The following is a 57,421-nucleotide window of genomic DNA, read 5'->3' on the forward strand; positions in this document are numbered from 1 at the left end:
CGCGCCGAGGGTGCCGTGCGGGTTCGCGCGGTCGACCGTCGTCATCACTCCACCTCGTTCAGGAGCCGCTCGATGCCCGCGACCGGGATCGAGAGCCAGTCGGGCCGGTGGTCGAGCTCGTAGCGCAGCTCGTAGACCGCCTTCTCGAGCTCGAAGATCGCGAGGAGCCGCATGATCGCGTCCTCCCCGGCCGGGAGCAGGTTCGGGTCGACGGTCTCGAGGTAGCCGCCGAGGAACTCGGCGCGGGCCCGCGCCTCCCAGTCCCCGGGCGGCTCGACCCGGCGCTGGATGCGGGACGCCGACGCGGCGTACGCGAACGAGCGCAGCATCCCGGCGACGTCGCGCAGCGGCGAGCGCTTGCGGCGCCGGTCGGCCAGCGAGCGCGCCGGCTCGCCCTCGAAGTCGATGACAGTCCAGTCGTCGTCCGCCCAGAGCGCCTGGCCGAGGTGGTAGTCGCCGTGCTGGCGGATCACGCGGCCGATCGCGCCGACCTGCGAGAGCATCATCAGCCGCTCGCGCACGTCCTGCTTGCGGCCCGCGATCGGCGCGAGCGCCGGGTCGTCTGGGAGCGCGCTGAAGATGCGCTCGATCTCCTCGTCGATCGTCGCGGTCAGGAGCCCGAGCGACTCCGTACTCGGCTCCTCGGGCGCGAACGCGGGATCATCGGCCTCCGAGCCGAGCACCGTGTGCATCTCGCCCGTCACCTGGCCGAGCCGGCCGAGCCGCCGCAGGAACCGGTCGGGGTCCTCGCCCAGCTCGTCGAGCGCGAGGTCGAAGCCGTCGATCCCGCCGGGGACGAAGGCCTGGAGCACGCCGAGCGTCGCCTCGAGCGGCCGGCCGACGTACTCGTACCAGCCGATCAGCGCCGGCGAGTTCCGGAAGCCGTGCTCGGTGAGGAACCGCATCAGCTCGAGCTCGGGGTTGATCCCCGCCTCGAGCCGGCGGTAGGCCTTGAAGATCAGCTCGTCGCCGAAGACGAGCGACGTGTTCGACTGCTCCGCCTCGATCGCGCGCATCGTCTCCGGATCGGGCTCGACGGTCGCGCCGGGGACGGTGGTGAACTCGACGGCGCCCTCGGCGCCCTGCTCGGTCGCGCCGGCGCCGATCAGCCGCACGATCTCGTAGGCGACGGCCGGGTCGCCGAGCACGTCGAGGGAGAGCCGCCCGTCCCGCTCGGCCCCGAGCACCTGGTAGACGTCGTGCATCCCGGTGTCGAAGCGCACCTCGACGAGCGCGAGCACGACCCGCTCCGTCGTCGACGGGAGGACGACCGTGTCGATGGGGTGCGCGCCGGTCACGTCCCGCGTCTTCGAGCCGAACCAGCGCTGGCCGGTGACGTGCTCGACCAGCTCCGCCTCGTCGAACGCGGTCGCGGTCACTCCGGTTTCTTCAGTTGGAACCAAAAGAATCCCCTCGGGCTGAGCGTCAGGAGATAGGGAAGGCGGCCGATGGCGGGGAAGCGCGAACGCCCGCTCATCTCTTCCGGGACCATACCGTCGAAGCGCGAGAGGTCGAGCTGGACGGCCTGGGCCGAGCGGGCGAGGTTGTGGACGCAGAGGACGGTGTCCTCCTCGTACTGGCGGATGTGCGCGAAGATGCGCGGGTTGTCGGATTCCAGCGGCTCGTAGGAACCGAGCCCGAAGACAGGGTGCTCCTTCCGGAGCGCGATGAAACGCTGGAGCCACCGGAGCAGCGAGGTCGGCGTGCGCAGCTGCTGCTCGACGTTCAGCGCCTGGTAGCCGTAGACGGGGTCCATCAGCGGCGGCAGGTAGAGCTGCGCGAAGTCGGCGCGTGAGAAGCCACCGTTGCGGTCGCCCGTCCACTGCATCGGCGTGCGGACGCCGTCCCGGTCGCCGAGGTAGACGTTGTCGCCCATCCCGATCTCGTCGCCGTAGTAGAGGACGGGCGAGCCGGGCAGCGAGAAGAGGATCGCGTGCATCAGCTCCATCTCGTCACGGCCCGCGTCGAGGAGCGGCGCGAGCCGCCGGCGGATCCCAAGGTTGAGCCGCATCCGCGGGTCCTTCGCGTACTCGGAGTACATGTAGTCGCGCTCCTCGTCGGTGACCATCTCGAGGGTCAGCTCGTCGTGGTTCCGCAGGAACAGGCCCCACTGGCAGTTGTCGGGGATCGGCGGCGTGCGCTCGAGGATCTCGTAGATCGGCGTCGCCTCCTCGCGGCGGTGCGCCATGAACATGCGCGGCATCACCGGGAAGTGGAACGCCATGTGGCACTCGTCCCCGCCCATCTCGGCGTCGCCGAAGTACTCCACGACGTCCGCGGGCCACTGGTTGGCCTCGGCGAGCAGGACCCGGCCCGGGTACTCGTCGTCGACGACCTTGCGCACCCGGCGCAGGAACGAGTGCGTCTCCGGCAGGTTCTCGCCGTTGGTGCCGTCGCGCTCGTAGAGGTACGGCACGGCGTCGAGGCGGAAGCCGTCGATGCCGAGGTCCAGCCAGAACCGGAGCGCGTCGATCATCGCCTCGCACACGGCGGGGTTGTCGAAGTTGAGGTCCGGCTGGTGGGAGAAGAAGCGGTGCCAGTAGAACTGGCCGCGCACCGAGTCGTAGGTCCAGTTCGACGACTCGGTGTCGACGAAGATGATCCGCGCCCCGGACCACCGGGTGTCGTCGTCGGACCAGACGTAGAAGTCGCCGTAGGGCCCCTCGGGGTCGCGCCGGGACTCCTGGAACCAGGAGTGCTGGTCGGACGTGTGGTTCATGACGAGGTCGGTGATCACGCGGATGCCGCGGGCGTGGGCCTGATCGAGGAACTCCACGAAGTCCTCGACGGTGCCGAACTCGCCCAGCACCTTGCGGTAGTCGCGGATGTCGTAGCCGCCGTCACGCAGCGGGGAGTCGTAGAACGGCGGCAGCCACAGGCAGTCGACCCCGAGCCAGGCGAGGTAGTCCAGCTTGTCGGTGAGGCCCGGCAGGTCCCCGAAGCCGTCGCGGTTGGAGTCGGCGAACGCCCGGACCAGCACCTCGTAGAAGACCGCGCGCTTGTACCAGCCCTCCTCGACGGGGAGCTCGCGGGCGGAGCGGAAGTCGTGTGACGAGGGTTCGGCGAGCGGGTCGGCGATCTCCTCGGGTCCGCGTGGCGCGGCGACGCTGCCGCTGGTGCTGGTGTCGGGCCCGCTCGCGCGGACCGCCCCGATCCCCTCGTTCATCAGGCGTCACGCTAGTGGTCAGCCCCCACCGGGCGTGCGGCCGGTCCCCTCCCCGCCGGGGGCGTCGTCGTCGGCTGCCGCGGCGTCGATGACCTGGCCCTCGATCACCCGGCCCCGCCACGGATCGCGCGCGGCGGCGGGCCCCCACGGGCCGTACCCGCCCGGCGCTCCGACGCCCACCACGGTGACCGACGGGCCCATGCGCGCGCTCCCGGCGCGGACGGCCCGGGCGGCGGCCCGGGGGGCGAGCGCCCGACGCACCGGCGGGACGAGCAGCACCATCGCGGCGACGGTGGAGATCAGGCCGGGCACGACGAGCAGGACCCCGGCGAGCGCCAGGTACATCCCGCCGGCCACCTCGGCCTCGGCCGGGCGGCCGGAGCGCACGGCTCGTCCGAGGTCCTCGAGCGAGCGCCGGCCCTCCCGCGTGAGCGCCCACGCACCCACCAGCGCGGAGACGACGAGCAGCCCCAGCAGGCCCAGCAGCCCGATCACGTGGCCCACCAGGACCAGGACCCAGATCTCGAGGGCGATGTAGGCCAGCAGGGCGACCAGGACGAGCACGGGGACCTCCAGGGTGTCTCACGGTGTCCAACGCCTGGCGGGGCCGGAAAGTGCCCGGGCCCGCTCCGTACCAGCAACGGCACGTTCCTGGCGTTGGATGCCAGGACGGCGCCGTTCACCCACGAGGGTCGGGGCCCGCTCCGTGCCAGCAACGGCATGTTCCTGGCGTTGGATGCGAGGACGGCGCCGCTCACACATGGCGGGCTCAGGTGAGGGCGGCGACGCACTGCCGCACTGGGAGCCCGACGCGGTGCGCCGGCCGGCGATCGACGCGGCGGTGCGCGCGTTGCTGCCGGCTCCTGACGGGCGCGACCCCCGAACGCACGAACGGCCGGTCCGTGACCATCGAAGGTCACGAACCGGCCGTTCGTGCGGTCCGGGAGGGGCGGCCCCGCTACCGCTTCTGCACGTGGATCACGTGCGCGACGTCGCGCCAGGGCTCCAGGCGCACGTAGTTGGCCTGGCCCCAGTCGAAGACCTGCCCGCTGACCTCGTCGAACGCGCCGAAGCGGGCGAACGGGTCCAGGCCGAGCGCCGCCATGTCGAGGCGCAGCGTGCCCTCCTCGGCGCCGAACGGGTTCAGCGTCACCACGCACAGCACCGTGTCCCCGGTGATCGGGTCGGTCTTGGAGTACGCGAGCAGCGCGTCGTTGTCGACGTCGTGGAAGCGCAGCGTCCGCAGCTGGCGCAGCGCCGGGTGCGCCCGGCGGATCTCGTTGAGCCGGGTGATCCAGGGCTGCAGGCTGCGGCCCTCGGCCAGCGCGCGGTCGAAGTCGCGCGGGCGCAGCTGGAACTTCTCCGAGTCCAGGTACTCCTCGCTGCCGGCGCGCACCGGCTGCCACTCGAAGAGCTCGAACCCGGAGTACACCCCCCAGCTCGGCGCCAGCGTCGCCGCGAGCGTCGCCCGGATCGCGAACATGCCGGGCCCGCCGACCTGCAGCGACTCGTGGAGGATGTCCGGGGTGTTGACGAAGCAGTTGGGTCGGCACTCGTCGAGCCGGTCCCGGTGCAGCTCGAAGAACTCCCGGATCTCGTCCTTGCCGGTCCGCCACGTGAAGTACGTGTAGGACTGGCTGAACCCGGCCTTGGCCAGCCCGAACAGCCGCGCGGGGCGGGTGAACGCCTCGGCGAGGAACACCACGCCGGGGTCGACCTCGTGGACCTTGGCGATGAGCCAGGCCCAGAAGTCGGCGGGCTTGGTGTGCGGGTTGTCCACCCGGAAGATCCGCACGCCGTGCGAGAGCCAGTACAGGACCACCCGCAGCGACTCCCGGTAGATGCCCTCGGGGTCGGTGTCGAAGTTGACCGGGTAGATGTCCTGGTAGCGCTTCGGCGGGTTCTCGGCGTACGCGATCGTCCCGTCGGGGCGCACCGTGAACCACTCCGGGTGCGTGGCGGCCCACGGGTGGTCAGGGGCGCACTGCAGCGCGAAGTCCAGCGCCACCTCGAGGCCGAGCTCGTGCGCCCGCGCGACGAACGCGTCGAAGTCGTCGATCGTCCCCAGCTGCGGGTGCACCGCGTCGTGCCCGCCCTCAGCGGACCCGATCGCCCACGGGGACCCGACGTCGTCGGGACCCGGCGTCAGCGTGTTGTTCGGGCCCTTGCGGTTCACGCTGCCGATGGGGTGGATCGGCGGCAGGTAGGCGACGTCGAAGCCCATCGCCGCGGCCCGCTCCAGCTCGCGCTGGGCCGTGGCGAACGTGCCGTGCACCGGGCGGCCCTCGTCGTCCCACCCGCCGGTCGAGCGCGGGAAGAACTCGTACCAGGCGCCGTCGAGGGCGCGGGGCCGCTCGACGAGCACGTGGTGGTCGGCGCCGCGGGTGACGAGGTCGCGCACCGGGCGCTCGACCATCGTGCGCGCCACCGGCTCCGAGAGGGCCTTCGCGAGCCGCTCCGGGAGCCCCTTGTCGGTGTCGCGCAGCGAGGCGGCGGCCTCCCGCAGCTCGGTGGCGAACACCAGCGTCGGCGGCATGTCGATCGGGGTCGTCGTCTCGGTGAGGGGCTGCTCCGCGACGTCCGCCGCGCTCGCCCGCTCCTCGATCTGGCCGGCGCCGCGCTCGAGCAGCCGCGCCCCGCTCTCCAGGTCGTTCGCGAGCTCACCGGGGCCCTGGCCGGCGGCGACCTTGACCTCGACGGCGTGGCGCCACGTCGCCCACGGGTCGCTCCAGGCGTCGACCCGGAACCGCCACACGCCCTCGGTGTCGGCGACCAGGCTCGCCCCGAACCGGTCGGTCTCCGGCCCCAGGTTCGCCATGCGCACGGTGCGCTCCTCGCCCACGACGCGCGCGACCGCCACCGCCCTCGCGTCGGCGTGGTCGACGTCCGCGCAGCGCTGGTAGACGAGCGTGGCGGCCACGGCGTCGTGGCCCTCGCGCCAGACCGTGGCCTGCACCGGGACGACCTCCCCGACGACGGCCTTGGACGGGAACCGTCCGCCGGAGACCTCGGGGCTGACCGCGTCGATCCCGAGACGGCCCTGGGCCAGGCGGGCGCGCTCCGAGGCGATCGGCTCGGTCGCGGGGGAGGGCGTCGGCCGGTCGGAGTCCGGGGTGGGGTCGACCTGCGCCAGGGCCGGGGCGACGGTGGCCGCGGGCGCCTCGTCCGGGGTCGCCGGGGCGGTCTCCGCGGCGGTGGGGGTCGCGACGTCGGGCTCCCCGACGGCGGGGGTGTCCTCGGCCGCCGGGGTGGGCGCGTCGGCCGTCCCGGGGGCGTCGGCCGTCCCGGGGGCCTCGACGTCAGGCGTGGCCGGGGCGGATGAGGATGTCGATGCCGACGCGGCCCAGGTGGCGGCCGGGGTCGCCGGGTCCAGCGGGTCCGCGGCACCGACGGGCGCGCCGGGGTCCCCCGGGTCGACCGCCGCGGCGGGCGGCTCGGGCGCGACGGGGGCGACGGGGGCGACGGGGGCGACGGGGGCGACGGGCGCGACGGGGCCCAGCGGGTCCCGGGCCGAGGACGGGGCGTCCGGCTCGGGCGCGGCGAACGCCGACACGGAGCGCGCGTGCCGTCCGGCGGCCGCCGTGGTGGCCGTCGGCGCGTCGTCGGCCACGGGTCCGTCCGGTGCGGACGTCCCGTGGTCGTCGGTCGGCCGGTCGGGCGACGACGAGGTCATGTCGGGCGCCCTACCCGGTGTGGCCGCGTTCGATGCCGCTCGAGCGCCCGGACGACGGGTCAGCGCGGTCGGCGCCTCGTCGTCGAGGGGGAGCGGCGGCTCGGCGGAGGACTGCGGCACGACCGGACGGCGCCACGGCGGGACGACCGCGCGGAAGCCGCCGGTCGGGCTCGACCGCGACCAGGCGGGCGCCGCGGGTCCGGACCCCTCCGACGGGCCCGGACGGTTCGCGGGGCCCTGACCGGCGCGACCCGCGGGGGAGGACGGCGCGGTGGGACGGGTCGCGCGCGGGGTCTGGTGGGCGACCGAGGGCAGCGGGGCGGACGGGATCGTCGGGCCGGCGGCGATGGAGGCCTCGAGCGCGGGGTCGGCGTCATCGTCAGCCAGCGCGACCGACGGGCCGGAGCGCCCGCTCCCGGCGTGCCCGAGGACGGGGATGGGTCCCGACGGCGAGCCCGGGTTCACCGGGGAGTCGGGGGGCGGGGGCGGGCCGAGCTCGACGTCGCGCGCCGAGCCCCAGCCCGGCAGCGGGCCGCGGTGGGCGGGGGCCCGCGGGTCGTAGCGGGGTGGGAGCTCGTCGGCCGACGGTTCGGGCGTCGAGGGCACCCCCGGGCCGTCGTCCGCGACCGGACCACGCCCGGCGTCGGGACCCTCGTCGCGCTGGCCGGTCAGCACCGCCCGGAAGCGGCCGCTCCACGGCCCGGTCCGGCGGCGTGAGGCCTCCTCCGTGCCCCCCGGCAGGAGGTCGAACCCACCGCTCGCGGGTCCGGTCCCCGGTTCCCCGTCGTCCTCGTGATCTCCGCCCGGGGCGTCCTCGGCACGTCGTCCGGAGCCCCACCATTTCCCCAGCACGCTCACGCGACGCAGCGTAGTGGTGGAATCGATCCAGCGGGGGCGGGCGATGACGGCGCGTCGGGAGGGTGTGCCTAGGCTGGCGGCCCGTGAGAGCTCTGCGCCGATTCTCCGTCCGAGCCCAGCTGCCGGCCCCCCTCGCGCCGCTGCAGGACCTCGCGACGAACCTCCGCTGGACCTGGCACGGGCCCACCCAGGACCTGTTCGCGGCGGTCGACGAGGAGGCCTGGCGCGCCGCCGGCGGCGACCCGGTGCGCCTCCTCGGCGAGGTACCGCCGTCCCGCCTGACCGAGCTCGCCGCCGACGGCGGGTTCGTGGGGCGCGTGCGGGCCGCCGCCGACGACCTGCGCGACTACCTCACCGGGCCCCGCTGGTACCAGGAGAAGGCCGGGTCCGGGCTGCCCGCCGGGATCGGCTACTTCTCCATGGAGTTCGGCGTCTCGGAGGTGCTCCCGAACTACTCGGGCGGCCTCGGCATCCTCGCCGGCGACCACCTCAAGGCGGCCTCCGACCTCGGCGTCCCGCTCATCGCGGTCGGGCTGCTCTATCGCTCCGGGTACTTCCGGCAGTCGCTCTCCCTCGACGGCTGGCAGCAGGAGACCTACCCCGCCCTCGACCCGCAGGGCCTGCCGCTGCACCTGCTGGCCGACGGCGACGGGGCGCCGATCCTGGTGCACGTCGCGATGCCCGAGGGCCGGGTGCTGCGGGCGCGGGTGTGGGTGGCGGCGGTCGGGCGCGTGCCGCTGCTGCTGCTCGACGCCGACATCGAGGACAACGACGCCGACCTGCGCCAGATCACCGACCGGCTCTACGGCGGCGACGCCGAGCACCGCATCCGCCAGGAGATCCTCGTCGGGGTCGGCGGCGTGCGGGCGGTGCGGGCGTACTGCGGGGTTACCAGGCACCCCGCGCCCGAGGTCTTCCACACCAACGAGGGCCACGCCGGCTTCCTCGGGCTCGAGCGGATGCGCGAGCTGGTGACCGCCGCCGGCCTCGACGTCGAGCAGGCGCTCGCCGCGGTGCGCGCGGGCACGGTGTTCACCACGCACACTCCGGTGCCCGCCGGGATCGACCGGTTCCCGATCGGCCTCGTCCAGCACTACTTCGACGCCGAGCTGCTGCCGGGCATCGAGACCGAGCGGGTGCTGGCCCTGGGCCGGGAGGGCCGTGCGGGCGAGCACGACACCGAGATGTTCAACATGGCGCACATGGGCCTGCGCCTCGCGCAGCGCTCCAACGGCGTCTCGCAGCTGCACGGCGAGGTCTCCCGCGGCATGTTCTCGTCGCTCTGGGGCGGGTTCGACGCGCCGGAGGTGCCGATCGGCTCGGTGACCAACGGCGTGCACGGCCCCACGTGGACCGCCCGGGAGATCGCCGGGATGACCGCGGGCGCGGCCGCCGCCGGGGCGGGGCCGGAGCTGTTCGGGGTGTCCGACGCGCTGCTGTGGGAGATGCGCGGGACGCTGCGGGCCCGGCTGGTGAACGAGGTGCGACGGCGGGTGCGGGCGTCCTGGCTCGACCGCGGCGCCTCGGAGCCCGAGCTGGGCTGGACCGAGCGGGTGTTCGACCCGAACGTCCTCACCATCGGGTTCGCCCGCCGCGTGCCGACCTACAAGCGGCTCACGCTGATGCTCCGCGACGCCGAGCGGCTGCGCGCGCTGCTGCTCGACCCCGAGCGACCGGTGCAGCTGGTGATCGCGGGCAAGTCGCACCCGGCCGACGAGTCCGGCAAGGCGCTCATCCAGCAGATGGTCCGCTTCGCCGACGACCCGGCGGTGCGCCACCGCATCGTCTTCCTGCCCGACTACGACATGTCCATGGCGCGCTACCTCTACTGGGGCTGCGACGTCTGGCTCAACAACCCGCTCCGCCCGCTCGAGGCGTGCGGGACCTCCGGGATGAAGTCGGCGCTCAACGGCGGGCTCAACCTGTCGGTGCGCGACGGCTGGTGGGACGAGCTCTACGACGGCCGCAACGGCTGGGCCATCCCGACCGCGGACGGCGTCGACGACCCCGATCGCCGCGACGACATCGAGGCGAGCGCCCTCTACGACCTGCTCTCCACCCAGGTCGCGCCGCTGTTCTACGACCGGGGCGCCGACGGGGTCCCGGACCGCTGGACCGCGCTGGTGCGCCACACTCTCGCGACGCTCTCACCGAAGGTCCAGGCCACGCGGATGGTCCGGGACTACGTGACCGACTGGTACGTGCCGGCCGCCGCCGCGGCCCGCCGGGTGTCCTCGGACGCGTTCGCGGGGGCGAAGGAGCTCGCCGAGTTCCGGGCCCGCCTGGACGCCGCCTGGCCCTCGGTGCGGGTGGCCGAGGTGGACGCGAGCGGGGCGGCCGACACTCCGGTGCTGGGCGCGCCGATGACGGTGCGCGCGTCGGTGGAGCTCGGGGGCCTGTCGGCCTCGGACGTGCTGGTGCAGGCCGTCGTCGGGCGGGCGGACGACGCGGACGAGCTCACCGGGACCGTGGTGGAGCGGATGGGCCACGTCGGCGACTCGGCCGGGCACGACCTGTTCGAGGCGACGGTGCCGCTGCCGCACGCGGGCGTGCTCGGCTACACGGTGCGGGTGCTGCCGGCCAACGAGCTGCTGGCCTCGCCGGTGGAGCTGGGGAAGGTGGTGCTCCCGGCATAGGTGCGCTCCGCGCATGTGAGCACCAATCCGTCCTATGGGGCGGATTAGCGCTCACGAGCCGGAGGCACCTCGGAACCCCAGGAAGGTGTGCGGCGGGACGACGGTCCGCGCCCCGCCCGCCAGCGACGCCGGGTCGACCGGCTCACCGTCGGGGGACCGGGAGTCGAGCACCGGGGCCCAGGTCGTGTCCCCGAACCGGCTCGGCAGGGTCACCTCGACCGGCTCGGCCCCCGCGTGCAGCACCACCAGCAGCGACGACGCCGACCGGACCCGCACCACGAGCGTGCGCCGCGAGGTCGACCAGTCCTCCGGCCCCAGCTCGCGGGCGGTCTCGGAGAGCCAGGCGATGTCGGGCACCTCGCCCTCGGCGAGTCCGGAGTGCCCGTAGTAGAAGTCGTCGCGGCGCAGCTCCGGGATCGACCGGCGCAACGCGAACACCCGTCCCACGAACGCGGCCAGGCCCGGGTCGGCGGCGGACCAGTCCCGCCATGAGGTCTCGTCGTCCATGCAGTAGGCGTTGTTGTCGCCGTGCTGGGTGTGGCCGAGCTCGTCGCCGCCGAGCAGCATCGGCGTGCCCGCCGAGAGCCCGAGCGTCGCGAGCAGGTTGCGCATCCGCCGGGCCCGCAGCGCCACGACCGCCGGGTCCTCGGAGGCGCCCTCGACCCCGGAGTTCCACGACCGGTTGTCGTCGGTGCCGTCGCGGTTGTCCTCGCCGTGGGCCTCGTTGTGCTTGTGGTCGTAGGAGACCAGGTCGCGCAGCGTGAACCCGTCGTGGGCGGTCACGAAGTCCACCGAGGCCGCCGGGCCGCGGCCCGGCCAGTAGAGGTCCGACGAGCCCGCGAACCGGGTGACGATCTCCGAGACCGGCCCGTGCCCGCGCCAGAAGTCGCGCACGCCGTCGCGGTAGCGCCCGTTCCACTCCGCCCACGCAGGCCCGAACCCGCCCACCTGGTAGCCCTCGCCGGTCGCGTCCCACGGCTCGGCGATGAGCTTCACCCCGACCAGCGCCGGGTCCGTGGCGATCTCGGAGAGCAGCGGCGCGAGCGGGGAGAACGCCGACCCGCCCGGACGCCCCAGCGTCGAGGCGAGGTCGAAGCGGAACCCGTCCACGCCCATCGTCGTCACCCAGTACCGCAGGCAGTCCAGCACGAGGGCCCGGACCAGCGGCGACCCCGCGTCCAGGGTGTTCCCGCACCCGGAGAAGTCGATGTCGTGGCCGTCCGGACCGAGCTGGTACCACGACGGGGCGTCCAGCCCGCGCCACGACAGCGACGGCCCGCCGACACCGCCCTCGCTGGTGTGGTTGAACACGACGTCGAGCACCACCTCGAGCCCGGCGGTGTGCAGCGCGTCGACCATCGCGCGGAACTCGGCGATCTCCTCCCCGGGCACCGCGGCGTAGCGCGCCTCGGGGGCCAGGTAGGCCAGCGTCGAGTAGCCCCAGTGGTTGCGCCGCCCGCGCGCCATCAGCGAGGGCTCGGGGGCGTTCGCGAACACCGGCAGCAGCTCGACGGTGGTGACGCCGAGGCGGCGCAGGTGCTCGACCACGGCGGGGTGGCAGACGCCGCCGTAGGTCCCCCGCAGCTCCGGGAGCACCTCGGGGTGGCGCATCGTGAGATCGCGCACGTGGGTCTCGTAGAGCACGGTGTCGCGCCACGGCACGCGCGGCCGCTCCACGGCGGGGGCTGCGGGGGACACCGGCCCCGTCACCACCCCGAACGGCACCGACCCGGCCGAGTCCACCTCCGAGCGCGGGCCGAACGGGTCGTCGCCGGCGTGCGCGAGGGCGTCGGCCAGGTTCGTGAACCGGCCGCCGAGACGGCGGGTCCACGGGTCGACGAGCAGCTTCGCCGGGTCGGTACGCACGCCCGTCCGCGGTGACCAGGGCCCGTGCACCCGCAGCCCGTAGGCCTGCCCCGGGGCGACCCCGGCGACCGACCCGTGCCACCAGCCGTCGCTCGCGTCGCGTGCCAGCCCCACCCGTCGCTCGCCCTCCCCGGAGAGCAGGCAGAGCTCGACGGCCTCCGCGGTGGCGGTGGCGGGGACGGCGACGGCGAGAACCCCGGAGTCGTCGAGGGAGGCACCGGCGGGCGTGTCGGTCGGGAGGGCCGCCGCAGGCTCGACGGTCCCCTGGCTGGTGGGGCGCATGACGATCGATCGTGCCCGATGCGGACCCCGGCCCACACGGTGCGCGGTGAACCGAATCGGAGAGGATGGCCACGTGAGTGCCCCGCGTCCGGTGCCGTCCCAGCACCTCGACTCCCCGGTCGGAGCCCCGACGACTCTGCCGGGCGACCGCCCGCACGCCGACGAGATCGTCCGGATGCGGGACATCTCGGTGCGCCGCGGGGGGAACACGCTGCTCGCGGACCTGACGTGGACGGTGGAGCTCGACGAGCGCTGGGTGGTCATCGGCCCCAACGGGGCGGGCAAGACGACGCTGCTGCGGCTGGCCGCGGCCGAGATGCACGCCACCACGGGGACCGTCGACCTGCTCGGCGAGCGGATGGGCCGGGTCAACGTGTTCGACCTGCGGGAGCGGATCGGGCTCGCGTCGGCGAGCCTCGCGGGGCGGGTGCCCGCCGACGAGATCGTGCGCGACGTCGTCCGCAGCGCGGGCTACGGCGTGCTCGGGAGCTGGCGCGAGAGCTACGAGGCGATCGACGAGGAGCGCGCGGAGGCGATGCTCGAGGTGCTCGGCGCCCTCCCGCTGGCCGAGCGCGAGTACGGGACGCTGTCCTCGGGCGAGCGACAGCGCACGCTGCTCGCGCGGGCCCTGATGACCGACCCGGAGCTGCTCCTGCTCGACGAGCCCGCCGCGGGCCTCGATCTCGGCGGCCGGGAGGACCTGGTGGCCGGGCTGACCGCGCTGGCCGCCGACCCGGACGGCCCGACGATGGTGATGGTCACCCACCACGTCGAGGAGATCCCACCCGGCTTCACGCACGGCATGCTGCTGCGCGAGGGTCGGATCGTCGCCCAGGGGCTCCTGGACGACGTGATGACCTCGGAGAACCTCTCCGTGGCGTTCGACCAGCCGCTCGAGCTGCTCAGCCGCCGCGGCCGGTTCACGGCCTACCGCAAGTATTAGCTCCGCTCGTGCGTGCGTTTCCGTGCCAGAGGACGGAAACGCACGCACACGTCGACGAAGGAGACAAACCAGTGACGGAGTTCGTGCGCCTCGAGGTCGACGGCGGCGTCGGCACCATCCGCCTGGACCGGCCGCCGATGAACGCGGTGAACCGGCAGGTCAACGTCGAGCTGGCGCAGATCGCGTCGGAGGCGGCGCAGCGCGAGGACGTGCGCTCGGTCGTCGTCTACGGCGGCGAGAAGGTCCTCGCGGCCGGCGCCGACGTCAAGGAGATGGCCGACCTGTCCTACTCGCAGATGGCGCAGCGCTCCCGCGAGCTCTCCCACGGCTTCGGCGCCGTCTCGGAGATCCCCAAGCCGACGGTCTGCGCGCTGACCGGCTACGCCCTGGGCGGCGGCTTCGAGATCGCGCTCTCCTGCGACCGCCGCATCGCCGGCGACAACGCCACCGTGGGCCTGCCCGAGATCCTGCTCGGCATCATCCCGGGCGGCGGGGGCACGCAGCGGCTCGCGCGGCTGATCGGCCCGGCGAAGGCCAAGGACCTGATCTTCAGCGGACGCTTCGTCAAGGCCCCCGAGGCCCTCGAGCTGGGGATCGTCGACGAGATCGTGCCGCCGGACGAGGTCTACTCGCGGGCGCGGGCGTGGGCCGAGCAGTTCGCCAACGGCCCGACCCGGGCCCTGGCGGCCGCCAAGAACGCCGTCGACCGCGGCCTGGGCATGGACCTGCGCGACGGCCTGGACTTCGAGTCCGAGGTCTTCGCCGCGCTCTTCGGCACCGAGGACCAGGTCATCGGCATGCGCAGCTTCGTCGAGAACGGGCCCGGCAAGGCCCAGTTCCTGGGCCGCTGAGGATGGCCACCCCCCACGCGAACCCCACCCAGGCCGAGGTCGACGCCGCCCGGAACGACCCCAAGCTCGCCAACGTGCTCTACCACGACTGGGAGGCGGGCACGTACGACGAGAAGTGGTCGATCTCGTACGACGAGCGCTGCATCACCTTCGCCGTCGAGCGCTTCCGGGCCGTCTCGCCCGACCACGGCCCCTTCGAGCACGCCCTCGAGCTCGGCTGCGGCACCGGGTTCTTCCTGCTCAACCTCATGCAGGGCGGGGTCGCGAAGAAGGGCACGGTCACCGACCTCTCGCCGGGCATGGTCGAGGTCGCGGTCCGCAACGGAGAGGGGCTGGGGCTCGACGTCGAGGGCCGCGTCGCCGACGCGGAGACGATCCCGATGCCCGACGCGTCGGTCGACCTCGTCGTCGGGCACGCCGTCCTGCACCACATCCCCGACCTCGACCAGGCGTTCCGCGAGATCCTCCGGGTGCTCAAGCCCGGCGGCCGGTTCGTCTTCGCGGGCGAGCCGACGCGGATCGGTGACCTCTACGCCCGCAAGCTCGGCCAGGCCACGTGGTGGGCGACCACGAACCTCACGAAGCTGGGTCCGCTGCGCTCCTGGCGGCGTCCGCAGGCCGAGCTCGACGAGTCCTCGCGGGCGGCGGCGCTCGAGGCGGTCGTCGACCAGCACGTCTTCGACCCGACCCGGCTCGAGCGGTTCGCGCTCGCGGCGGGTGCCGTCGACGTGCGGTGCGTGACCGAGGAGCTGTCGGCGGCGCTGTTCGGCTGGCCGGTGCGGACGTTCGAGGCGGCGGTGCCCCCGGAGAAGCTCGGCATGCCGTGGGCGATGTTCGCCTACCGCGCCTGGCAGCGGCTCTCGTGGCTCGACGCGACGGTGCTCGCGAAAGTCGTCCCGCGCGGGCTGTTCTACAACGCGCTGGTCACCGGGGTGCGCCCGGCGCCGCCGGTGTCGCTGTAGGTGCCCTACGGCTTCACCCTCGACGACGTCGGGTTCCTGTGCTCGGGCGCGGGGCGCGCGGCGCTGGCGGCGTTCGCCCCGGGCGGTGACCCGCTGCGCGACGTCGGGGCGGCCCGGCGGCAGGTGGGTGACGAGCACGCGGCGGCGCTGGTGGAGACGGCGCTCCTGCGGGCCCGGGCCGCTGGCCGGTTCCCCGACGGCTGGTTGTGGACGGCGGACGCGCTGGAGCAGGCGACGGCGCTCCCGGTCGCCCGGCACCGGGCGGCGCGGCTGGCGGCGGTGGCGGGCGACCGCGTCGTCGCCGACGTGACCTGCTCGGTCGGGGTGGAGACGGCGGTGCTGTCGCAGGTGCTGGGCCGGGTCGTCGGGTCGGACCTCGACCCGGTCCGCCTCGCGATGGGGCGCGCCAACGTGCCGGGGGCGCGGCTGGTGCGCGCGGACGCGCTGGCGCCCGCGGTGCGCCCAGGAGCCGTCCTCGTCGCGGACCCCGCCCGACGGACCGCGTCCGGCCGCCGGGTCCGCCGTCCGGACGAGATGACTCCGCCCCTCGATGCCCTCCCGGGGCCGGACCTCGTCGTCTCCTCCGCGCCCGGGCTCGACTTCGGCCTGGTCGGCTGGGCCCGCGAGGTCGAGCTCGTCTCGCTCGACGGGCGGGTCCGGGAGGCGGCGCTGTGGTCGGCCGGGCTCGTCGAGCCCGACGGGCCCACCCGGCGCGCCACCGTGCTGCGCTCCGACGGCGCGAGCTACGAGCTCACCGATGCCGACGACGACACCGCCGACGTGCGCGAGGTCGGGGAATGGCTCGTCGACCCCGACGGCGCGGTCGTCCGGGCGGGCCTGGTCCGCCAGTTCGGCGCCCGCCACGGCCTGGGCCGGCTCGATGAGCACCTGGCCTACCTCACCGGCGAGCACCCACCCGACGTCGGCCGCGCCTTCCGGGTCCTCGAGCACGGCCCCTACGCCGAGAAGTCTCTCCGCCAGGCACTGCGCCGTCGCGAGGTCGGCCGCGTCGAGATCCTCGTCCGCGGCCTCGACGTCGACCCCGACCGGCTCCGCCCCCGCCTCAAGCTCGCCGGACCGCACGCCGCGACCGTCGTCCTCGCCCGGGTCGGGCGGGGCGCCCGCGCCTACCTCTGCGCCGCCGGCGGCGCGGGGCGCCCGCCGCTCACCCGCTGAGCCGCCGCCAGAGCTCCGCGCGCACCGCGTCCGCGTCGGCGTCCAGCGCCACCTCGACGGGGCGGGCCCCGTCGGTGGCCTCCGCCTCGGCCCCGCGCAGGTCGCCGATCGTCGTGCCGCGCCCCGGGCCGGTGGAGGTGTCGACGTCGACCGGCAGCGGCGTCGTCGACACCGTCCCCGGGGTGATCGCCTCCAGCAGCGCGACGGCGTCGTGCACCGCCATCGCGGCGTGCCCGAAGCGGGCCGAGTAGGCGGCCAGGTAGGCCTCCCGGGTGGAGGCCAGGGCCGCCCCGACGGGACCGGTGGCCGCGAGCCCGTCGAGCCAGTCGCCGGTCAGGGTGATCCTCATCGTGAGGTCGAGGGGCACCATCGTCGTCGAGACGCTCGACCCGGTGAGCACCCGCCGGGCGGCCTCCGGGTCGCCCCACACGTTGAACTCCGCGGCCGCCGACACGTTCCCGCCGTAGGCGATCGAACCGCCCATCAGCACGAACCGCCCGATCCGCTCCTCGAGGTCCGGTCGCGCCGAGAGCAGCGTCGCGATGTTGGTGAACGGCCCGATGGCCGCGATCGTCACCGGCTCCTCCGAGGCCTCGATGACCGAGGCCATCAGCGCGACCGCCCGCAGCTCCGACTCGTCGACCGGCGGCCCGAAGTCGCCCGACCGGCCGCCGAGCCCGTCGTCGCCGTGGACGTCAGCTCCAGAGAGTCGACCCGGGCGCCGCCCGAGCAGGTGCACCAGCGGCCGCCCCGCCCCGCGCCCCACCGGCACGTCCGGTCGGCCGAACGTCCCGAGCAGCCGGCGGGCGTTCTCGGTGGTCTGCTCGACGGCGACGTTGCCGTGCACCGTGGTGACCGCGCGCAGGTCCACCTCCGGGGCGAGCGCGGCCACGGCGAGGGCGAAGGCGTCGTCGACGCCGGGGTCGGTGTCGACGATGAGCGGGGTCATCGAGCCTCCGGCACGATCATCGGTCGGGCTCCCCTTTCGGCTTACTCCCTTGTCTGCTTCGTCTCCCGGCCAGGAACGTCTCGAGCTCGGCGAGCGTCGGCAGGGCCGGCTGGGCGCCCGCCCGGGTCGCCGCGAGGGCGCCCACCGCGCACGCCCGCCGCAGCGCGGACCCGTCGTCCAGACCCTCGACGAGCGCCAGCGCGAGGGCGGCGGTGAAGGCGTCGCCCGCGCCGGTCCCGTCGACGGCGTCGACCGGCGGAGGTGCCGCGCTCGCCACCTCCCGGCCGTACCGGTGCAGGGTCGCCCCGGAGGCCCCGTGGGTGACGACGACGGCGGGCAGGGCGTCGAGGTCGGCGGCGCGGCCCAGCACCGCGTGCTCCTCGGCGTTGACCGAGAGCAGGTCGACGCCGGCGAGCACCTCGGCGGCGACGGCGTGCGCGGGCGCGGCGTTGAGCACCGTGAAGGCCGGGGTGGCGACGGCGGCGGCCACGGCCTCGTCGGGGACCTCGAGGACGGTCATGACCACGTCGGCGTGCAGGTCCTCCGGCACGGTCACTGCGGCGTTGGCGCCCACGTCGACGACGATGGTGGTCTCCCCGTCGTCGTCCACCTGGATGAGCGCGGTGCCGGTGGGCCGGTCGCCGACGGTGACGACGCCGGTGACCTCGACGCCGCCCTCGCGCAGCAGGGCGAGCGCCTCATCGGCGAACGGGTCGTCGCCCACCGCGCCGACGAGCGACACCGCGGCGCCCAGCCGGGCGGCGGCGAGCGCCTGGTTGGCGCCCTTGCCGCCGGGGTGGCGGGAGACCCCGTGCGCGGTCAGCGTCTCGCCGGGCCGGGGGAGGCGCTCCACCCGGGCGACCAGGTCGAGGTTGACGCTGCCCACGACGGCGACGGTCGGGCTCTGCCGGGGGCCACTCACGCGGGGCATCCTGCCGCCCCGGGGACCGGTCCGCCGTACGCTCCGGCGGGTGAGTCGGAGCCGAGAGCGGTGGGCGACGCGGCACGACCCGGCCCAGGTCCGGCTGTTCTCCTGGGCCTCGCTGCGCTGGATCGTCCGGCACCGGGCGTGGACGCCCTGGTATCTCGTGCGGTACTCGCGGCTGCTCCGGCTCCGCGTCCGCCAGCCGCACATCGTGCTGCGCGGGATGGTGTTCCTCGGCAAGGACGTCTCGCTGGAGTGCCGGCCCGGGCTGGGGCGCCTGGAGATCGGCCGGTTCGTGCACATCGGCGACCGCACCCGGATCCGCTGCCACGAGGGCTCGCTGCGCATCGGCGACAAGGCGGTGTTCGGGGCCGAGAACACCGTGAACTGCTACCTCGACGTCGAGTTCGGGGCCTCGACGCTGCTCGCCGACTGGATCTACATCTGCGACTTCGACCACCGCTACGAGGACATCCACACCCCGATCAAGGACCAGGGCATCGTCAAGAGCCCGGTGCGGATCGGCCCGGAGACCTGGATCGGCACCAAGGTGACGGTGCTGCGCGGCGCGACGGTGGGGCGTGGGTGCGTGCTCGGCGCGCACGCGGTGGTGCGGGGGATCGTCCCCGATTACGCGGTCGCCGTCGGGGCGCCCGCCCGGGTCGTCCGGGACCGGGTCGCCGACTACGAGGCCGCCGCGTCGGAGCGCGCGGCGCTGGCCGACATCGCCCGCAAGCAGGCCCGAGGTGCGCTCCGCGCACGTGAGCACTTTCCGGGGTCATAGCCCCGGAAAGTGCTCACGGGCGCGCAGCGCACCTCTAGTCCGGGTTCGCCGCGGCGGCCTCGGCGGTGCCCTGGTCCTCGGGGTCGAGATCGACGTCGAAGGCCGGCGACGGTGGGTCGTCGTCCTCCGCGGGATCCGGGGTGTCGCCCCCGGGACGGCGGGCGGTGGCCGCCTCGAGGTCGTCGACGGCGTCGCTGGGGTCGTCCGGTGTGGCGGTCATCGAGTGCTCTGTGCCCGGGCCGACCGCGGGCGGAAACCGCGTCAGCCCCGTCCGAACACGTTGCCGGTCGGGATCTTCGGCCGTCCGAGCGGCGACGACCGGTCTCCCGGATTCAATACAGCACGCCGATAGGGGGTGCGGGCGTAGAGCGCGGCGGTGTCGGCGGCGATCGTCGGCCACGCGAAGTCGGTGTTCAGGCGCTCCCGCGCGGCGAGGGCGCGGCGCCGCGCGGCCCCGGGGTCGTCCAGCGCCACGACGACCGCCGCGGCACAGCCCGCGACGTCGCCGGGGTCGAACGAGAGCCCGGTGACGCCGTCGAGCACCACCTCGCCGAGCCCGCCGGCGCGGGAGGCCACCAGCGGCGCCCCGGCCGCCGCCGCCTCCAGCGCGACGATCCCGAACGGCTCGTAGCGGCTGGGCAGCACCACCGCCGAGGCGCGGCCGAGCAGGCTGGCGAGCGCGGCGTCGTCGACGTGCCCGAGCATCGTCACCGCCCGGCGCACCCGCGCGGCGCGGGCCCGGTCGGCCAGCCAGCCGGCGTGCGAGCCGGTGCCGGCCACCATGAGCCGTGTCCCCGGGTGGGCCCGCCGGATCGCCGGGAGCGCGGCGATGACGTCCTGGACGCCCTTCTCCCACTCCAGCCGGCCGAAGGTGACCAGGGTCGGGGTCCCGTCGGCGGGTGAGCGGCGCCGTCCTGGCGTCGGATGCCAGGAAGGTGCCGTTGCTGCCACGGGGTCCGGCGGCCCCGACCAGCCCCGCGCGTCGATGCCGTTGTGCAGCACCGTGATCCGGTCCGGGTCGACGTCGAAGAGCCCCGCGACCTCGTCGCGCATGGCCCGCGAGCACGTCACCACCGCGTCGGCGGCGTTCGCGAGCCACCACTCCACGGAGTGCACCTGCCGGTTGAGCGGTGCGGAGAGCCAGCCGCCGTGCCGGCCCGCCTCGGTGGCGTGGATCGTCGCCACCAGCGGGGCGCCGGTCAGGTCGCGCAAGGCGATCGCGGCGTGGGCGACGAGCCAGTCGTGGGCGTGGACGACGTCGGGGTGCCAGTCGCGCAGCAGCGGCAGCGCGGCCCGGACCAGCGCGTGCCCGAGCCCGAGGGTCCACGCGACCAGGTCGTGCACGAACTCCAGGTGCGGCGGGTCCTCGGCGACGCGCAGGACGCGCACGCCCTGCACCACCGAATCCGTGGTCGGGTGTGTCGCCGCGTCGGTCCCGGTGGGCTGGCGGGTGAGGACGACGACGTCGTGTCCGGCCGCCGCCAGGTGCGTCGCGAGCGCGCCGACGTGGCGGCCGAGCCCACCGACCACCACCGGCGGGTACTCCCACGAGACCAGGAGGATCCGCACCTCAGCCGACCTCCACCAGCGCGCGGTCCCGGCTGCGGGCCAGGGCGCGGGCGTCGAGGTGGCCGAACAGGTCGTCCTGCGCGACGAACGCCGCCGCGCGCCGGGCGGCCTCGGCGTGCCGGCCCGCCGGGAGCAGGTCGGTGAGCTCGCGGACCCGGTCGCGGTGCTCCGCGGCCCGCCCGCGGGCGTAGTGCGCCGCGGAGTCCTTGCTGACCATGAAGGCCCAGTCGCTCGAGAGGGCCAGGGCGGCCTGCACGGCGAGGGTGTCGAGCACGGCGTCGCGTCCGGCCGAGCGCGGGACGCCGTCGACGGCCGCGAGCAGCCGGCGGGCGACGTCGTCGTTGTCGGCGACCATGTCCGAGACGGCCGTCCCCTCCCACACCCGCCAGTCCTTGCCCGAGCCCCACGACGACGCCGGCAGCACCACCGGCTCCTCGACGTGCCCCGCCTCGACCGCGCCGCGCAGCGTCGTCACGTGCACCCCGGCGGCGGGCAGCAGCGTCAGGACCTGCTCGAGCCACGCCGGGCCCTCGTGCCACCAGTGCCCGAACAGCTCGGTGTCGTACGCGGCGACGACGAGCCCCGGCCGGCCGCGGCGCGCCCGCAGACCGCGCAGCCGGTCCACGACGACGCCGACGAAGTCCGCCGCGTCCCGCGCGACGGCGGCGGCAGCGCGGTCCGGGTCGTAGGGGGCCTTGTCCCCGACCCGCTTCCCGGTGACCCGGTACCGCTTGAACCCCGAGGAGTGGTCGACGGCGTGGAAGTCACGGTAGTCGGCGCCGCCGGGATAGCCGGCGCGGGGCGACCAGACCCGGTAGGTCACCTCGAGGTCGCGGCCGAAGGCGACGACGTCGGTGCCGTCCACCGGGTGCGCCGCCGCGGTGTCGCCGCGCATCGCGGGGCCGTCGACGAGGAAGCGGCGTACCCCGGCGGCGGCGAAGTCGTGCTCCATCCCGGGCGCGTAGCCGCACTCCGGGGCCCAGATCCCCTCGGGCCGCCGGCCGAGGCGCCGCGCGGTGTCGCGCAGCCCGCCGTCGAGCAGGAAGCGGCGGACGCGGCCGGGCAGCAGCGGGCCGAACGGGTGCGTCGCGGGCCCGCCGAGGAGCTCGACGACACCGTCGTCGGCCAGCGTCCGGAACACCGGCGACGCCCCGTGGCGCCAGGTCCGCTCGAACGTCGCCAGGGCCGCGGCGGCGGCGCGGTGCTCGCGGGTGGCGACGTCGGGCAGGTGGCGGTGGGTGGTGTGGGCGCGCAGCTGCCAGTCGGCGAGCCAGGCGTGCATCGCGTGCAGGCAGTAGGGATGGTCGAGCTGCGCGGCGAGCACCGGGGTGACGCCGAGGGTGAGCAGGTCGCGGTGGCCGCGCTCGGCGAGGCGGTGCAGGACGTCGACGACGGGCAGGTAGGAGTGCGCCCAGGCCTGGTAGAGCCAGTCCTCCCCGACGGGCCAGGCACCGTGGCGGGCCAGCCAGGGCAGGTGGGAGTGCAGCACCAGGCAGAACGTGCCCTCCTGCGGCATCGCGCTCCTCTCGTCCGCCCCGGACCTCGCACGTTACCGAGGGGTAGCCGACGGCGGACGAGGAGTGCTTCTCGCGCACACCGACGTCATCCCGGCCCTACTGCGGTGACGAGCAGGTCGAGCGACGCGTCGACGTCGTCGCAGCGGAGATCGAACTCCTCGACCCCCACCGCCGCGACGTCGTCCGCCAGCGTCGCCGGCCAGGGTTCGCCCGAGACCGCCAGCGCGACCTGGGCCCCGACGATCGACCCGCCGTGCCGGGCGTCCCGCTCGGCCAGGCGCGGTCCGTGGTGCAGCCCGCTCACCGCCGTCACCTCCAGGCCCGCGTCCGTCAGGAGCGGGACGAGGTCGGCGGCGGCCAGCTCGTAGGTGTGGAACGGGTTGAGCGGGCGGTCGGTCGGCGCGTTGCCGGGGGAGAAGGTGAGCCGGTTCGGCGTCGAGCAGTGCAGCCGCCCGCCCGGACGCAGGACGCGGGCGCACTCGCGCAGGAAGCCCGGCTGGTCCCAGAGGTGCTCGATCACCTGGAGGGTGACGACGACGTCGACCGTCGCGTCCGGCAGCGGGAGCGCCTGGAGGTCGGCTCGGACGACGTCGAGCGTTCGCCCGTACCGCCGCGCCACGTGGACCGCGGTCGGCGCGTCGAGCTCCAGGCCGATCACGCGCTCGGCGACTCCGCCCAGCAGCGCCGCCCCGTAGCCCTCGCCGACGCCCGCCTCGAGCACCACGGCCTCGCGGCAGTCCGGCACCAGCGCCCGGTAGACCGCCTCGTGGCGCCGGAACCAGTAGTTCTCGTGGCTGATGCCGGGGACGGTGCGCTCGCCGGTGAGGGGCAGCGTCGGTCTCTGATCGGTGTCGATGCGGCACATCCTGCCGGTCCATACTCACGGCCGTGAGCGCCGTCTACGCCCTGAACCTCTTCGACCTCGCCCCCAACGACGACTACAAGGCCTACTCGAAGCGCTCGGTCGCCGCGGTCGGCAAGCACGGCGGCACCGTCGTCGCGATCGGCCGGTTGAGCGAGGACGCGGCGAGCTCGGGTGGGACTCCGCGCCAGGTCCTCGTGCTGGTCGAGTGGCCCTCGGCCGAGGCGTTCCGGGCGTTCAAGGACGACCCCGACCACGTCGATCTGCACCCGCTGCGCGAGGGCGGGACGGAGAACTACCTCTGGTGGGCCTACGACAAGCTCGAGGATCTCCGCCCCGTCCTGAAGGACCGCTGAACCGGGCAGAATCACCCGCACGGGTGGTAGGCGCCGACCGGTGGGTCGCCCCGCGTGGCCGCAGAATGGACACATGTCGACCGACGCGCGCCTGGGGCTCTGCGGCACCGTGGTCGACCTGGCCCCGCTCGGGGCGACCGCGCGGCACGTGTGCCGGCCGTGCCGGGAGGTGGTGTCCCGCCGCCGCCGCGACTCCCGCACGTCGACGGCCACCGCCCCATGGACGCTGCTCGTGCAGTGGTACGAGGCCCTCGTCCGGCTGCTGCGCGGCGGGCTGGGCCACCCGGCGCCGAAGGCGCTGACGGCCGCCCCGCCGCCCCTCGCGCTCCCCGCGGCGGCGCCGAGTCCCGCCGCCCCGCCCGTGCCGGTGGACCGTCCGGTGCCCGCGCCCCGCCCGCGGGCCTCCCAGCCGTTGCGCGCGCCGCACCCGGCCCGCGAGGCGGGCGGGCGTCACCGCCGCGATTGAGGCGTTGCCTTCCCACGCTCACCCCGATCCGCACGAGGGGAGCCCTCGGGCGGATAGAGCGACCGAATCCTCCCCTCACCCGGCGGAACCCGTGCCACGAGGGGAACCTTCGGGCGGAGAGAGCGACCGAGGGTTCCCTCGCGCGAGCCGGGTGCGGCGGGGGGTGTGGGGGCAAGGAGGACGGCGATGGCGCGGCTGCTCCTGCACGGCGGCGAGGTTCTCGACGGGACCGGGACCCCGGCGGCCCCGCGCCGACGTCACGCGCAGGGCGCCCGCGGGATCAAGAACGCGATGCGCGCCGGGGTGCGCTCGCGCCGGCGGCCGGTCAGCGCTTCCCGCGGAACCGGTTGACCATCTCCTGCGCCTTGGCGCGGTTCTTCGGGTCCTGCGCGTAGCGCTTGGCCTGGTCGGTGTACCTCCGACCCTGCGGGCTCTTGAGGAACTGCTGGATCTTCTCGACGAAGCCGGCCACGGCACACTCCTGAGTCGGGAATCCGATCTGTCCGGTTCAGGCTACCGGCAGTAAGTTACCAATCAGTAGGTGCCTACTACCTACTGACCAGTAACATGCGAGGGGTACGCCACGTCGCCCTCGACCCGTGATCGTGGGACAGTCGGCGAGGAGCGAACCGCTACCGGCGGGTAACAACGGCGCCGGTCGTCACGGGATTCGCAGGCACAGGAGGTCACAGAGGACCCATGAACATCGTCGTGCTGATCAAGCAGGTGCCGGACACCTGGTCGGAGCGCACGCTCTCCGAGGGCGACAAGACCCTCGACCGCGCCTCGTCGGACGCGGTCCTGGACGAGATCAACGAGCGCGCCGTGGAGGAGGCGCTCAAGATCAAGGAGGCGGGGGACGCCGAGATCACGATCCTGACCGCCGGCCCCGACCGCGCCACCGACGCCGTCCGCAAGGCCCTCTCGATGGGCGCGGACAAGGCCGTCCACGTGAACGACGAGGCGGTCCACGGCTCGGACGCGGTGGCCACCGCGAAGGTGCTCGCCAAGGCCATCGGGACCGTCGGCGACGTGGACCTGGTGCTCGCCGGCAACGAGGCCACCGACGGCCGCAGCGGCGCCATGGCCGGGATGATCGGCGAGGTCCTCGGATGGCCCTCGCTCACCCACGCCAACGAGCTCTCCGTCTCGGACGGCACCGCCTCCGTCAAGCGCGCGACCGACGAGGGCACCTGCGACGTCACCGCGTCGCTGCCCGCCGTCGTCAGCATCGGCGAGAAGATCAACGAGCCGCGCTACCCCTCGTTCAAGGGGATCATGGCGGCCAAGAAGAAGCCGGTGAACACCATCGGCATCTCCGACCTCGGGCTCGACGCCTCCGAGGTCGGGCTGGAGGGCTCGCTCGTGAAGGTCGACTCGTTCGCGCCGCGTCCGCCGAAGTCGGGCGGGCAGAAGGTCGAGGACGAGGGCGACGGCGGTCAGAAGATCGCCGAGTTCCTCGTCGGCCAGAAGCTCATCTGAGCACCGTCCACGAGCGAGCGAGGAGAAACAGACATGGCTGAAGTGCTGGTCCTCGTCGACCACGTCGACGGTGAGATCAAGAAGAACACCTACGAGATGCTGACCGCGGCCCGTCGCCTCGGCGAGCCGTCGGCGGTCGTCGTCGGGACCCCCGGCACGGCGACCAAGCTGGCCGAGGGCCTCGCCGCGCACGGCGCGGAGAAGGTCTACGTGGCCGAGTCCGACGACGCGGTGAACTACCTGTCGACGCCGCAGGTCGATGTGCTGGCCGCCCTGGTCGAGCGCGTCTCGCCGCCGGCGGTGCTCATCCCGGCGGGTGCCGACGGCCGGGAGGTCGCGGGCCGCCTCGCGGTGCGCACCAACTCCGGGTGGCTCAACGACCTCGTCGACATCGACGGCGACCGCAACGGCTCGCACTCGATCTTCGGTGGCGCGTTCACCGTGCAGTCGCACGCCACCACCGACACCGCGGTCGTCTCGTGGCGCTCGGGCTCGATCGAGATCGAGGAGAACGCCGGCGCCGGCACGCAGGAGACCGTCGAGGTCCCCTCGATCGACGCCTCGCGCTCGGCGAAGGTCTCCAACCGTGCCCCGATCGTCGGCGGCGACCGCCCGGAGCTCACCGAGGCGACCGTCGTCGTCTCCGGGGGCCGTGGTGTCGGCTCGGCCGAGAACTTCGAGGTCGTCGAGAAGCTCGCGGACTCGCTGCACGCCGCGGTGGGCGCCTCGCGCGCCGCGGTCGACTCCGGCTACTACCCGAACCAGTTCCAGGTCGGGCAGACCGGCAAGACCGTGTCCCCGCAGCTGTACCTGGCGCTGGGCATCTCCGGCGCCATCCAGCACCGCGCCGGCATGCAGACCTCGAAGACGATCGTCGCGGTCAACAAGGACCCGGAGGCGCCGATCTTCGAGATCGCCGACTTCGGCATCGTGGGCGACCTGTTCTCGGTGGCCCCGCAGCTGACCGAGGAGGTCGGCAAGCGGTCCTCGTGACCGTTCCCTGCAGGTTCGCGGCGTTGGGCCCCCTCGGTCGGTGTATCCGACCGAGGGGGTCCTTCGTCCGTCCCGAGGGCGGCCCCCGCTCGGCGAGGTCGTGGGACCGCTCGCCTAGCGGGAGGATTACGCTCGACCGGCGATGACCTACCTCGACCACGCGGCCACCACGCCGATGCTGCCCGTGGCCGTCGCCCGGTACACCGAGGCGCTCGGCCGCGTCGGCAACCCCTCCTCGCTGCACACCGCGGGACGGCGCGCACGCAAGGACGTCGAGGAGGCCCGCGAGACCATCGCCGAGGCGGTCGGCGCCCTGCCCACCGAGGTCGTCCTGGCCACCGGGGGCACCGAGGCCGACAACCTCGCGCTCAAGGGCATCTACTGGGCCCGGCGAGCGGCCGACCCGCGCCGCACCGGGGTCGTGGTCTCCGCCGTCGAGCACCACGCCGTCCTCGACGCCGCGGAGTGGCTCGCCGAGCACGAGGGCGCGACGCTGCACGTCCTGGGCGTCGACGAGGCCGGCCGGGTGGCCCCGGAGGACCTCCGCGCGCTGCTCGCCGCGCACGCCGACGAGATCGCCGTCGTCAGCGTGATGTGGGCCAACAACGAGGTCGGCACCGTCAACGACGTCCGCGCGCTCGCCGACGTCGCGCACTCCTTCGACGTGCCGCTGCACTCCGACGCCGTGCAGGCCGTCGGGTCGCTGCCCGTGGACTTCGCCGCCTCCGGGGCCGACGCGCTGTCGCTCACCGGGCACAAGCTCGGCGGTCCGGTCGGCGTCGGCGCGCTGCTGCTGCGCCGTGACGCCTCCTGCGTGCCGCTGCTGCACGGCGGCGGGCAGGAGCGCGACGTGCGCTCGGGCACCCTCGACGTCGCCGGCACCGTCGCCCTGGCGGCCGCGGTCCGGGCGGCGGTCGACGACGCCTCCCGCCGCGCGGTGGAGCTCGCCGCCCTGCGCGACGACCTCGTGGCCCGTATCGTCGGCGAGGTCCCCGACGCGACCCTCAACGGCGTCCCCCTCGACGCGGCACCGGTCGGCGGCGGCCCGGCCCGGCTGCCCGGGAACGCGCACCTGTCGTTCCCGGGCTGCGAGGGCGACAGCCTGCTGATGCTGCTCGACGCCCACGAGATCGAGTGCTCGACCGGCTCGGCCTGCACCGCCGGGGTAGCCCGGCCCTCGCACGTGCTGCTGGCGATGGGTGTCGACGAGGCGGCCGCGCGCGGCTCGCTGCGCTTCTCGCTCGGCCACAGCTCGACCCCCGCGGACGTCGACGCCGCCGTGTCGGCCATCGGACCCGTCGTGGAGCGCGCCCGGGGTGCGCTGGCCCGATCATGAGCAGGTGGCTTCGCCCTGTGAGCACTCATCCGTCCCATAGCGCGGATTTCTGCTCAGGAGCCGGAGGCACCTCGTGAGGGTCCTCGCCGCCATGAGCGGCGGGGTCGACTCCGCCGTGGCCGCCGCGCGCGCCCGGGACGCCGGGCACGACGTCGTCGGGGTGCACCTCGCGCTCTCGGCGAAGCCCGCGACGATGCGCGAGGGCGCCCGCGGGTGCTGCTCGGTGGAGGACTCCCGCGACGCCCGGCGCTGCGCCGACGTCCTCGGCGTCCCGTTCTACGTCTGGGACATGGCCGAGCGGTTCAGCGCCGACGTCGTGGAGCCGTTCGTCGCCGAGTACGCGGCGGGCCACACCCCGAACCCCTGCCTGCGCTGCAACGAGAAGATCAAGTTCTCGGCGGTGCTGGACCGGGCGCTGGCGCTGGGCTTCGACGCCGTCGTCACGGGCCACTACGCGCGCCTGCACGACGGCGTCCTGCGCCGGGCGGTGGACGCGGGGAAGGACCAGTCCTACGTGCTCGGGGTGCTCACCGCGCGCCAGCTGGCGCACGCGGTGTTCCCGCTGGGGGAGTCGCTGAAGTCGGAGGTGCGCGCGGAGGCCGCGCGCCGCGGGCTCGTCGTCGCCGAGAAGCCCGACAGCCACGACATCTGCTTCATCCCCTCCGGGGACACCCGCGGGTTCCTGGCCGACCGTCTCGACGACGCGCCCGGCGAGCTGGTCGACGCGGCGTCGGGGGCGGTGCTCGGGCGCCACAACGGGGTCGCGGGCTTCACGGTCGGGCAGCGCCACGGCCTGGGGCTGGACCGGCCCGCGCCGGACGGGCGGCCGCGCTACGTGCTGGGCATCGAGCCGGTGTCGCGGCAGGTCCGGGTGGGCGCGGCCGAGGAGCTGGATGTCCGGTCGTTGTCCGCCGGGTCGCCGGTGTGGCACGGCGAGCCCGGGGTGACCGACGGCGTCGTCGTGCAGGTCCGGGCCCACGGCGGGCTCGCGCCGGCACGGGTGACGGTGGGCGAGGAGTCCTTGGCGGCCGAGCTCGGTCAGCCGCTGCGCGGGGTGGCGCCCGGGCAGGCGGTGGTCGTCTACGACGACGACCGCGTCCTCGGCTCGGCGACGATCACCGCCACGGGCTGAGCGGGCTCCGGGGGCTGCGAGCCCGGCATGTCGCGGCCTCCTGCGGTCGGCCCGGCAGCTCCTCGGGGTGACTCCGAACGACAAGGTGGTGCTGGAGCCCACGACCAGGCGGCGGCCGGGAACGAGCGTCCCACCCGCGCAAGCACGCCACGCCGCCCGTCCTCGCCCGCACCCGACCGGATGCCCGTGGCCCTACGATCGAGCCCATGGGGTTCGAGGCCGAGAACATCCGCGACTGGCTGGGCAAGAAGATCGTCGACCCGGCCGGGTCGAAGATCGGCGACATGGAGGCGGTCTACTACGACACCGCCACCGACGAGCCGTCGTTCGCGACCGTCGAGCTCGGCATGTTCAACCGCAAGCGCCTCGCGTTCGTGCCGCTCGAGGGCGCGCTGGTGGCCCCGGACCACGTCAAGGTCACCGTCGCCAAGGAGGTCGCCAAGGAGGCCCCGGCGATCGACACCGACGGCGAGCTGCCCGTGGAGGACGAGCCCGCGATCTTCGCGCACTACGGGCTCGACTACGGCCCACGGACCGGGCGCCGGCTGGCCCGCCGCTGAGACCGCCGAGGCCTCCGACACCGACTGACGGGCGACGATGGACAGCGAGCCCGACCTCGTCGCCGGTGAGCCCCGCGCCACGCTGCGCGAGGCGCTCGCGAGCATCCGGACCCTGCGCCGGCCCGACGGGTCGCTCGACCTCGCCGGCGACATCCCCGCCGAGCTCGCCCAGCCGCTGCTGCGCGCGCTGGACCGGGTGGCCGCGGAGCTCACCGCCGACGACGAGCGCCGCGGCGACGAGGTCCGGGCCGGTGGGCGCCTGCAGGCCGACGCGTTCGTCGCCCTGCTGCTGCGCGTCACCGACGCGGCCTGACCAGCGGAGCTCAGCCCTGACGGGCCTTCCACCTCGGGCTCGTCTTGTTGATCACCAGGGTCCGGCCGTGGCGACGGACCACGGCGGCACCCGGCTTCTGCTTGAGCGCCCGGAGCGACGCACGCACCTTCATCCCGGCTCCTCTCTCAGCGTTCCTCGCGGAAGTCGACGTGCCGGCGCTCGCGCGGGTCGTACTTGCGCAGCACCAGCCGGTCGGGGTCGTTGCGACGGTTCTTGCGGGTCACGTAGGTCGTGCCCGTCCCCGCCGTCGAGCGCAGCTTCACGACGGGCCTGACATCGTTGCGGGCCACTGCCACCCCTCTCACTGTTGACAATCATCCCCGTCAACAGTGAGAAAGCGGCAGGGATTCCCGCCCGACGACCGGCTCAGGCGCCGCTCGCGGTCCGCAGCACGGCGCGGATGTCTGCGGCCATCACCGCGCTGCTGTGCTCCTCGGTCACCCACGCCCGGGCGGCCTCGCCCATCGCCCGCGCCCGCTCCGGGTCGGCTAGCAGTTCGGCGATCCCGTCGGCCATCGCCTCCGGGTCCTCGGGGTCCACGAGCAGACCGCGCACCCCGTGCTCCACCAGGCCCTCCATGGCCGGGTTGCGGGTCACGACGACGGGCCGGCCGCTCGCGGCGGCCTCGAGGACCACGGTGGAGCCGCTCCCGCGCCGCGTCGGCTCGAGGGCCACGGCGATCACCGACGAGCGCCGGTACATCGCGCGCACCGCGCCCTCCATGCGGCGCCGGTGCAGCACGCCCAGCTCCGGCGGGACGTCGACGTCGCTGCGGGTGGTGCCGAGCTCGAGCCGGGCGTCGACGCCGCGCTTGCGCACCCGGGTGACCGCGTCGACGAGCAGCGGGTGGTTGCGGAACTGGTCGTCCCCGACGCTCGCGACCGTCGCGGTCGCCTCCTCCCACGGCTGCCGCGGGAAGAAGTCGGTGTCGATGCCGAGCCGGATGTGGTGCACGCGGGCCGGGTCGAGGTCCCAGCCCTCGGTGAGGTCGGCGTCGGCGCCTGCCGCCTGGGTGATCACGCCGGAGAGCCGCCGGATCGCCCGGCCGACCGTTGCGCGTTGCACGCGGGTGTAGTGCTCCGGCCGCCCCGCCCACACGATGTTCGCGACGGCGGGCGGCCCGCCGGGGACGAGCGCGGCCGGGAAGCCGGTGTGCTCGTCCATGCTCAGCACGACGTCGGCGTGGCGGCGGGCGGAGGAGGGGGCCGATGCGGCGACGGCGACCGGCTCGAAGCCGTCGAGCCGGTTGCGCACCTTCCTCGACACCCACCGCAGCGCCGGGTTGCGCAGCGAGGGCCGGAAGTGCACGTGCACGTCCGGGTCGTCCTCGAGGTGGTGCAGGCCGTACGGGGTGCGGTCCGGCACCTCGTCCCGGGCGTTGGCCGCCGCGTGCGCCGCGACGTCCATGTTCTCCGGCAGCTCCACCTGCACCCGCATCGCGGCACCCTAACGGTCGGCGACGATCTCCAGCAGCCGCGTCCGCAGGGCAGCGCCGCGCGCGGCGAAGCCCTGCTGGGCGCGCGCGTACTCCGCCTTCCCGGCCGCGGTCTCGATGCGGACCGGGGCGTAGCCGTGGGCGTCCAGGTCGTAGGGGGAGGCGCGCATGTCGAGGACGCGGACGTCGCGGGCCAGCGCGAACGTGTCCAGCAGCAGCTCCCCGGGCACGAGCGGACCCAGTTTCGTCGCCCACTTGTAGAGATCCATGGTCGCGTGCAGGCACCCCGGCTGCTCCAGCGCGACCTGCCCCTCCCGGGTGGGCCGCTCGGCGTTGCGCGGCGCGGCCTCGGCGGTGAAGAAGCGGTAGGCGTCGTGGTGGGTGCAGCTCAGGCGGTGGTTCTCGACGACGGCGTCGGTGCCCTCGGCCCCCAGCCGCAGCGGCACCGGGTGACGCGTCCCGCGGGTCCGGTAGACCATGGCCCACTCGTGCAGCCCGAAGCAGCCCAGGTGCGCGGGCCGGGAGGCGGTCGCCTCCAGCAGGCCGCGGACGAAGGCGATCGTCGCCGGCCGGATCGTTGCGGGGTCGACGCGGCTCCCGTCGGGGGAGTAGTGCCTCCACCCGGCGCGCTCGGCGGCGTCCTCGAGCACCACGGCCGCCCCCGGGTGCCAGACCCGCAGCCGGTTGGGGCGCGTGGGGTAGTAGGTGAAGAGGAAGTCCTCGACGGGGTGGGCCTCATGGCGCTCCCGACGCGCACGGTGGGCGGCGGTGAGCGCGTCGGCGCGCTCGGCGTGCGCCCGGGCACGGGCGCGCCAGGTCGGGGCGTCGAGGTGGAGCATGGCGTGCTCCAGGGTGCCCTACCCGGGAGCCGCGACGGCCGCTCGCCGTCGGCGGAGCAGCAGCACGACCTCCCGCACCGCCATCACCAGCGCGAACGTCCCGAACACCAGCCCGAGCACGACGTTGCCCAGCGCCAGCGCGAGCAGTGCACCGGCGACGGCGCCCGGGGCGGCCGCCATGCCCAGGAGCATCGCGATCCGGAACGAGGCCGTCCCCTGCCGCAGGTGCGAGAGGCCACCGACCAGGGAGTTCGGCCCGAACACGAGCAGGGAGGTGCCCGCCGCGGTGTGCAGGTCGACCCCGAAGAGCAGGACGAGGGCCGGGACCGCGAGCAGCCCGCCCCCGAGGCCCATCGCGCCCGCCCAGGCCCCGACGACGATCCCGACGACGACGGCCGCGGGCACCACGAACCACGGCGTCGCCAGGAGCCGGGCGGGGACCACCGCACCGCCCTGCGCCGGGTCGAGCCCGGCGGCGTCGAGGTAGAGCTTGGCCGCGGTGAGGACCAGGATGACGCTCAGCAGGACGCGCAGCAGCGTCTCCGAGGCCCGGGCGACCAGCTTGGCGCCGTAGAAGCCGCCGATCATGCCGCCGACGATCATCCCCGATCCGGCCCGCAGGTCGATCGTGCCGCCGACGAGCCAGTACACGAGCGCCCCGGCAACGCACACCCAGGTGGCCGCGAGGGTGGACGTGCCGTGGACCCGGGGCCGGGACATCGTGGTGTAGTGGTCGAGCGCGGGCACGGTCAGCACCCCGTTGCCACCGCCGAGCAGGCCCCCGACCACGCCGCTGACGAGCCCGATGCCCAGCATGCGCCCGTCGCTGCGCTCACCGGAGTCCGCCCGCTCGCCCACGGCCGGTCATCGTCGCCGACGTGGCCCGTCCCGGCCGGGTGGGGACCGCCCGTGGCCGGCGCCGCCGCCTCGGGTACACCTGGGGCGTGAGCGATCCCCTGCTCGTCGTGCCCGGCGAGGGCGCCGACGACACCGCCCCGGCACCCGACGAGCCGCGGCGGCCCGAGGAGCGCGCCACCGGCGTGGGCTCGCTGCCCGGCACCGATCACCGCGAGGCCGCGCGCACCGTCGTCGGGGAGCTGCCGGACTTCCCCCACGTCCCCGAGCTGCCCGCGCGCGGGGTGGGCGCGGACCTGATCGGGCGGACCGCGGCGCTGCTGGTCGACCTCGCCGTGGAGGTGTGGCCCTCGGGCTACCGCGTCACGTCCCGGGCGGGCGGTCACCACCGCCGCGGCGTCGAGCTGCTCGCCCGCGACGTCGACGCGCTCGACGAGGCACTGGGCGAGACGGGAGCCGCGCCGCGGCGGGTGAAGACGCAGGTCGCGGGGCCGTGGACACTGGCCGCCGGCGTCGAGCTGCGCAGCGGGAACCGGGTGCTCACCGATCCCGGCGCGGTCACCGAGTTCACCGAGAGCCTCGCCGAGGGGCTGCGGGGCCACGTCGCCGAGCTGGCCCGCCGGACCGGCGCGGGCGTGGTGGTGCAGCTCGACGAGCCGACGCTGCCCGCGGTCCTCGCCGGCTCCCTGCCCACCCCGAGCGGGTACGGCACCGTCCGGACGGTCCCCGGCGCCGACGCCCGCGCCGGGCTGGCCACGCTGGTGACGGCGGCGCGGGACGCGGGCGCCGTGGGTGTCGTCGTCCACTGCTGCCACCCGACTCCGCCGCTGGCCCTGCTGGGCGCGACCGGGGCGGACGCGGTGGCGGTCGACCTCACGGCCCTGGACCGCTCGGGCGCGGTCCTCGACGCCCTGGGCGAGCTGTGGGACGCGCCCACGGAGCTGTGGCTGGGTGTGGTGCCCTCGACCGACCCGGAGGGACGCCCGGAGCTGGCGGACCTGGCTCGGCCCGCGCTGGAGCTCGCCGACCGCCTGGGCTTCGACCGCGCGCGGCTGGCCGACCGCGCCGTCGTCACCCCCGCCTGCGGTCTGGCGGGGGCGACCCCGGGATGGGCGCGGACCGCCATGGGCCGGGCCGTCGAGCTGGCGCGGGCGTTCGCGGACCCGCCGTCGTCCTGGTAGATCGTCCCGGTGAGCCGGGAGTGACTGTCGGACCCCGCGGCTACCCTCGGCGCCGTGACCAGCGAGAGCACCGCTGAGGCGGCCCTGACCACGGCCGACGTCCCCGCCGACGCGCAGGCGCGCCACGTCGAGCTGGCCGAGATCGTGGCCGACCACCAGTTCCGCTACTACGTGCTGGACGCGCCGATCGTCACCGACGGCGAGTTCGACGAGCTGTTCGTCGAGCTGACCGCCCTCGAGGAGCAGTACCCGTCGCTGGTGACGCCGTCGAGCCCGACGCAGCGCGTCGGCGGCGGGTTCTCCACCGACTTCGTCGCGGTCGACCACCTCGAGCGGATGCTCTCGCTGGACAACGCGTTCGAGCCCGAGGAGCTGCGCGAGTGGGTCCTGCGGGTGCAGCGCGAGCTCGACTTCCCCAGCGAGGAGCTGCAGTACCTGTGCGAGCTCAAGATCGACGGGCTCGCGGTCAACCTGCTCTACGAGGACGGCCACCTGACGCGGGCCCTCACCCGGGGCGACGGGCGCACCGGTGAGGACATCACCCTCAACATGCGCACCCTCGAGGACATCCCCACCGAGCTCACCGGCACCGACGAGTTCCCGGTGCCCGAGCTCATCGAGGTGCGCGGCGAGGTGTTCTTCCGCCTCACCGACTTCGAGGAGCTCAACGCCGGGTTGGTCGCGGCAGGCAAGCAGCCGTTCGCCAACCCGCGCAACTCCGCGGCCGGCAGCCTGCGCCAGAAGGACCCGCGGGTCACCGCCACCCGCCCGCTGCACATGATCTGCCACGGGCTGGGCAGGCGGCGGGGCTTCACCCCGGAGCGGCAGTCCCAGGCGTACGACGCGCTCGCCGCGTGGGGCCTGCCGGTGTCCACCCACACCCGCGTGCTGCACGGGGTGGACGCGGTCATCGAGCACACCCGCTACTGGGGCGAGCACCGCCACGATGCCGAGCACGAGATCGACGGCGTGGTGGTCAAGGTCGACGACGTCGCGCTGCAACGGCGCCTGGGCTCCACCGCACGGGCGCCGCGGTGGGCGATCGCCTACAAGTACCCGCCGGAGCAGGCCACGACGACGCTGCGCAACATCAGCGTCAACGTCGGCCGGACGGGGCGAGTCACGCCGTTCGCGGAGATGGACCCGGTCCTGGTCGCGGGCTCCACGGTGTCACTGGCGACGCTGCACAACGCCGGCGAGGTCGAGCGCAAGGGCGTCCTCATCGGGGACCGCGTGATCATCCGTAAGGCCGGTGACGTCATCCCCGAGGTGCTCGGGCCGGTCGTCGAGGCCCGCGACGGCAGCGAGCACGCCTTCGTCATGCCCACGCGCTGCCCCGAGTGCGGGACCGAGCTGCGGCAGATGCGCGAGGGCGACAAGGACCTCCGCTGCCCGAACGCCCGGTCCTGCCCCGCGCAGCTGCGCGAGCGCCTCTTCCACGTCGCCGGGCGCGGCGCGTTCGACATCGAGGTCCTCGGCTACGAGGCCGCCACCGCGCTGCTGACGGCGGGCGCCGTGCAGGACGAGGGCGACGTGTTCGCCCTCACCGAGGACGACCTCGCCGAGGTCCCGCTCTTCCGCACCAAGGCCGGCCAGCTCTCGGCGAACGGCCGCAAGCTGCTGACCAACCTGGAGTCGGCCAAGCACCGGCCCCTGTGGAAGGTCCTGGTGGGGCTCTCGATCCGCCACGTCGGACCCACCGCCGCGCAGGCCCTCGCCCGGCAGTTCCGGTCGATCGACGCGATCGACGCCGCGAGCGAGGAGGACCTGGCCGCGGTCGACGGCGTCGGCCCCACCATCGCGGCGGCGGTGCGCGAGTGGTTCTCGGTCGACTGGCACCGCGAGGTCGTCGAGAAGTGGCGCGCTGCCGGGGTCGACCTCGCCGAGGCGGTCGACGAGTCGACCCCGCGCACGCTCGAGGGTCTCTCGATCGTCGTCACCGGGTCGTTGCCGACGTTCTCCCGCGACGAGGCCAAGGAGGCCATCCTCGCCCGCGGCGGCCGGGCGGCGGGCTCGGTGTCGAAGACGACGGCGTTCGTCGTCGTCGGGGACGAACCGGGCTCGAAGTACGACAAGGCGGTGGCCGCGAAGGTCCCGATCCTCGACGAGGACGGCTTCCGCGTGCTCCTCGAGCAGGGCCCGGACGCGGCGCGGGAGAACGCGCAGGTCCCGGAGGCGGCGGCGCCGAGCGAGGAGTAGCCGGGGCCGGTCACTCTGCGGCGTCTACTCGGGCGTCCGGGTGGGATGTGGCCGAAACGCGTGCAGACGCACGTGCAGACGTTGATGTCGGAGCCGGAAAGGTTGAAGCTGGTCCCATATCCTGGTGGCGACGTCGCGCGAGCGGCCCCCGGGACGGACGAGGAGGTGGCGAGGAGATGCTCCAGTGCTGCCCCAACGGCGCCCGCCCCGCCGACGTCTACCCGGCGGTCCCGATGACGCCGCGCCACCTGGCCCGGGACGCCCGCGCGGTCGCCGGCCTCGGGGTGACGAGCTTCCACGTGCACCCGCGCGACGTCGACGGCCAGGAGAGCCTCGACCCCGGGCCGATCGGCGCGGTGGTGTCGGCGATCCGCCAGGCGGCGCCGTCGATGGAGATCGGCGTGACCACCGCGCGCTGGGTGGAGCCCGACCCGTTCAAGCGCACCGACCTCGTGCAGCAGTGGTCCCGCCTGCCCGACCACGCCCGCCCCGACGTCGCCTCGGTCAACGTGCACGAGCGGGGCTGGGAGATCGTCTGCGAGGCGCTCGAGTCGGTCGGCATCGGCATCGAGCTCGGGGTGTGGACCACGGGGGACGCCGTGCAGCTCAAGCAGGCCGGGGTCCCGCGCGGGACCGTGCGGGTGCTCGCGGAGGTCACGGTGACCGACCCGGAGACCGCCGTCGCCGAGGCCGTCCGGATCCTCAAGGCGCTCGGGCCGATGCAGGTGCCGATCCTGCTCCACGGCGAAGAGGGCGGCGCATGGCCGGTCCTCGACTACGCGCGCCGCAACAACCTCGACACCCGCATGGGCTTCGAGGACACCCTCAAGGGCCCCGACGGCACCTGGCTCGCCACCGGCAACGAGGAGCTCGTCCGTTACGCCCTGGGCCAGGCGGTGCAGCCGCGGCTGGCGGAGCGCCGCCGGCCCGGCCGGGGGCCGAACCTCGCCGGGTTCCGCGCCCGCTCCGAGCAGCGTCGCTGAGCCGGGCGTCACGGTGCGCCGGCCGCCGGGATCTCAGCCGGTCATGGTGGCCACGATGCCGGCGAGGTGCGAGATGCGCGCCAGCTCCGACGGACGGAACGCCGGGCCGCCCGGTCGTCCGAGCACCAGGGCCCGGTCCGGGCGTCCCAGCGGCGCGGCGGCCAGCTCGGTGTCCAGGTCGGTCCAGGCCGCGGGCACCTCGTGGCCGCGGGCCGGGTCGATGACCGTCGCCTTCGCCAGCGGCAGCCAGGGCAGCGTCTCCGCCTCGGTCTCCGGGGCCGCCGAGCTCGCGGCGACCCGGTGCACCCGCGTCCCGCCGTCGCCCCACACGTCGCCGGTCGAGGCCTCGACGACCAGCGCCCAGGCCGACCGGAAGATCCGGGGGACCGCGTCCGCGAGCAGCGCGATCCCGGCGTCGGGGTCGGCCGCCACGGCTTCGACGAGCTCGAGCTCGCGGGCGGTGTCGAGTGGTCCGAAGAACGGGCGCACCGACTCGACGGTCACGTCGCGCACCGACTCCGCCGCGGTGATGAGCACGTCGGGGGGCCGGGCCGAGGGCAGGTCGACCACCAGGTCGTCGACCGCGACGCCCTGGTGCCGCTCCACCACGTCGACGGACAGGATGTCCGCGCCCTCGCCGCCGAGGGCCGACGCGACCGCGCCGAGGGTGCCCGGCCGGTCGGGCAGCACCACTCGCAGGAGGTAGGTCACATCGCCTCCGTCCCCGGTGATCGTCCCGCCGAGCGCCTCACAACCACATCGCCACCTCGCCGTACCGCCACTGCCGGGACCCGGCGCGTCCCGCAGGGCACGCCGACGAGCCCGTCGGCATCGCGCGCTCCGTCGGGCGCGGCGAGTGTGCCAGTCGAGCCCGACACCGAGCGAGGACCCGGGGTCGGGCCCGGCGGGAGGTGGGCATCGCGGCGGAGCGGTAAACCTGTGGGGGACGACGCCGGCCGACCGGGGGCGGGTCGCCCGAAACCGCGTCGAGGCGCCCGGCGCGCGACGCCTAGGATGGATCGGTCCCGGCTCGTCACGGGGATCCCTGGCGGATTCCCACTCGGAGGATCATGTCCGACATCACGCGCGAGGACGTCGCCCACCTCGCCCGACTGGCCCGGCTGGCCGTCACCGACGACGAGCTCGACGTGTTCTCCGGCCAGCTCGACGCCATCCTCGACACCGTCGGCCGGGTGTCGGAGATCGACGACGACGTCCCGCCCACCAGCCACGTCGCCCCGCTGACCAACGTCCTGCGCGCCGACGAGCCCGAGCCCTCCCTCGACCGGGAGGCCGCCCTCGCGGGCGCCCCGGCCGCCGAGGAGGGCCGCTTCCGCGTGCCGCGCATCCTGGGGGAGGAGCCGTGAGCGGTTCCGACACCGACGCCCTGACCCGCCTCGACGCCGCCGAGCTCGCCCGGCGCGTCCAGGCCCGCGAGGTCTCCTCGGTCGAGGTGACCCGCGCCCACCTGGAGCGCATCGAGGCCGTCGAGCGCACCGGCCTCAACGCGTTCCTGCACGTCGCCGCCGACCAGGCCCTCGCCGCCGCGGCGGCCGTCGACGACGAGATCGCCGCGGGCACCGTGCGCAGCCCGCTGGCCGGGGTCCCGGTGGCGATCAAGGACAACATGACCACCCGCGACATGCCGACCACCTGCGCGTCGCGGATCCTCGACGGCTGGCGCCCGCCCTACGACGCCACCGTGGTGCGCCGGCTGCGCGACGCCGGCCTGGTGCCGCTGGGCAAGACCAACCTCGACGAGTTCGCCATGGGCGGGTCGAACGAGAACTCCGCCTACGGCGCCGTCCGCAACCCGTGGGACCGGACCCGGGTGCCCGGCGGGTCCAGCGGCGGGTCCGCCGCCGCGACCGCGGTCGGCGAGGCCCCGCTGGCGCTGGGCAGCGACACCGGCGGGTCGATCCGCCAGCCCGGGGCCTTCACCGGCACCGTCGGGATGAAGCCGACCTACGGCACCGTCTCGCGCTACGGGCTGGTGGCGTTCTCGTCCTCGCTCGACCAGATCGGGCCGCTCGGGCGCACCGTGCTCGACGCCGCGATGCTGCACGAGGTGGTCGGCGGGCACGACCCGTGCGACCAGACCTCGATCGACGCCCCGCTCCCACCCGTCGTCGAGGCGGCGCTGGCCGGGGCGCGCGGCGACCTCGCCGGCGTGCGCGTCGGCGTCGTCACCGAGCTGTCCGGGGAGGGTTACCAGCCCGGCGTGCTCGCGGCGTTCACCGACGCCGTGCGGGTCCTCACCGAGCTGGGCGCGGAGGTCGTCGAGGTCTCCTGCCCCTCGTTCACCTACGCGATGCCGGCCTACTACCTCATCGCGCCGAGCGAGGCGTCGTCGAACCTCGCCCGCTTCGACGCGATGCGCTACGGCCTGCGCGTCGGTGACGACGGGTCGCGCTCGACCGACGAGGTCATGTCGGCCACCCGCGAGGCCGGCTTCGGCCCCGAGGTCAAGCGGCGCATCATGATCGGCACGCACGCCCTGTCCGCGGGGTCCTACGACGCCCTCTACGGCAAGGCGCAGAAGGTGCGCACGCTCATCGTGCGGGACTTCACCGCGGCCTTCGAGCGCTGCGACGTGCTGGTCTCCCCGACGGTTCCCACCACGGCGTTCCCCATCGGCGACCGCGTCGACGACCCGGTCTCGATGTACCTCGCCGACCTCTGCACGATCCCCGCGAACCTGGCGGGGATCGCGGGGCTGTCGGTGCCGTGCGGCCTGGCCCCCGAGGACGGCATGCCGGTCGGGCTGCAGGTGATGACGCCGGCGCTCGCCGACGACCGGGCCTACCGCGTCGGCGCCGCCTACGAGACCGCCCGGGACGCCGCGTCGGGCGTGCCCTTCGCCTCGACCGTCCCCGATCCCGCCGCCCTGGAGACCGCGTCATGACCAGCCCGGGAGGAAGCAGCGCGGTCGAGGCCGCGCCCTACACCGTCGAGGAGGTCTGCGAACGCTTCGACCCCGTGATGGGGCTCGAGGTGCACGTGGAGCTCAACACCGCCACCAAGATGTTCTGCGGCTGCCGCAACGAGTTCGGCGCGGAGCCCAACACCCACGTCTGCCCGGTGTGCCTCGGCCTGCCCGGCTCGCTGCCGCGCGTCAACGCCCGCGCGGTCGAGAGCGCGGTGACGATCGGCCTCGCCCTGAACTGCTCGGTCCGCGAGCGGAGCGGCTTCGCCCGGAAGAACTACTTCTATCCGGACATGCCGAAGAACTTCCAGATCTCCCAGTACGAGGACCCGATCGTCTTCGACGGCTACCTCGACGTACCGCTCGACGACGGGTCGACGTGGCGGGTGGAGATCGAGCGCGCGCACATGGAGGAGGACACCGGCAAGTCGCTGCACATGGGCGGCGCCACCGGACGCATCCACGGCGCCGACTACTCGCTGCTCGACTACAACCGGGCCGGGGTGCCCCTCATCGAGATCGTCAGCAAGCCGATCACCGGAGCGGGCGTGCGCGCCCCCGAGGTGGCGCGGGCCTACGTCTCGGCGCTGCGCGACGTCGTCAAGGGCCTGGGCGTCTCGGACGTGCGGATGGACCAGGGTTCCATGCGCTGCGACGCGAACGTCTCGCTCATGCCCAAGGGCGCGACGACGTTCGGCACCCGTACCGAGACCAAGAACGTCAACTCGCTGCGCTCGGTCGAGCGGGCGGTGCGCTACGAGATGGGCCGGCAGGCGGGCGTCCTGCTCGCCGACGGGACGGTCCGGCAGGAGACCCGCCACTTCGACGAGCAGTCCGGGACGACCTCGCCCGGCCGCGCGAAGGAGACCCTCGCCGACTACCGCTACTTCCCCGAGCCGGACCTGGTGCCCATCGAGCCCTCGAGCGACTGGGTGGAGCGGTTGCGGGCCGGGCTGCCGGAGCGGCCGTGGGAGCGGCGCGCGCGCATCCGGTCCGACTGGGGGCTCTCGGACGAGGAGATGCGGGACCTGGTCAACGCGGACGCGCTCGACCTGGTGGCCGCCACCGTCGAGGCGGGCGCGCCCTCGGAGTCGGCCCGCTCGTGGTGGGTGTCCTACCTCGCCCAGCAGGCCAACACCCAGGGCGTGGCGCTCCCCGAGCTGGCCATCACCCCGGAGCAGGTCGCGCGGGTGATCGCACTGGTGTCCGAGGGGACACTGACCAACAAGCTGGCCCGCCAGGTCGTCGACGGGGTGCTGGCCGGCGAGGGCTCGCCCGACGACGTCGTCGCCGGGCGCGGGCTCGCCGTCGTCAGCGACGACTCGGCCCTCACCGCCGCCGTCGACGAGGCCCTCGCCGCGCAGCCCGCCGTCGCGGAGAAGATCCGGGCGGGCAAGACGAAGGCGGCCGGCGCGATCGTGGGCGCGGTGATGAAGGCGACCCGCGGGCAGGCCGACGCCGCGCGCGTGAACGAACTGGTGCTCGAGCGGGTCGGCGCCACCTCCTAGGCCGTCGAACGCCTCCACCGCCTCCGAACCCCCGGTCGCTCCGCGCGACCGGGGGTTCGTCGTCGCGGAGGGTGACCTGGACTACTCCCAGGGACTCGCCGTGACCGATCCGTAACCCAAATAGGACTCATCCGTTGGGGTGTGCGGAGAACAGCTCGTGGCTGGACTCCAGGCGGAGGCAATCTTGATCCTCCGACCGGTCGTATCCCGCACACCGATAGGAGGGGGCCTTCGCATGGGTCATCACGCTCCCCACTCGTCGTCCCACGCCGCTCGACTCGCGGGACGGGGAGCCTTCACGGCTGCCGCCGCTCTCGCCCTCGCCGGCGGCACCGCGTCGCTGGCGTTCGCGTCCGAGGCGCCGCACGCGCCGACGGCCCACGACGTCGCGGAGCACGTCACCGACGGCACCCACAAGGTGCAGGACGCCGCCGCGGCGTCCCCGTCCTCGAAGGTCTCGCACGTGTCGGCGCACGACGTCCCCGACTCGATGAAGAGCCACCCCGGAGATGCGAAGAGCGGGGCGAGCCACGCCGCGTCGACCCTGAAGAGCCAGGCGCCGTCGCTGCCGAGCCACGCGCCGTCCTCGGTGCCGCAGGCGCCCACCCAGCTGCCGATCTCCGGCATGGCGGGCGACACGGGCCACGCCCTGTCGAACGCCGCGGTCGACGCGCAGCACGCGCACACCAACTGGGCCGCCGCGACGAAGGACGGCCTGACCTCCCACGAGGCCGGCGACCAGCTCGGGCTCATGAAGACCGACGTGGAGCACGCCGCCGGGAACGGCAAGGCCGACCTCACCCACTGGGGCTCGGCGCTCGGCGGCAGCGCCCCGCAGCTGAACAGCGTCCTGTCCTTCTAGTCGGACCCGTCCGGGGCTCCCCAACCCCGGGCGTGCGGCGGCTCTCGCCCGGACCTCCCGACCGACTCCGACACGGTCGGACGGCCCGGAGCCGAACCGTCCGCTCCCCATCCACGGCCCCGTCCCCGCACCGCTGCCCCGGTGCCGGGGGCGGGGCCGTGGCTCGTTCTGTCGCGCCGAGGCGACGCCGGGTCACCGCTCCTGCGTCGCGGTGCACCAGCCGTCGCCGGCGCGGAGGGCGGGGCTCCGTTCCTAATCCGGGCCGGAGCCGCCGCCCGACGGCGGGCGGATGCGGATGACGCGGTCGTCCGTGGCGCCCGGCGCGCCGCCGGGGTCCTTGTTCGCGGTGCCGATCCAGAGTATGCCGTCGGAGGCGAGGTCGGCGCCGGAGATGCGGCCATAGGTGTTCTGCAGGACCGCCTGGGGGGTGCCGACGAAGCGGCCCTCGGCCGTCGGCCTGAGTGCGAAGATCGCCTTGGTGTCGCTCAGCCCGACGAAGAGCGAGCCGCCCCCGGCCGCGCACCCGTCGACCCCTGGCCGGTCGGGCCAGGTCCACGCCGGCGCGGCCGCCGCGGCGGCCCCGGGCACCGAGCCCGGCCGGACGCCCAGCAGGACGTCGCGGGGACCCGCGCGGTCGGTCACCCAGGTCGTGCCGGAGACGACGTCGGGGCACACGTCGCCGGGGGAGTGCAGGCCGGAGCCGACGACCGGCGACCCCGCGACGGGGTCGCCCGGTGCGGGGCGCCCGAACGGGTCGATGCGCAGCAGCTTGCCGGCGAGGGAGGTCGGGGTGGCCGCCACGGCCGGGTCGCCCGCGTCGCCGGTGGCGACCAGCAGCGTCCCGTTCGGCTCCACGCCGATCGCGCCGCGGTTGCCCGACGCCCCGCGCGGGATGCCGGACAGCACCGGCTTCGGCACGTCGCCCTGGGCGATCCGCAGCACGGTGTTCCCGGCGCCCGTCGTCGCGTAGGCGTAGACGAGCTGGTCCTCGTCGTAGCTGGGGGAGAGCGCGAGTCCGGTCAGCCCGCCGTCGCCCGTGGCGTCCACGGGCACCGTCGCGACGACCTGCGGCGCCGTGTCGGGCGCCACGCGCACGATGCGCCCCGTCGTGCGCTCCGCGGCGAGCGCGGCCTGCCCGCCCGGCAGCGTCACGACCGCCGAGACCGGCGCGAGGCACGTCGCCACCACCTGCGGGTCGGGGTCCACGCAGGGGCCCGGCGCCGGGGCGGGCCCGCTCGCCGGCGGCGGTCCGGGCTGCGAGGGCTCCGAGGGGGCGGGCGACTGCGGGGAGGGGACCTTCTCCGGGCCGATCTCGGGGTTGTCGCGCCACGGTTGCGACGACGCGTCCGGGAACCGCGCGCACCCCGCGACGAGCAGGGCGAGCACGACGAGCAGCACCGCCGCGGCGCCACGGACGCGGGACGACGGACCGGACACGGGCGGACAGCCTAGGCGTGACCGGCTGAGCGCACCGTGAACCGGTCGGGCCGCCCCGCCGCCGAGCGCACTAGCCTCGGAGTGGTGGCCGAGAAGAGCGAGCTGATCGTCCTGGTGCCCGACGAGGTCGGGGAGCGCGCCCTCGCCGCGCTCGAGGGCGTGCGGCCGGTGCGCTACGACGAGTCCGCCGGCCCCGAGGGGCTGCCGCCCGAGTCGGCCGAGGCCGAGGTCCTGATCCCGGGGTTCCTGTCCCAGGACGCCGCGGCGGCGATGATCCAGGCCTGTCCGAAGGTGCGCCTGGTGCAGCTGCTCTCGGCGGGCGCGGAGAAGTTCGTCGGCCACCTCCCCAAGGGCGTCGCCCTCTCCGACTGCCGGGGCGCCCACGGCGGGGTCACCGCGGAGTGGGTGCTCGCCGTCGTCCTCGCGGTGGTCCGCGAGATCCCGGCGTTCGTGCGCAACCAGCTCTCCGGGACCTGGGACCAGCACGTCACCGACACCCTGACCGGCAAGCACGTGCTGCTCGTCGGCGCCGGCGATCTCGCCGAGCAGACCGCGCGGCGGCTCGCGCCGTTCGACGTCGGGTCGGTGACGCGGGTGGGCACCCGGGCGCGCGAGGGTGTACACGGGGTCGACGAGCTGCCCGACCTGCTGCCCGAGGCCGGCGTCGTCGTGCTCCTCGTGCCCCTCACCGACGCGACCCGCGGTCTGGTCGACGCCGGGTTCCTCGCCCGGATGGCCGACGGCGCGATCCTCGTCAACGCCGCCCGCGGACCCGTCGTGGACACCGACGCCCTGCTCGCGGAGCTGCAGGCCGGGCGGCTGCGGGCCGCGGTCGACGTCACCGACCCCGAGCCGCTGCCGGCCGACCACCCGCTCTGGTCGGCGCCGGGCCTGCTGCTCACCCCGCACGTCGGAGGCAGCGTGCCGGGGCACCTCGAGCGCGCCTACCGCGTCGTCGTCACCCAGCTCGAGGCGGTGCTCGCCGGGCAGGACCCGCCCAACCTCGTCGTCGGGCAGTACTAGATCGACGCAGCATCGGATCCGCGTGGCGACGTGATCACTCGTTCGTGGCGCCCTAGGCTCCCGGCCCGTGGCCTGGCGCAGGAGCACCGCCGCGGCCGAGCCCGGCGCCGGGGACCAGGTGTCGGTGTTCGGCTTCGCGGGGGCACCGAGCGACACCGCGGTCTTCCCCTGGCGCGTCGGTGACGACGCGCTCGGCTCCCCGGCCGACGAACCGGTGGCGACGCGGGCGGTGCTCGTCCGGCCGTGGGGCGCCGACGTGGGGCTGCTGCTGGTCCGGGTCGTGCTCGGCCTCACGGCCCTGCTCCACGGTGCGCGGGCGCTGTTCGACCTGCCGCGCGGGCACGGGTCCGCCGACGCCGTGGCCGGGCTCGTCGCGGGGTACGGCTTCGCGCCGGTGGGCCCGCTCGTCACCGCCTACGGGTGGGCGGAGCTCGCGGCGGGGGTGCTCGTGGGGCTCGGCGTGTTCGCGTCGTTCGCCGCGTCCGCGCTGGTGGCGATCGGCGCGGTGGCGCTGGGCCTGAGCCTCCCCGCCGCGTGGTCGGCGCTCACCGTCGGCCCGATCGAGGCGCCGCTCTTCGGGCTGGTGCTGGCGGCCGTCGTGGTGCTGGTGGGGCCGGGTCGCATCAGCGGCGACGCCGACCGGGCCTGGTTCCGCGCCCAGACCCCGGTCGGCGTCGCGTGCACGATCATCGGTGTCGGGACCGGGCTGACGGTGCTGTTCGCGTTCCGCTGAAGCGCAGCGCCCGCGGCGACGACGGCTGACGCTCCGCGACGGAGGAGCGGAGGGTCAGCTGCGGCGTCTTGCCGCGAGTTACAGCACGCGGACGGCGCCCGTGGACCCGGAGGTCACCAGCTTCGCGTAGGCGCGCAGGGCGCTCGTCAGGTTCCGGTGCCGCTCCTGTGCGGGCTGCCACGGACGCTCCGAGGCATCCATCTTGGCGCGCCGCTCGGCGAGCACGTCGTCGTCGACGAGCAGCTCGATCCGCCGGGAGTCGACGTCGATGAGGATCCGGTCGCCGTTCTCGACCAGGCCGATCGCGCCGCCGGCCGCCGCCTCGGGGGAGATGTGCCCGACGCTGATGCCCGACGACCCGCCGGAGAAGCGGCCGTCGGTGATCAGCGCGCAGACCGCGCCCAGGCCCGCGCCCTTGAGGAACGCCGTCGGGTGCAGCATCTCCTGCATGCCCGGCCCGCCGGCGGGGCCCTCGTAGCGCACGACGACGACGTCGCCCGGCTGCACCTCGCGGTTGAGGATGATCGAGACGGCCTCCTCCTGGGAGTCGACGACGCGCGCCGGCCCCTGGAAGTGCCGCCCGTCCTCGGGTAGCCCGGCGCTCTTGATGACGGCGCCCTCGGTGGAGAGGTTGCCGGTGAGGACGGCGAGCCCGCCGTCGGCGCTGTGCGCGTGCGCGACGTCGCGGATGCACCCGCCGGCGGCGTCGGTGTCGAGCGAGCTCCACCGGTTCGTCGTGGAGAACGGCTCGGTGGTCCGGACGCCGCCCGGGGCGGCGTGGTACAGCTCGACCGCCTCGTCGGAGGGCTGCTCGCCGCGGACGTCCCAGGCGCCGAGCCAGGCCTCGAGGCTGTCGGCGTGCACGGCGTGCACGTCGCGGTGGAGCAGCCCGCCGCGGTCCAGCTCGCCGAGGATGGCGGCGATGCCGCCGGCGCGGTGGACGTCCTCCATGTGGTAGCTGGAGTTCGGCGCGACCTTGGAGACGCACGGCACCCGGCGGCTGACCGCGTCGATGTCGGCGAGGGTGAACGCCAGGCCGGCCTCGTGCGCGGCGGCGAGGATGTGCAGCACGGTGTTGGTGGAGCCGCCCATCGCGACGTCGAGCGCCATGGCGTTCTCGAACGCGTGCCGGTCCGCGACGTTGCGCGGCAGCACCGACTCGTCGTCGTGCTCGTAGTACCGGCGGGCCAGCTCGACGACCGTGGTGCCAGCCCGCTCGAAGAGCGCCTTGCGGGCGGCGTGGGTGGCGAGGGTGGAGCCGTTGCCGGGCAGGGAGAGCCCGAGCGCCTCGGTCAGGCAGTTCATCGAGTTCGCCGTGAACATGCCCGAGCAGGAGCCGCAGGTCGGGCAGGCGGAGCGCTCGACCTCGGTGAGGCCCTCGTCGTCGACCTGGCTCGAGGCGCTGGCCGAGATGGCGGTGATGAGGTCGGTCGGGGCCTGCGCGACGCCCCCGACGACGACCGCCTTGCCGGCCTCCATCGGCCCGCTGGACACGAACACCGTCGGGATGTTGAGGCGCATCGCCGCGTTGAGCATCCCCGGGGTGATCTTGTCGCAGTTCGAGATGCAGACCAGGGCGTCGACGGCGTGGCCCTGAACCATGTGCTCGACCGAGTCGGCGATCACCTCGCGGCTCGGCAGCGAGTGCAGCATCCCGCCGTGCCCCATCGCGATGCCGTCGTCGACCGCGATGGTGTGGAACTCCCGCGCGATGCCGCCCGCCTCGCGCACCGCGCCCGCCACGAGCTCGCCCATCTCCTTGAGGTGGACGTGGCCCGGCACGAACTGCGTGTAGGAGTTCGCGATCGCCACGAGCGGCTTGCCGAAGTCGTCGTCGGTCATGCCGGTGGCCCGCCACAGGGCGCGGGCGCCGGCGGCGTTGCGGCCCTGGGTGGTGACGCGGGAGCGGAGCGGCGGCACGGGAGGTCCTCCTGAACGGACGCGGGTGACGGGCCGCGATACGCGGCACCCGAGGACGTTACGCCCGACGAGGTCGGACCCTTCCGGTCAGCGGGAGTCGGGCCCGGCGTCCTCGGGGGCCTGGTCGTCGGGGGCCTGGTCGGTGGTCTCGTCCTCGAGGTCCTGACGCTCCCGCAGGCGGGCGATGCGCATGCGCGCGGCCTCGAGCTCGCGGGCGTGCTCGGCGGCGGCCTCGGCCTCGGCGGGGCTCGGTGCGCTGACCCGGCCGCCGCTGGCCTCGCCGACCCGGCCCAGGTCCCGGATGCGGACGCCGCGCAGCTCGAGGTCGGTGTCGTCCGACCCGACGGCGTGCACCCAGCCCCGCTGGACCAGCCGCAGCGTCGCCACCTCCGACCACGCCATCGAGCGCGTCCGCACCACGCCCCGGACGTGCACGCCGTCGGTGTCCACCCGCGTGCGGGAGCGGACGACCCAGGCCGCGGCGGCCACCGGGATCCCGAACAGCAGGAACCACGCCCCGCCCTGGAACGCGATCGGTGAGAGGCAGAGCGCGAGGAACCCGATCGCGATCAGCGAGACCGTCGGCACTGCCCGGAAGGTCGCCGGGCGTGCGGGTGCCGCCTCGTCCGTCGGCGCGCCGCCCGGTTCGTCCGTGGGCACCGTGGTCGTCCCCCGCTCCTCGCTCACTCCCGCGATGGTGCCAGCAGCGACCGCGCCCCGCCCCGGCAGCGCCTCGGCGTCGGCGCCGCGGGACGGATCACTCGCGGCAGGGCTGGCCGGGCCCCGCGGGCGTCGTGATACCGTCCTCCGCGTGCAGCACCGAATTCTCGTACTCGCCGGGCGCGTCAGCGTCTGACGAGCTCCGTGCTCGCTGCCCGAAGACCCCTGACGCGCCTGCCCTCTCCGCCACCCGGCGGCGAGGGCCTTTTTGTGTCGGAAGCAGTCGTGTTCCGCGCAGGCGTGTCCGCACCCATCTCGTCCCGACCAGAGGCTGATCACCGATGACCACAGCCAGACCGCGTCCAGCGCCGCGATCCGGCGCGCCGACCGAGCAGCAGGACGCGGCGGCGCAACCCGCGCCGCGCCCGGCCGCACCCCGTCCGGCCCGCATCGAGCCCGTCCCCGCGACGGGCGCCCAGTCCCTCGTGCGCTCGCTCGAGGCGGTGGGCTGCGACGTCGTCTTCGGCATCCCCGGGGGAGCGATCCTCCCGGCCTACGACCCGCTCTACGACTCCACGCTCGTGCGCCACATCCTGGTGCGTCACGAGCAGGGCGCGGGCCACGCGGCCACCGGGTACGCGCAGGCCACCGGTCGGGTCGGCGTCTGCATCGCGACGTCGGGTCCTGGCGCCACCAACCTCGTGACGCCGCTGGCGGACGCGATGCTCGACTCGGTGCCGATCGTCGCGATCACCGGTCAGGTCGGGCGCAAGATGATCGGCACCGACGCCTTCCAGGAAGCCGACATCTGCGGCATCACGCTGCCGATCACCAAGCACAACATGCTGGTCACCGACCCGGCGGACATCCCGCGGGCGATCACCGAGGCCTTCCACATCGCGGCCACCGGCCGCCCCGGCCCCGTCCTGGTCGACCTGCCGAAGGACGTGCTCCAGGCGCAGACCACGTTCTCGTGGCCGGCCCAGATGGAGCTGCCGGGCTATCGCCCCACGACGAAGCCGCACGGCAAGCAGATCCGCGAGGCGGCCCGCCTCGTCTCGGCCGCGCGACGCCCGGTGCTCTACGTCGGCGGCGGCGTCGTCAAGGCCGAGGCGTCCGCGGAGCTGGTGGAGCTCGCCCGCCAGACCGGCGCACCCGTCGTCACCACCCTGATGGCGCGCGGCGCCTTCCCCGACTCGCACCCGCAGAACCTCGGCATGCCCGGCATGCACGGCACCGTCGCCGCGGTCGCCGCGATGCAGAAAGCCGATCTGCTCGTCGCGCTCGGCGCCCGCTTCGACGACCGCGTGACGGGCGACCTCACGACCTTCGCGCCCGAGGCGAAGATCGTGCACGCCGACATCGATCCCGCGGAGATCGGCAAGAACCGGGTCGCGGACGTCCCGATCGTCGGCGACGCCCGCGAGGTCATCGGCGAGCTGACGGCGGCCCTGCGCGCCTCCGACGCCCCGACCCCGGACCTCACGCCGTGGTGGAACCAGCTCACCTCCTGGCGCGAGACGTTCCCGCTCGGCTACGACGAGCCGGCCGACGGCACGCTGTCCCCGGAGTACGTCATCGAGCGGATCGGCAAGATCGCCGGCCCGGAGGCGATCTACGCGGCGGGCGTCGGCCAGCACCAGATGTGGGCCGCGCAGTTCATCGGCTACGAGCACCCGCGCACCTGGCTCAACTCCGGCGGCGCCGGGACCATGGGCTACGGCGTGCCGGCGGCGATGGGCGCCAAGGTCGGGAAGCCCGACACCACCGTCTGGTGCATCGACGGTGACGGCTGCTTCCAGATGACCAACCAGGAGCTGGCCACCTGCGCGATCGAGGGCATCCCGATCAAGGTCGCCGTCATCAACAACGGCAACCTCGGCATGGTCCGGCAGTGGCAGACGCTGTTCTACGGCGAGCGCTACTCGAACACCGAGCTGGGCACCCACACGCACCGGGTGCCCGACTTCGTCCTGCTCGCCGAGGCGCTGGGCTGCGAGGGCCTGCGCTGCGAGTCACGCGACGACGTCGACCGCGTGATCAACCAGGCGATGGCGATCACCGACCGCCCCGTCGTCATCGACTTCACCGTCGGCGCCGACGCCCAGGTCTGGCCGATGGTGGCCGCCGGCACCGGCAACGACCAGATCATGGCCGCCCGCGACATCCGGCCGCTGTTCGACGACCCCGAGGCCGGCGGCGCCGACGAGGTCGTCACCGACATCGAGCGCGAGGACGGCCCCCGATGACCGACCACACCCTCTCCGTCCTCGTCGAGGACAAGCCCGGCGTGCTGGCCCGGATCTCGGGCCTGTTCTCCCGGCGCGGCTACAACATCCAGTCGCTCGCCGTCGGGCCCACCGAGGAGGTCGGCATCTCGCGGATGACCATCTGCGTGAGCGTCGACGAGTTCCCCCTCGAGCAGGTCACCAAGCAGCTCAACAAGCTGGTGAACGTCATCAAGATCGTCGAGCTGGAGCCGACGACGTCGGTCCAGCGCGAGCTCGTGATGCTCAAGGTGCGTGCCGACGCGACGGTGCGCTCCCAGGTCCTCGAGGTGACCCAGATGTTCCGGGCCAAGGTGGTCGACGTCGCTCCCGACGCCGTCACCGTCGAGGCCACCGGCACCGCCGACAAGCTGTCGGCGTTGCGACGGATGCTCGAGCCCTACGGCATCCGCGAGATCGTGCAGTCCGGCATGGTCGCGCTGTCCCGTGGGCCGCGCGCCATCGCCGCCAACCGATAAGCCGTACCGAGAGGAAACCGCAGTTCCATGAGTGTCGATATCTTCTACGACGCCGACGCCGACCTGTCGATCATCCAGGGCCGCAAGGTCGCCGTCATCGGCTACGGCAGCCAGGGCCACGCGCACGCGCTCTCGCTGCGCGACTCGGGCGTCGACGTCCGGGTCGGCCTGCCCGAGTCCTCGAAGTCCCGCGCCGCGGCGCAGGAGGAGGGACTGCGGGTCGTCACGCCGGCCGAGGCGTCCGCCGAGGCCGACCTGATCATGATCCTCGCGCCGGACACCAAGCAGCGCTACATCTACGCCGACGACATCGCGCCCAACCTGAACTCCGGTGACGCGCTCTTCTTCGGCCACGGCTTCAACATCCGCTACGACCTCATCCAGCCGCCGAAGGACGTCGACGTGGCCATGGTCGCGCCGAAGGGTCCGGGCCACCTGGTCCGCCGGCAGTTCGTCGACGGCAAGGGCGTGCCGTGCCTCATCGCCGTCGAGCAGGACGCCTCGGGCAACGCCCAGGCGCTCGCGCTCTCCTACGCGGCCGCGATCGGGGGTGGCCGCGCCGGCGTCATCAGGACGACCTTCACCGAGGAGACCGAGACCGACCTCTTCGGTGAGCAGGCCGTCCTCTGCGGCGGCACCTCGGCGCTCGTCCAGGCCGGGTTCGAGACGCTGGTCGAGGCCGGCTACCAGCCCGAGATCGCCTACTTCGAGTGCCTCCACGAGCTCAAGCTCATCGTGGATCTCATGTACGAGAAGGGCATCTACGGCCAGCGCTGGAGCTGCTCGGACACCGCCGAGTACGGCGATCTCACCCGCGGTCCGCGCATCGTCAACTCCGCGGTCAAGGAGGAGATGGGCCGCATCCTCGGCGAGATCCAGGACGGGTCCTTCGCCCGCGAGTGGATCGCCGAGGACGAGAACGGCCGCCCGAACTTCACCAAGCTCGAGGAGGAGGGCAAGGCCCACCAGATCGAGCAGGTCGGCGCCAAGCTGCGCGGCCTCATGCCGTGGATCGGGCGCGACCGCACCTGAGTGCTCCCGGTGGTCCCTCCGACCCCGCTCCCGTGGCAGCAACGGCACGTTCCTGACGTCTGACGTCAGCACGGCGCCGTTCGCTCGTCGCGGCGCGGCCGCCCCGAACGGCAGCAACGGCACGTTCCTGGCGTCTGACGCCAGAACGACGCCGCTCACTCGATGTCGGCGGGCGTACCTCACTGGTACGTCCGCCGTCGTCGTCCATCCCCAGCGGCACGGACTCGCCGAGTTGTCCACAGTCCGTCGGCCACGCCTACCGAGTTCGGCCGGCCTCGGAGCACGCTCCGCCCGTGAAGCGAGGTAGTTGGGCGGCCGAGCTGGAGCGCGTCCGCGTCGAGGCCGACGACGACGTGGTCCATGTCCGCGTCCTCATGGGCATCGGGATGCCGGAGAGCACGATCTACCGACGGTGTCGCGACGACGGTCCGTGGACGTTGATGGCGCCGGCGACGATCCGGCTCAGCACCGGCACCCCCACGAGGCGGCAGCTCGTGCGGGCCGGGCTGGTCTACGCCGGCGATCAGGCGCTCGTCACGGGACTCGACGCCGCTCGCGCGCACCGGCTCCGGCGCGGTGAGCTGCCGCCGGCGGTCCACCTGCTCGTCCCCGAGGGGATGCGGGTGCAGTCCACGCCGACGATCAGGATCGAGCGCACCAAACGCCTGGCCCCGGGGCTCGTCCGCGACGGCCTGCCGGTGGCGTCCGTGGAACGGAGCGTGCTCGACGCGGTGCGCCGGATGCGGGACCGATCCGACATCGCAGCCATCCTGACCGAGCCCGTGCAGCGTCGGATGATCCTCGTCGAGACGCTCGTCGATGAGCTCGAGGCCGGGTCCCGGCGCGGCAGTGCGATCCCTCGCGCCGTTCTCCGGGCGGTCGGCGACGGGGTGCGGTCGGCGGCCGAGTTCGACTTCCACACCTGGTGGACCGCGCACACCGAACTCCCGCGGGGAGTGGCGTTCAACGTGCGGCTGACCGACACCACGGGACTGCTCGGGATCGCGGACGCCTATCTGCCCGAGGTCGGCCTCGTGCTCCCGATCGACTCCACGGAGCACCACTTCACGACGCTGGGGCAGGTGGTGGAGACCGAACGGCAGCACCGGGCCTACCGGTCCGCCGGGCTCCACGTGTTCGGTGTCCGACCAGGCCGGATCGACGGCGATTCCGCCGGGCTCCTCCGAGACATCCTCGACGCCATCCGGGTCGCGGAGAGCCTGCCGACACCGCTCGTCCGGTGGCAGCCCGACCTGCCACGGTCCGCCTGACGGAGCGCGCCGCGGTGAGTGAGTGGCGCCGTGCTGACGATGGATGCCAGGAACGTGCCGTTGGTGCGGTCGGGGCTGGCCGCGGGGCCGAGCAGTGAACGGCGCCCTTCTCGCGTCGGATGCCAGGAACGTGCCGTTGCTCCCGCCCGCTGGGCCCGGCCGCGACGAGTGAACGGCGCCGTCCTGGCGTCAGATGCCAGGAACGTGCCGTTGCTGCCATGGGGCCGAGCCGAGGGACGGTGAGAGCTGGACCACAAAGGGGCCGATAAGGTCACGGGACCGTGGGCACGATGGCCCACCGGCACGCCGACGTGCACTGCCCGGTCTCGGCGTGTGCCCCGTCGCCGACCCAGGAGCGCCGAACACCGTGACCCCGCCGAACGCCAAGCCCGTCGTCCTGATGGCCGAGAAGCTCGCGCCATCGACGCTGGAGGTGTTCGGCGACGAGGTCGAGATCCGTCACGTGGACGGCACCGACCGCGAGGCGCTGCTCGAGGCCGTGAAGGACGCCGACGCCCTGCTCGTACGCAGCGCAACCCAGGCCGACGCCGAGGTGTTCGCCGCCCAGACCCGCCTCGCCGTGGTGGGGCGCGCCGGGGTCGGGCTCGACAACGTCGACGTCCCCGCCGCGACCGCGGCCGGCGTCATGGTGGTCAACGCCCCGACCTCGAACATCGTCTCCGCCGCCGAGCACGCCCTCGCGCTGCTGCTCGCCACCGCCCGCCACATCCCCGCCGCCGACGCGAGCCTGCGCCGCGGCGAGTGGGCCCGCAGCAAGTACTCCGGCGTCGAGATCCAGGGCAAGACGGTCGGCGTGGTCGGCCTGGGCAAGATCGGTCAGCTCTTCGCCAGCCGCATCGCGTCGTTCGACACCCACGTCATCGCCTACGACCCCTACCTCCCGGCCAGCCGCGCCGCCCAGCTCGGCATCGAGCTCGTCGGCCTCGACGAGCTGCTCGCGCGGGCCGACATGATGACGATCCACCTGCCGAAGACCCCGGAGACCCAGGGACTCATCGGCAAGGAGGCGCTCGCGAAGACCAAGCCCGGCGTCATCATCGTCAACGCCGCCCGCGGCGGGCTCGTCGACGAGGAGGCGCTCGCCGAGGCGATCCGCTCCGGGCACGTCGCGGGCGCCGGCGTCGACGTCTACGTCTCCGAGCCCACCACCTCCAGCCCGCTCTTCGAACTCGAGCAGGTCACCGCGACCCCGCACCTCGGGGCCTCGACCGCCGAGGCGCAGGACCGCGCCGGCACCGACGTCGCCCACAGCGTCCTGCGCGCGCTGCGCGGCGACTTCGTCCCCGACGCCGTCAACGTCCAGGGCGGCACGGTCGGCGAGGAGGTCCGGCCGTGGCTGGGCCTGACCCAGAAGCTCGGGACGCTGCTGTCCACCCTGGTCGGGCAGCCGTCGAGCATCACCGTGCAGGTCCGCGGCGAGCTCGCCCACGAGGACGTCGCCGTGCTGGGTCTGGCCGCGCTGCGCGGGGTGTTCGGCGAGGTGGTCGACGAGCCGGTCACGTTCGTCAACGCCCCCGCGCTCGCGCAGGAGCGCGGCGTGACCGTCGACGTCGAGACCGCGAGCGAGAGCCCGAACCACCGCAGCGTGGTCACCCTGCGCGCCCTGCACGACGGGGGCGAGGCGGTCACCGTGTCCGGCACGCTCACCGGGTCGGACCAGGTGGAGAAGCTCGTCGAGATCAACGGGCGCTCCTTCGACATCCGCGCCGAGGGGTACGTGCTCCTCGTCGAGTACAGCGACCGGCCTGGGGCGATGGGCACCGTCGGCACCCTGCTGGGGGAGTCGCAGGTCAACATCGAGGCCGCCCAGATGTCGCAGAGCCGCGATCACCACGCGTCGGTGATGCTGCTGCGCGTCGACCAGTCCGTCGGCGACGACGTCCTGACCCCGATCGGGCAGGCGCTGGGGGCCCGCACCACCCGTTTGATCCCCTTCGGCTGACACCGAACGGGTGAGGGCAATCCCGCGGCGGCCGTCTCCCGGGTGATCCGGTGCGGAGTCCGATCGACACGCGCGGTAGCCTCCACCGCAGGTGAGCCCGGTCGCACCATCGAGGTCGGCCCGTCGGGGGAGGAAGTCTGGTCATGCGACTCGCGGTGGTTCCCGGGGACGGCATCGGACCCGAGGTCGTCGGGGAAGCGCTGAAGGTCCTCGGGGAGGTCGCCCCGCAGATCGAGTCCACGCACTACGACCTGGGCGCCGCCCGCTGGCACTCCACCGGCGAGCTGCTCCCCGAGTCGGTGCTGACCGAGCTGCGCGACCACGACGCGATCCTGCTGGGCGCGGTCGGCGACCCGTCGGTCCCCAGCGGCATCCTCGAGCGCGGCCTGCTGCTGCGCCTGCGCTTCGAGCTCGACCACCACGTCAACCTGCGCCCGGCCCGCCTCTACCCGGGGGTGCGCGGCCCGCTGTCGGCCCAGCCGGAGATCGACCTCGTCGTCGTCCGCGAGGGCACCGAGGGTCCCTACGCCGGCACCGGCGGCCTGCTGCGCAAGGACACCCCGCAGGAGATCGCCACCGAGGTCAGCATCAACACCGCGTTCGGGGTGGAGCGCGTCGTCCGCGACGCCTTCACCCGCGCGTCGAACCGGCCGCGCCGCAAGCTGACCCTGGTGCACAAGACGAACGTCCTCACCCACGCCGGCTCGTTGTGGTCCCGCGTGGTCGAGGAGGTCTCGCTCGAGCATCCCGAGGTCGCGGTCGACTACCAGCACGTCGACTCGACGACGATCCACCTGGTCACCGACCCGTCGCGGTACGACGTGATCGTCACCGACAACCTCTTCGGCGACATCCTCACCGACCTCGCGGCCGCGGTGACCGGCGGCATCGGGCTCGCGGCGTCGGGCAACCTCGACGTCAGCCGCGCCAACCCCAGCATGTTCGAGCCGGTGCACGGCTCAGCGCCGGACATCGCCGGCAAGGGCATCGCCGACCCGACGGCCGCCGTGCTCTCCGTCGCGCTGCTGCTCGACCACCTCGGTGAGCCGGAGCTCGCCCGGCGCATCGAGGCCGCCGTCGCGTTCGACCTCGCGACCCGCGACCACCAGAACCCCGGCGGGACGTCGGCCGTCGGCGACCGGCTCGCCGCGCTCGTCTCGTCCTCGACGGGGTCGCGCAGCCTGGCCTGACGAGGTGCGGGGCCCGTCGCTCGACGACGTCCTCGCCGTCCTGTGGGGCGTGTGCGGCGTCGCGATCGCGGCGTACTTCGTCGTCCTCGGGTCGCAGACCGGGGACAAGGGCGCCTCGCCTCCACGACGCCCAGGTCGAGCAGTCCGTCGACGCCGTGGCCGAGCAGGTCGCCGACCTCCACCGGCTGACCGGCGACGCCCTCACCGTGCGCCTGCTCGAGGTCGAGCGGGGGTGTGGCTCGCGGTCCTGCGCCCGGACGCCGTCGGGACCCTGAACCGCGAGCTGGGCCGCGCCCTGGTCGACCCGTGGCGGTGGGTGCACGAGCAGCGGCCGACGGCGGCCGGGGACTGACCCGGGCCGGCCACCGGCGGAGATAGGGTGGGTGACCGTGCGTCTCGCTCGGATCGCCCACCCCGACGGTGTCTCGTTCGCGGCCCTCCAATCCCCGACGACGGGGGGCGGGGAACCCACCGGCGGTGACGTCTGCGCGGAGATCGCCGAGCACCCCTTCGGCGACCCGACCTTCACCGGCCGCACCTGGCCACTCGCCGACGTCCGGGTACTCGCGCCGATCCTGCCGTCGAAGGTCGTCTGCATCGGCAAGAACTACGCCGAGCACGTCGCCGAGATGGGCGGCGGCGACGCCCCCGCGAACCCGCTGATCTTCCTCAAGCCCTCGACCAGCGTCATCGGCCCCGGCCTGTCCATCCAGCGGCCGCCCGACTCGCAGCGCGTCGACTACGAGGGCGAGCTCGCCGTCGTCATCGGCCAGCCCTGCCGCGACGTGCCCGAGGCGCGCGCGAAGGACGTCGTGCTGGGCTACACCGTCGCCAACGACGTCACCGCACGCGACCTGCAGTCCGCCGACGGGCAGTGGACCCGCGCCAAGGGCTACGACACGTTCTGCCCGCTCGGCCCGTGGATCGAGACCTCGCTGGACCCGTCCGACCTCGCGATCGAGACGAGGCTGGACGACGCC

52 protein-coding genes (1 of these 52 cut by a window edge) are annotated in these 57,421 nt (G+C 74.3%); 31 read left to right on the plus strand and 21 right to left on the minus strand.

Annotation, left to right across the window (positions count from 1 at the left end; all coding sequences use genetic code 11):
- Positions 1–44: 44 nt before the first annotated feature.
- The 4 genes from VGH76_RS22415 to VGH76_RS22430 all read right to left on the minus strand — a co-directional run bounded on the left by VGH76_RS22415 (position 45) and on the right by VGH76_RS22430 (position 6,215).
- On the minus strand, positions 45–1,379 hold the full coding sequence (locus VGH76_RS22415; protein WP_331558942.1) for a phosphotransferase: 1,335 nt from the start codon (positions 1,377–1,379) through the stop codon (positions 45–47).
- Positions 1,376–3,166 carry a maltose alpha-D-glucosyltransferase gene (treS, locus tag VGH76_RS22420; RefSeq protein ID WP_331558943.1) on the minus strand — a complete coding sequence of 597 codons (1,791 nt, stop codon included), beginning with the start codon at positions 3,164–3,166 and terminating at the stop codon, positions 1,376–1,378. The genes VGH76_RS22415 and treS overlap by 4 nt, the downstream gene beginning before the upstream one ends.
- 18 nt (positions 3,167–3,184) lie before the next feature.
- Entirely contained in the window at positions 3,185–3,730 is a 546-nt protein-coding gene (locus tag VGH76_RS22425) for an FxsA family protein (RefSeq protein ID WP_331558944.1), read from the minus strand.
- A 394-nt stretch (positions 3,731–4,124) separates the two neighbouring features.
- Positions 4,125–6,215 carry an alpha-1,4-glucan--maltose-1-phosphate maltosyltransferase gene (locus VGH76_RS22430; protein WP_331559024.1) on the minus strand — a complete coding sequence of 697 codons (2,091 nt, stop codon included), beginning with the start codon at positions 6,213–6,215 and terminating at the stop codon, positions 4,125–4,127.
- Between the two features lie 1,565 nt (positions 6,216–7,780).
- On the opposite strand from VGH76_RS22430, the gene glgP reads away from it, so the two are divergent.
- A complete protein-coding gene (glgP, locus tag VGH76_RS22435) occupies positions 7,781–10,333 on the plus strand; it encodes an alpha-glucan family phosphorylase (protein ID WP_331558945.1) in 2,553 nt (850 codons plus the stop codon).
- Between the two features lie 51 nt (positions 10,334–10,384).
- Here the strand turns inward: glgP and glgX are convergent, their stop codons facing one another.
- On the minus strand, positions 10,385–12,481 hold the full coding sequence (gene glgX / locus VGH76_RS22440) for a glycogen debranching protein GlgX (protein ID WP_331558946.1): 2,097 nt from the start codon (positions 12,479–12,481) through the stop codon (positions 10,385–10,387).
- Positions 12,482–12,656: 175 nt separating this feature from the next.
- Here glgX and VGH76_RS22445 point away from each other — a divergent pair, with 175 nt between their 5' ends.
- The 4 genes from VGH76_RS22445 (at position 12,657) to VGH76_RS22460 (ending at position 16,413) form a co-directional block, all read left to right on the plus strand.
- Complete coding sequence (locus tag VGH76_RS22445; protein ID WP_331559025.1) at positions 12,657–13,424, plus strand: ABC transporter ATP-binding protein; 768 nt, start codon at positions 12,657–12,659, stop codon at positions 13,422–13,424.
- A gap of 71 nt (positions 13,425–13,495) precedes the next feature.
- Positions 13,496–14,275, plus strand: a complete 780-nt coding sequence (locus tag VGH76_RS22450) for an enoyl-CoA hydratase/isomerase family protein (RefSeq protein WP_331558947.1) — start codon at positions 13,496–13,498, stop codon at positions 14,273–14,275.
- Between the two features lie 2 nt (positions 14,276–14,277).
- On the plus strand, positions 14,278–15,237 hold the full coding sequence (locus VGH76_RS22455; protein WP_331558948.1) for a class I SAM-dependent methyltransferase: 960 nt from the start codon (positions 14,278–14,280) through the stop codon (positions 15,235–15,237).
- Positions 15,238–16,413: a class I SAM-dependent methyltransferase gene (locus VGH76_RS22460; protein WP_331558949.1), complete on the plus strand. Its 1,176-nt coding sequence runs from the start codon at positions 15,238–15,240 to the stop codon at positions 16,411–16,413.
- On the opposite strand, the gene VGH76_RS22465 is transcribed toward VGH76_RS22460, so the two are convergent.
- Together VGH76_RS22465 and VGH76_RS22470 are read right to left on the minus strand one after the other, a co-directional pair.
- A complete protein-coding gene (locus VGH76_RS22465; RefSeq protein WP_331558951.1) occupies positions 16,403–17,362 on the minus strand; it encodes a nucleoside hydrolase in 960 nt (319 codons plus the stop codon). The genes VGH76_RS22460 and VGH76_RS22465 overlap by 11 nt on opposite strands.
- Positions 17,363–17,378: 16 nt before the next feature.
- Positions 17,379–18,284, minus strand: a complete 906-nt coding sequence (locus VGH76_RS22470) for a PfkB family carbohydrate kinase (RefSeq protein ID WP_331558952.1) — start codon at positions 18,282–18,284, stop codon at positions 17,379–17,381.
- A 49-nt stretch (positions 18,285–18,333) separates the two neighbouring features.
- On the opposite strand from VGH76_RS22470, the gene VGH76_RS22475 reads away from it, so the two are divergent.
- The gene (locus tag VGH76_RS22475) at positions 18,334–19,071 is read left to right on the plus strand and encodes an acyltransferase (protein WP_414637785.1); all 738 of its coding nucleotides are present in this window, start codon (positions 18,334–18,336) and stop codon (positions 19,069–19,071) included.
- Between the two features lie 34 nt (positions 19,072–19,105).
- On the opposite strand, the gene VGH76_RS22480 is transcribed toward VGH76_RS22475, so the two are convergent.
- From VGH76_RS22480 to VGH76_RS22495, 4 genes are all read right to left on the minus strand, one after another.
- Positions 19,106–19,291, minus strand: coding sequence for a hypothetical protein (locus tag VGH76_RS22480; protein ID WP_331558953.1), 186 nt, complete (start codon positions 19,289–19,291; stop codon positions 19,106–19,108).
- Between the two features lie 41 nt (positions 19,292–19,332).
- Positions 19,333–20,640 (minus strand): glycosyltransferase family 4 protein, encoded by a 1,308-nt coding sequence (locus VGH76_RS22485; protein WP_331558954.1) that lies wholly within the window; start codon positions 20,638–20,640, stop codon positions 19,333–19,335.
- 1 nt (position 20,641) lies between these two features.
- Positions 20,642–22,156: a 1,4-alpha-glucan branching protein domain-containing protein gene (locus VGH76_RS22490; RefSeq protein ID WP_331558955.1), complete on the minus strand. Its 1,515-nt coding sequence runs from the start codon at positions 22,154–22,156 to the stop codon at positions 20,642–20,644.
- An 86-nt stretch (positions 22,157–22,242) separates the two neighbouring features.
- Entirely contained in the window at positions 22,243–23,022 is a 780-nt protein-coding gene (locus VGH76_RS22495) for a class I SAM-dependent methyltransferase (protein ID WP_331558956.1), read from the minus strand.
- 23 nt (positions 23,023–23,045) lie between these two features.
- On the opposite strand from VGH76_RS22495, the gene VGH76_RS22500 reads away from it, so the two are divergent.
- The 3 genes from VGH76_RS22500 to VGH76_RS22510 all read left to right on the plus strand — a co-directional run bounded on the left by VGH76_RS22500 (position 23,046) and on the right by VGH76_RS22510 (position 24,192).
- Positions 23,046–23,375 (plus strand): DUF1330 domain-containing protein, encoded by a 330-nt coding sequence (locus VGH76_RS22500; protein ID WP_331558957.1) that lies wholly within the window; start codon positions 23,046–23,048, stop codon positions 23,373–23,375.
- Positions 23,376–23,448: 73 nt separating this feature from the next.
- Positions 23,449–23,841 (plus strand): hypothetical protein, encoded by a 393-nt coding sequence (locus VGH76_RS22505; RefSeq protein WP_331558958.1) that lies wholly within the window; start codon positions 23,449–23,451, stop codon positions 23,839–23,841.
- A 186-nt stretch (positions 23,842–24,027) separates the two neighbouring features.
- Entirely contained in the window at positions 24,028–24,192 is a 165-nt protein-coding gene (locus VGH76_RS22510) for a hypothetical protein (protein WP_331558959.1), read from the plus strand.
- On the opposite strand, the gene VGH76_RS22515 is transcribed toward VGH76_RS22510, so the two are convergent.
- Positions 24,167–24,313: a hypothetical protein gene (locus tag VGH76_RS22515; protein ID WP_331558960.1), complete on the minus strand. Its 147-nt coding sequence runs from the start codon at positions 24,311–24,313 to the stop codon at positions 24,167–24,169. The genes VGH76_RS22510 and VGH76_RS22515 overlap by 26 nt on opposite strands.
- A 227-nt stretch (positions 24,314–24,540) precedes the next feature.
- Between VGH76_RS22515 and VGH76_RS22520 the strand changes: the two genes are divergently transcribed.
- The 6 genes from VGH76_RS22520 (at position 24,541) to VGH76_RS22545 (ending at position 29,657) form a co-directional block, all read left to right on the plus strand.
- Positions 24,541–25,323 (plus strand): electron transfer flavoprotein subunit beta/FixA family protein, encoded by a 783-nt coding sequence (locus VGH76_RS22520; RefSeq protein WP_331558962.1) that lies wholly within the window; start codon positions 24,541–24,543, stop codon positions 25,321–25,323.
- 33 nt (positions 25,324–25,356) lie between these two features.
- Entirely contained in the window at positions 25,357–26,316 is a 960-nt protein-coding gene (locus VGH76_RS22525) for an electron transfer flavoprotein subunit alpha/FixB family protein (protein ID WP_331558963.1), read from the plus strand.
- 142 nt (positions 26,317–26,458) lie between these two features.
- Complete coding sequence (locus VGH76_RS22530; protein ID WP_331558964.1) at positions 26,459–27,652, plus strand: cysteine desulfurase family protein; 1,194 nt, start codon at positions 26,459–26,461, stop codon at positions 27,650–27,652.
- 73 nt (positions 27,653–27,725) lie between these two features.
- Positions 27,726–28,784, plus strand: coding sequence for a tRNA 2-thiouridine(34) synthase MnmA (mnmA, locus tag VGH76_RS22535; RefSeq protein ID WP_331558965.1), 1,059 nt, complete (start codon positions 27,726–27,728; stop codon positions 28,782–28,784).
- A 206-nt stretch (positions 28,785–28,990) separates the two neighbouring features.
- Positions 28,991–29,344 (plus strand): PRC-barrel domain-containing protein, encoded by a 354-nt coding sequence (locus VGH76_RS22540; protein WP_331558966.1) that lies wholly within the window; start codon positions 28,991–28,993, stop codon positions 29,342–29,344.
- Between the two features lie 37 nt (positions 29,345–29,381).
- On the plus strand, positions 29,382–29,657 hold the full coding sequence (locus tag VGH76_RS22545; protein ID WP_331558967.1) for a hypothetical protein: 276 nt from the start codon (positions 29,382–29,384) through the stop codon (positions 29,655–29,657).
- A gap of 10 nt (positions 29,658–29,667) precedes the next feature.
- Here the strand turns inward: VGH76_RS22545 and VGH76_RS22550 are convergent, their stop codons facing one another.
- The 5 genes from VGH76_RS22550 to VGH76_RS22570 form a co-directional block, all read right to left on the minus strand.
- Positions 29,668–29,790 carry a ribosomal protein bL36 gene (locus tag VGH76_RS22550; RefSeq protein ID WP_331558968.1) on the minus strand — a complete coding sequence of 41 codons (123 nt, stop codon included), beginning with the start codon at positions 29,788–29,790 and terminating at the stop codon, positions 29,668–29,670.
- Positions 29,791–29,803: 13 nt separating this feature from the next.
- Positions 29,804–29,968, minus strand: a complete 165-nt coding sequence (rpmG, locus tag VGH76_RS22555; protein ID WP_331559027.1) for a 50S ribosomal protein L33 — start codon at positions 29,966–29,968, stop codon at positions 29,804–29,806.
- 76 nt (positions 29,969–30,044) lie between these two features.
- The gene (locus VGH76_RS22560; protein ID WP_331558969.1) at positions 30,045–31,115 is read right to left on the minus strand and encodes a glycosyltransferase family 4 protein; all 1,071 of its coding nucleotides are present in this window, start codon (positions 31,113–31,115) and stop codon (positions 30,045–30,047) included.
- 9 nt (positions 31,116–31,124) lie between these two features.
- On the minus strand, positions 31,125–31,952 hold the full coding sequence (locus VGH76_RS22565) for a 3-methyladenine DNA glycosylase (RefSeq protein ID WP_331558970.1): 828 nt from the start codon (positions 31,950–31,952) through the stop codon (positions 31,125–31,127).
- A gap of 18 nt (positions 31,953–31,970) precedes the next feature.
- Positions 31,971–32,810 carry a TSUP family transporter gene (locus tag VGH76_RS22570; protein ID WP_331558971.1) on the minus strand — a complete coding sequence of 280 codons (840 nt, stop codon included), beginning with the start codon at positions 32,808–32,810 and terminating at the stop codon, positions 31,971–31,973.
- Between the two features lie 107 nt (positions 32,811–32,917).
- Here VGH76_RS22570 and VGH76_RS22575 point away from each other — a divergent pair, with 107 nt between their 5' ends.
- The 3 genes from VGH76_RS22575 (at position 32,918) to VGH76_RS22585 (ending at position 37,170) form a co-directional block, all read left to right on the plus strand.
- The gene (locus VGH76_RS22575) at positions 32,918–33,988 is read left to right on the plus strand and encodes a methionine synthase (RefSeq protein ID WP_414637792.1); all 1,071 of its coding nucleotides are present in this window, start codon (positions 32,918–32,920) and stop codon (positions 33,986–33,988) included.
- Positions 33,989–34,042: 54 nt separating this feature from the next.
- Positions 34,043–36,187, plus strand: a complete 2,145-nt coding sequence (ligA, locus tag VGH76_RS22580; RefSeq protein ID WP_331558972.1) for an NAD-dependent DNA ligase LigA — start codon at positions 34,043–34,045, stop codon at positions 36,185–36,187.
- A gap of 176 nt (positions 36,188–36,363) precedes the next feature.
- Positions 36,364–37,170: a 3-keto-5-aminohexanoate cleavage protein gene (locus VGH76_RS22585; protein WP_331558973.1), complete on the plus strand. Its 807-nt coding sequence runs from the start codon at positions 36,364–36,366 to the stop codon at positions 37,168–37,170.
- Between the two features lie 33 nt (positions 37,171–37,203).
- Here the strand turns inward: VGH76_RS22585 and VGH76_RS22590 are convergent, their stop codons facing one another.
- Positions 37,204–37,881 (minus strand): ACT domain-containing protein, encoded by a 678-nt coding sequence (locus VGH76_RS22590; RefSeq protein ID WP_331558974.1) that lies wholly within the window; start codon positions 37,879–37,881, stop codon positions 37,204–37,206.
- 359 nt (positions 37,882–38,240) lie between these two features.
- Between VGH76_RS22590 and gatC the strand changes: the two genes are divergently transcribed.
- The 4 genes from gatC to VGH76_RS22610 all read left to right on the plus strand — a co-directional run bounded on the left by gatC (position 38,241) and on the right by VGH76_RS22610 (position 42,466).
- On the plus strand, positions 38,241–38,537 hold the full coding sequence (gene gatC, locus VGH76_RS22595; RefSeq protein WP_331558975.1) for an Asp-tRNA(Asn)/Glu-tRNA(Gln) amidotransferase subunit GatC: 297 nt from the start codon (positions 38,241–38,243) through the stop codon (positions 38,535–38,537).
- The gene (gene gatA / locus VGH76_RS22600) at positions 38,534–40,075 is read left to right on the plus strand and encodes an Asp-tRNA(Asn)/Glu-tRNA(Gln) amidotransferase subunit GatA (RefSeq protein WP_331558976.1); all 1,542 of its coding nucleotides are present in this window, start codon (positions 38,534–38,536) and stop codon (positions 40,073–40,075) included. The genes gatC and gatA overlap by 4 nt, the downstream gene beginning before the upstream one ends.
- Entirely contained in the window at positions 40,072–41,604 is a 1,533-nt protein-coding gene (gene gatB, locus VGH76_RS22605; protein WP_331558977.1) for an Asp-tRNA(Asn)/Glu-tRNA(Gln) amidotransferase subunit GatB, read from the plus strand. The genes gatA and gatB overlap by 4 nt, the downstream gene beginning before the upstream one ends.
- Positions 41,605–41,839: 235 nt before the next feature.
- A complete protein-coding gene (locus VGH76_RS22610; protein ID WP_331558978.1) occupies positions 41,840–42,466 on the plus strand; it encodes a hypothetical protein in 627 nt (208 codons plus the stop codon).
- 252 nt (positions 42,467–42,718) lie between these two features.
- On the opposite strand, the gene VGH76_RS22615 is transcribed toward VGH76_RS22610, so the two are convergent.
- Complete coding sequence (locus VGH76_RS22615; RefSeq protein WP_331558979.1) at positions 42,719–43,903, minus strand: PQQ-dependent sugar dehydrogenase; 1,185 nt, start codon at positions 43,901–43,903, stop codon at positions 42,719–42,721.
- An 84-nt stretch (positions 43,904–43,987) separates the two neighbouring features.
- On the opposite strand from VGH76_RS22615, the gene VGH76_RS22620 reads away from it, so the two are divergent.
- Both VGH76_RS22620 and VGH76_RS22625 read left to right on the plus strand, forming a co-directional pair.
- On the plus strand, positions 43,988–44,926 hold the full coding sequence (locus VGH76_RS22620; protein ID WP_331558980.1) for a 2-hydroxyacid dehydrogenase: 939 nt from the start codon (positions 43,988–43,990) through the stop codon (positions 44,924–44,926).
- Positions 44,927–44,993: 67 nt separating this feature from the next.
- Positions 44,994–45,659 carry a DoxX family membrane protein gene (locus VGH76_RS22625; RefSeq protein ID WP_331558981.1) on the plus strand — a complete coding sequence of 222 codons (666 nt, stop codon included), beginning with the start codon at positions 44,994–44,996 and terminating at the stop codon, positions 45,657–45,659.
- Between the two features lie 78 nt (positions 45,660–45,737).
- Here the strand turns inward: VGH76_RS22625 and ilvD are convergent, their stop codons facing one another.
- Positions 45,738–47,579 carry a dihydroxy-acid dehydratase gene (gene ilvD, locus VGH76_RS22630; protein WP_331558982.1) on the minus strand — a complete coding sequence of 614 codons (1,842 nt, stop codon included), beginning with the start codon at positions 47,577–47,579 and terminating at the stop codon, positions 45,738–45,740.
- Positions 47,580–47,666: 87 nt separating this feature from the next.
- Positions 47,667–48,266, minus strand: coding sequence for a PH domain-containing protein (locus tag VGH76_RS22635; protein WP_331558984.1), 600 nt, complete (start codon positions 48,264–48,266; stop codon positions 47,667–47,669).
- Positions 48,267–48,580: 314 nt separating this feature from the next.
- Between VGH76_RS22635 and VGH76_RS22640 the strand changes: the two genes are divergently transcribed.
- The 7 genes from VGH76_RS22640 to VGH76_RS22670 all read left to right on the plus strand — a co-directional run.
- Positions 48,581–50,488: an acetolactate synthase large subunit gene (locus VGH76_RS22640; RefSeq protein ID WP_331558985.1), complete on the plus strand. Its 1,908-nt coding sequence runs from the start codon at positions 48,581–48,583 to the stop codon at positions 50,486–50,488.
- Positions 50,485–50,985, plus strand: a complete 501-nt coding sequence (ilvN, locus tag VGH76_RS22645; protein WP_331558986.1) for an acetolactate synthase small subunit — start codon at positions 50,485–50,487, stop codon at positions 50,983–50,985. The genes VGH76_RS22640 and ilvN overlap by 4 nt, the downstream gene beginning before the upstream one ends.
- Before the next feature lie 27 nt (positions 50,986–51,012).
- The gene (ilvC, locus tag VGH76_RS22650) at positions 51,013–52,017 is read left to right on the plus strand and encodes a ketol-acid reductoisomerase (protein ID WP_331558987.1); all 1,005 of its coding nucleotides are present in this window, start codon (positions 51,013–51,015) and stop codon (positions 52,015–52,017) included.
- A 293-nt stretch (positions 52,018–52,310) separates the two neighbouring features.
- Positions 52,311–53,288 (plus strand): hypothetical protein, encoded by a 978-nt coding sequence (locus VGH76_RS22655; protein ID WP_331558988.1) that lies wholly within the window; start codon positions 52,311–52,313, stop codon positions 53,286–53,288.
- Positions 53,289–53,655: 367 nt separating this feature from the next.
- Entirely contained in the window at positions 53,656–55,251 is a 1,596-nt protein-coding gene (serA, locus tag VGH76_RS22660) for a phosphoglycerate dehydrogenase (RefSeq protein ID WP_331558989.1), read from the plus strand.
- A 143-nt stretch (positions 55,252–55,394) separates the two neighbouring features.
- Complete coding sequence (locus tag VGH76_RS22665) at positions 55,395–56,441, plus strand: 3-isopropylmalate dehydrogenase (protein ID WP_331558990.1); 1,047 nt, start codon at positions 55,395–55,397, stop codon at positions 56,439–56,441.
- A 389-nt stretch (positions 56,442–56,830) separates the two neighbouring features.
- Positions 56,831–57,421: the 5' portion of a fumarylacetoacetate hydrolase family protein gene (locus VGH76_RS22670; protein ID WP_331558991.1), read on the plus strand. 210 nt of this gene lie beyond the right edge of the window; 591 of the gene's 801 nt are visible here — the first part of the coding sequence; it begins with the start codon at positions 56,831–56,833; the stop codon falls past the right edge of the window.

The sequence above is a fragment of the Actinomycetospora sp. genome, assembly GCF_036497585.1.
GTDB lineage: Bacteria > Actinomycetota > Actinomycetes > Mycobacteriales > Pseudonocardiaceae > Actinomycetospora.

Coding starts and splice junctions, on each gene's coding strand:
- VGH76_RS22445 (WP_331559025.1), top strand. CDS start 12,657: ATGCGGGACATCTCGGTGCGCCGCGGGGGGAACACGCTGCTCGCGGAC.
- ilvC (WP_331558987.1), top strand. CDS start 51,013: ATGAGTGTCGATATCTTCTACGACGCCGACGCCGACCTGTCGATCATC.
- VGH76_RS22505 (WP_331558958.1), top strand. CDS start 23,449: ATGTCGACCGACGCGCGCCTGGGGCTCTGCGGCACCGTGGTCGACCTG.
- gatC (WP_331558975.1), top strand. CDS start 38,241: ATGTCCGACATCACGCGCGAGGACGTCGCCCACCTCGCCCGACTGGCC.
- VGH76_RS22525 (WP_331558963.1), top strand. CDS start 25,357: ATGGCTGAAGTGCTGGTCCTCGTCGACCACGTCGACGGTGAGATCAAG.
- gatB (WP_331558977.1), top strand. CDS start 40,072: ATGACCAGCCCGGGAGGAAGCAGCGCGGTCGAGGCCGCGCCCTACACC.
- VGH76_RS22495 (WP_331558956.1), bottom strand. CDS start 23,022: ATGTGCCGCATCGACACCGATCAGAGACCGACGCTGCCCCTCACCGGC.
- VGH76_RS22520 (WP_331558962.1), top strand. CDS start 24,541: ATGAACATCGTCGTGCTGATCAAGCAGGTGCCGGACACCTGGTCGGAG.
- VGH76_RS22565 (WP_331558970.1), bottom strand. CDS start 31,952: ATGCTCCACCTCGACGCCCCGACCTGGCGCGCCCGTGCCCGGGCGCAC.
- VGH76_RS22560 (WP_331558969.1), bottom strand. CDS start 31,115: ATGCGGGTGCAGGTGGAGCTGCCGGAGAACATGGACGTCGCGGCGCAC.
- VGH76_RS22490 (WP_331558955.1), bottom strand. CDS start 22,156: ATGCCGCAGGAGGGCACGTTCTGCCTGGTGCTGCACTCCCACCTGCCC.
- VGH76_RS22545 (WP_331558967.1), top strand. CDS start 29,382: ATGGACAGCGAGCCCGACCTCGTCGCCGGTGAGCCCCGCGCCACGCTG.
- VGH76_RS22585 (WP_331558973.1), top strand. CDS start 36,364: ATGCTCCAGTGCTGCCCCAACGGCGCCCGCCCCGCCGACGTCTACCCG.
- VGH76_RS22550 (WP_331558968.1), bottom strand. CDS start 29,790: ATGAAGGTGCGTGCGTCGCTCCGGGCGCTCAAGCAGAAGCCGGGTGCC.
- VGH76_RS22465 (WP_331558951.1), bottom strand. CDS start 17,362: ATGACCCCGCTCATCGTCGACACCGACCCCGGCGTCGACGACGCCTTC.
- glgX (WP_331558946.1), bottom strand. CDS start 12,481: ATGCGCCCCACCAGCCAGGGGACCGTCGAGCCTGCGGCGGCCCTCCCG.
- VGH76_RS22510 (WP_331558959.1), top strand. CDS start 24,028: ATGGCGCGGCTGCTCCTGCACGGCGGCGAGGTTCTCGACGGGACCGGG.
- ilvN (WP_331558986.1), top strand. CDS start 50,485: ATGACCGACCACACCCTCTCCGTCCTCGTCGAGGACAAGCCCGGCGTG.
- VGH76_RS22640 (WP_331558985.1), top strand. CDS start 48,581: ATGACCACAGCCAGACCGCGTCCAGCGCCGCGATCCGGCGCGCCGACC.
- treS (WP_331558943.1), bottom strand. CDS start 3,166: ATGAACGAGGGGATCGGGGCGGTCCGCGCGAGCGGGCCCGACACCAGC.
- VGH76_RS22610 (WP_331558978.1), top strand. CDS start 41,840: ATGGGTCATCACGCTCCCCACTCGTCGTCCCACGCCGCTCGACTCGCG.
- VGH76_RS22530 (WP_331558964.1), top strand. CDS start 26,459: ATGACCTACCTCGACCACGCGGCCACCACGCCGATGCTGCCCGTGGCC.
- VGH76_RS22665 (WP_331558990.1), top strand. CDS start 55,395: ATGCGACTCGCGGTGGTTCCCGGGGACGGCATCGGACCCGAGGTCGTC.
- VGH76_RS22540 (WP_331558966.1), top strand. CDS start 28,991: ATGGGGTTCGAGGCCGAGAACATCCGCGACTGGCTGGGCAAGAAGATC.
- VGH76_RS22480 (WP_331558953.1), bottom strand. CDS start 19,291: ATGACCGCCACACCGGACGACCCCAGCGACGCCGTCGACGACCTCGAG.
- VGH76_RS22455 (WP_331558948.1), top strand. CDS start 14,278: ATGGCCACCCCCCACGCGAACCCCACCCAGGCCGAGGTCGACGCCGCC.